Here is a 55576-nt window from a genome sequence, read left to right as displayed (position 1 = left end):
GACAGCATCGTGCGCACAGTTGTCGTAGGATTTTTCCACCGCTTCCCGACTAACGACTCGCGTGTGGAAATACCCGTACCCCTTCTGAATGCTCTCGTGATGTTCGTCCAGGCTCACCTCCTTCTCCCAGCGACCGACGGTCGTTTTGTCGACTCCGGCCCTGGTGGCCACTTCCGATTCAGATAGACCCAGCTGCTTTCGTCTGACGTGCAGCATAGCTCCCGCCCGTCGTCGGAGTTCCCTTTTGTCTTGCATTCAGCCCCCCTCGGTGCAGGGTATGCACCAAAACGGGCGCCTTCCGCAACGCTCCTTGCGGCTAGCGCACCATCGCCTGCTTCAAGCGAGCTTTGCATCAACAATCGTGCATACATTTGTTCTATAGATACACCTTCTATGTTGGTAAGGAAACACAGTTGACAGAGTCATGGCTATGCTCAGATAATAGATCGTATCTGAGCGCGTAGAGGGGCGGAGGGACGGTCGGGTGCACGAAGCTGTCGACCGCAGGTGGCCGGTGGGGAAACCCGCTCGGGAAGGAGCACTGCGGTGGCATTCACCATAAATTGGCCTAAGCACTCGGTCATGATGTCTCTCGTCGTAGGAATAGCCTTGATGGCGGCGCGGGTAAACTCGGAGATTCCCCCAGTGATCAGCTATCAGGGGCGATTGAGCGACGCAGCAAGCGCCTCCGTTCCCGACGGTCTCTACCAGTTACGATTCCGAATCTTCGATCAGGAAATCGGTGGCAACCAACTCTGGAGTGAGACCCAGACGGTCGCCGTGAGCGACGGGCTGTTTGCTACCCAGCTCGGAAGCGCAACGGCCTTGCCACAGACATTGTTCCAGGAGTCTTCGCGATTCCTGGAAACTGCGGTAGTCGCTACTCCGATAACGTTCGTCAACCCACCTCAAGTGCTCCAGCCACGACTGCGGATCACGAGTGTCGGATACGCCTTCGAAGCGAGGAACGCCGAGACGTTGGGAGGACTTTCTCCGTCGCAGTTCGTCGGCCCCCCAGGTCCCTCGGGTTCCCCGGGCCCAGCCGGGCCGCCTGGCGCGCTAGGCGCAAAAGGAGACAAGGGCGACACTGGAGAAAAGGGGGCTAAGGGCGACAAGGGCGATTCCGGATCACAAGGGCCAGCGGGGCCCGCTGGAGCGCAGGGGCCCTCGGGGCCACCCGGTCCGAGTTGGGAGTGTCACACCTTCTTGAACGTGCCGTGCAGCTGCGGCGACTGCGGCAACGGGGCCACCCAGTGTGGTGGCGGCTGGCGCCGAATCTCATGCTTCGGTACGGGAGGCAGTTGCCCGAGTTGCCAATTTACGTGCTGTGCTCCGAGTTAGCCGAGTGCACAGATTGAGCGCCCTAAAATGCCACCCCCAAAGCGCCTTCTCACATCGTTGCTCGTACTGGTTGAGCTGCTCGTTGCCACTAGTATCGGACGAGCGTATGCCCAAGACATCCGATTGCAAGGACAGACGCTCGACTCCGCCGGCGGCCGGCAGAGTTCCGCGTCGTTCTCTCTGTTCAGCTCCGTCGGTCAAGCGGGACCGGTTGGTGACGCGTTCGCGACTGACCTCACTCTGAATGCGGGATTTCTCTCGCCGAACGAATTGGAGATGGCGACCGCATCGCCAACGGTTCCGCCGAGCGGTACACCGACGCCCTCGCCTTTCGACTCTCCGGCGAGGACATCGACGGTCACGCCCTCGGAGACTTCGACGCGAAGCACGACACCGACCGGAACCCCTCGATTGACGGCCACCCAGACTTCGTTCCTCACCAGAACTGCGACCCGCACGCCGACCGCATCGGTCACGCGAACGGCGACTCGCACGGCGACGCAGACACCGAGCGCTACGCGAAGACCGACGACTACCCAAACGTCCACCCCAAGTCGGCGGCCCACTCGGACACCGACTCCGCTGCCCACTTCTAGCTTCACTCGCCGCCCCACTCGCACGCGTACACCTGCCGTGACCCGTTCCTACACACCCAGCCGTACGCCCACACCCACCCTCACGCGCACTCGAACACGGCGGCCGAGCCGGACACTGACCCCCACTAATACCCTTCGTCCAACGACGAGCCGCACCCACACGAGAACGCCGGTTTCTACTCGCACTCGGACCCCGTAAAAGAGAAGAGGCGGAAAACCGCGTTCGAAGGATCTGCGGAAGTCGCAGTGCTTTCGCATTCTTCTGTGAGGCCGGGAGATGGTGCCTACTATCGGTGCTCATCCGAAGTCAGGACAGCCCTCAATCGCCTCAAGAGAGCCGCTTGGGGTCCCGCTCGGCCACTCTCCCACCGGAAAATGGTGCTCTCGTCCACGGAGAGCCGTTTAGCGAGCCGCTTCCGGGAAAGCCCCAACGCCCTTCGAGCCATCAGGAGCCAGCTTCCAAAGCGGTCCTGCGGCTCATACGGAGCATACCCCAGGAAGTCGATGATCCGGGGGATCAGGTAAGGCTTCGGCTGCGTTTCGTTCCGCTCCCACCGTTCGAGGGTTGCAATCGAGATGGCAAGAATCGTTGCTACGTCCCTCTGGCGGAGTCCCAACAGCATCCGCTTGCGGCGGAGGTGGTCGCCCAAGGTGCGTGCTTCTCTGCATGCCAAATCCGCGTGAGGCTTCTTGGCCGTCAGTTTCAGCTTGCAAAAGGGCAACGCAGGAATGCCCCTGTGGTTTCTATGGTGATCCACAGAAGGAGTGCACCTGCACGCTTCCGCAGATCCAGCGCTATCGGGCACGCATCTCGGGGCCATTGCTCGATCGCATCGACATTCAAATCGAGGTGCCCGCGGTGAAATACAAGGAACTGGCCGATCGCGCTTTGGGCGAGTCGTCTGCCTCACTGCGGGCGCGCGTCGATGCGGCGCGACAGATCCAGCTCGCGCGCTTCGCCGGTCGCCGTATCTACTGCAACGCGCAAATGGCATCGCGCGATTTGAAGCGAGTGTGCGCCCCCGAGCCGGCGGCGGAACGCTTGCTGGAAACCGCCATGGCCAAGCTCGGCTTGAGCGCGCGCGCGTACACGCGCATCCTCAAAGTCGCGCGCACCATCGCCGATCTCGACGGCGCGCCCGCCACTATCGCCGCCTCGCACGTCGCCGAAGCGATTCAGTACCGCAGCCTCGACCGCGCGTTTCATTGAGCGAGGCGACCGTTCGGCCGCCGCGCGCGGCACCCGGCGGATTCACGGTCGCACCGTGACCTGCAACGGTTGTTGCAACGCACCGATCAGCGCGGCGACATCGAGGTCGCGCGGTAGGGCGTAGCTGTTCGACGCAAACCAGTGGTCGCCGCTACTCACGGCGTCCCATTGTGTGAGGGAGTAGCCGATACCTGGCATCTCGCCGAGGTCCGCTTCGGGCGGATCGGCGAGGTCTCGGCTCTCGCGATAGAAGAGCTGCCGGCGGACGGTGCTGAGCGAGGGGCTGAGCGCCAGCACTTGCACCAACGTCAGGTCAGGTCCGTGCAACGCAAACCAGTCCCCGGATTGGTGGGCGAGCGTCAGCTTGTCGGCCGTCATGCGGCCATCGATGCGGATGCGGCTCGGTGTCGCCGCCGTTTGCAGCTCCCAACCATTGAGATTGCGGAAATCGAGCGCAGCGCGGATGGTCACGTCCGTGAACAACAGATGAGGTGGAAAGTTGAGATGCAAGGCCACCGGCAGCTCGGCAAAGTCGCGATAGAAGTACGTGTCCGATCCGAAGATCGGCGTGCGCAATCCCCATCCGAGGCGAATCCACAGCCGCTGTCGGCGGATGACTCGGATCGGCCCCTGGCGCCACGCCACCGGCTGGGTCTGCACGTCGTCCTCAGTGCGGGTGACGCTGATCAGTCCCCAGAGAAAGCGCGCCGTGGCGCGAATCTTCATCCGATCGAGTAAGTTGTTGGACGATGACGACGAGGATTGCCCGCCAACAAGCCCGAGGAAGCGCGGCGTGCCGTGCGCGAAGCCCAGCGCTACACGCGCGCCCGTAATCCGATCCGCGGTGGGATCGTAGGCGACATACGATCGCGACGACCGCGGTGCCGATCGTTCGAAGCGCAACAGGTATACCCAACGCCGGCGTGCGGTGCGCGGATCACGCACTTCGATCTCCACGCTTGCGGTCGCTCCGGGAATTCCAATCGAGAACCGGTCGGCGCGCACACCGGCATCGCTCGCCATGAACAACACCACGTCGTTGGCATCGAGCACACCCGGTGGATCGTCGGCTGTGGGCTCAGGTCCCTGATCGAGTACCAGCCTGCCGGCGGCGTCGCGTTCATCGAGCTGCCAGGGAATCGGCGCACAGCTCGCTTCGCAGGCAAACAGCGCGAGTCGGTCCGACGGCGTGCCGTGGAACGAGACCAGCTCGTTCCCCTCGAGGCGAACGACGTCGCCGAATCGTTCGGGCGGCAACGCCTCTATGCCAGGGTTCGCGGCCCACGCACAGTGGCCGGCCAACGGGGCGCCGAAAACGGCCGCCGAGACTATCGCGACGCGAATTGCGGTAGCCAAAAGACAGAAATTGCTTGACAAGAAGAGACGGCCTCGCATAGAGGAGCCGCGGGTGAAAGTCTGCCCATTGGGTGTCACAGAGGCTGTCGCGGAGCGAGAGAGGAGGATCCCTATGATGCAGCGCAAGCTGGCGGTGTGCGGGTTTGTGTTCTTCGTGTGCACGCTTATCGGTCTGCCGACGCGGACGCAAGCGGTGTCGCTCGACAAAGATGGCGACCTGAAGCTGGGCGTGCGGACGTACGTCAACGCGCGAGTCGGAACCCAAGATACGAGTAAATCGGTCATCCCAGGCGTCGCGACAACCGAGACGTTTCCCTTCTCAGCGTCCGGGCATGTGCGGCAGAACCGCGCATACATCGAGGCCGAGCTGGACCACGATCTGAGTCGGTTGGTCAAGGAGGGGGTCGGCCCGTTCGAGATGTTGCATTACCTTCCATTCACGATCCGGGACCTCAAGCAACACGCGACCTTCCGCGGAGAGTACGACGGCGTCTATGATTTCGGTCCGCGTGAGTACAGTACGGCCGACCAGTTCACGACCGGCGCCGGCGGCAACATCGCAGACAACCCCATTCCGCTTGGCTCAGAACCCTGCCCTCCGGGCGTAGCGCCCAATGGGAGGGACTGCCAACGTGTCGTGGACGCTCCGGCCGCACGCCGACACCTGCGCCAAGTCGCCTCGAACCGCGAACGCTTGTTCCAGGCAACTCTCGAAGGATCGGTCGGCAACCTGTTCGTGCGCTTCGGGCGGCAAATATGGTCTTGGGGCGAAACCGACGGCTTTCGTCTCCTCGACCAGATCAATCCTATCGACAGCAGCTTCGGCGGCTTCCTCATCTCGCTCGACGAGCGCCGCGTCCCGCTAGACATGCTGCGCATGGAGTACCGCATCGGTGATTTCGGACCGGTTACCGAGATGGCGTTCCACGCGTACGGTGCCATCGACAACAAGGTTGGCTTCTCCCCTGGGACGCCCGCAGGGTCGCCGTGGACCTTGCCCAACCTCGGCAAGCCGAGTGCGACCACCCTGACAATCCAAAACACCCCTGCGCGTACCTTCAATCACATTAGGGGCGGTGGGCGGCTGTACTGGACCATGTTCGACGCGACCTTCAGCGCGGCGCACTACTACACCTATTTCGACGTCCCCGCCCTGCAGGTCAACGTTCAGAGGACCTTCCCAGCCGGTAAAGACGCTACCGCTCCCGATGGGTACTCCGCACACGCCAACCTGACCGCGCCGCTGGTCCAGGTCTCGGGGCTCTCCACCACCTTCGCCGTCGAGAAGCTATACAGTGTGATACGGTCCGAGATCGCGTACTTCAACTCTGAGCCGCGTTTCACCCAGGAGGGGCTCGACCCGTTTATCTTTCATGGCATCGGCGCACAAGGCACCAACCCCATCACCGGCAAGCCCGGCGCCACTACCGGCGGTCGCGACCTCGGCCAGTCGCTCAACTACGTCCTGGGCGCTGATGTGAACCAGTACATTCGCTTCCTCAATCCGAATCAAACGTTCTTCTTCTCGACCCAGGTTTTCTACAAATACCTGATCAACGCGGCGCCAACCAAAACCATCCCTGGGAGCAGTATACTCAGTGGAGAGGTGCTGCCTGTCCCTCAGAAGAACCAGTTCATCAGCGCCAACGGTGCATCACTCGGCAACGTCGACCCAGTTTTCGTCCGCCAAGACACCAACCAGATTTTGCAGACGCTGTTCATCGGGACCAGCTACCGCAGCGGGACGGTCAATCCCGGCTTCTTGTTCTTCTACGATTGGAGCGGCTCGTTCGTGTACCAGCCGTCGATCGAGTACACCCACGACCCGTGGCGGTTCTCGATGAGCTACAGCGTCATCGACGCCGGTACGCTCAAGGGCAACAGCGGGGTGAGTTTGCTGCGCGATCGCGACAACGTCTTGTTCCAGTTTGAATACGCGATCTAAGGGACTCGCACCGTACATAGGAGAATCACATCGTGAAACGATTCATCGTGGCCGCGGCCTGCGCCGGCATCGTTGCGTGGGCATTCCCCGTCATCGCCGCGCGCTCGGCAGAGAAAGTCGACCCGGCGGATATTCGGCCCAATCTGTTCGGTGCCTGTTTTCTCACTCCGCAAGAAGGTTGGGTGATCGGTGATCGCGGCCGTATTTTCTACACGACCGACGGCGGCAAGAGCTTCGAACGACTCGATGCCGGCACCACGCGTGCCTTTCTCAGCATCGCGTGTTTCCCTGACAAGACCCTCGTGGTTGTCGGCAAGTCGGGGATCATCTATCGCTCACCCGACGGAGGCCGCACGTGGCAGCAGCAGACCAGCGGCACCGATCGGAATCTGGTGTCGGTGGCGTTCAGTTCCCCCGCTACCGGCCTCGCGGTCGGCGATGCCGGCATGATCGTCCGTACGCAAGACGCTGGTGTTACGTGGACCAAGATTGCGGTACCCGAGCAGATCCCGTTGCCGGAAGATGTGGCTGAAACCGTGGCACCCGGCGACATCCTTTTCTACGACGTGAGTTTTCCCACGCCCGAACGGGCGTGGATCGTTGGTGAGTTCGGTGTGATCCTGACCACAACCGACGGCGGCCTCACTTGGGCCGCTCAAAAGGGCCCGGTGCAGAGCACACTGTTCGGCGTGACATTCAACGACGCGCTGCACGGCTGGTGCGTCGGCCTGTCGGCAGTGATGCTGCGCACGCAAGACGGCGGCACGACCTGGGAGACGGTGAAGGTGCCGACGCGCCCCGGCTTCACGCTCTCGCTCTATACGCTCAGCGTCAGTGGCGACTACGGCTGGGCGATCGGCGACAGCGGGTACCTACTCGCCAGCAAAGATGCTGGCGTAACGTGGAACCTGGTCGACGTGCCGATTCAGTTCGCGGGCACGTGGTTTCGCGGGGTGAGTTTGACACCGGATGGACGCGGTTTCATTGTAGGTGCGCAAGGCTCGATGCTGGCGACAGACCGCGTCTCGTTCACTCCGCTGCGCAAGATGTAGCGCACGGGTCGCCAGGGGAGGATGTTCAATGATCCCGCAAAAATGGATCGAATTGTATCTGCGCTTTCTGCTCAAGTACCGCGGCTTGGTCGTGATCGCCACGACCGCGTTGACCTTGGCGTTCGCCTGGCAACTGCAATACATGCGGCTCAATGTCGATTTCTTCGATCTGTATCCGAAGTACCGGACGGCCGCCGACGCCTGGAGTGATTGTCGCGAGCAAGGGGGTGGCATCCCGAGTTGCGTGGGTCGGGCCATCCTCAATCCCGGCCCCAATCCGTACATCCAGATTTACCGCGACTTCCGCAAGATGTTCGGCAGCGCCAACATCCTCAGCGTCATCCTCGAAGTGAAGAATGGGGACGTCTACAATCCGGCGACGCTGCAGAAACTCGACCGCATCACCAAGTACATCATCAACAGCAAGGGCGTGGTGCCGTACCAGATTCTGTCCATCGCCCACCCGCGCATTACCAGCGTCAGCGCGCGCGAGGGCGGCGTCGAGATTCGTCCCGTCTTTTACCCCGGGGTTCCACAAACCCAAGCCGATGCCGATCGCGTGAAGTTCGCCGTCTACCAGAACAAGGGCATCCGCGGCATCTTCGCCTCGCTCGATGACACCGCATTGGTGGTGCACGCTGGGTTTTGGGAAGAGGCGTTGGACTTCCGCGAGCTCTATGCCCGCATGGCGGAGCTGAAGACTCAGGAGGACGACGCCAATCACACCATCTACATCACCGGCTTCCCGTGGCTGTACACGTCGGTGCTGCAGTACGTCACGCAGCTGATGTATATTTTCGGGCTGACCATCCTGACGCTCGCCTTCCTCCTCTACTCGTACTTCCGGACATGGACAGGCATCTGGGTGCCGATCTTCTCAGGGGTACTCTCGAGCGTCTGGGGATTGGGCATCGCCGCCTGGTTGGGCTTCAACTTCGATCCGCTGGTGCTAGTGATCCCGATCTTCCTCACCGCCCGCGCCCTCAGCCACTCGGTACAGTCGATGGATCGGTACCACGAGGAGTTCTATCGTCTGAAAAATCGACACGAGGCGATCGTCGTGTCGTACCAACATTTGTTCGAGCCCGCGATGTCCGGGATCGCGACCGACGGCATCGGCCTGCTCGTCATCGCCGTTGCGCCGATTCCACTGATTCAGAAGACCGCCATCTTCGCCAGTTTCTGGGTCATCTCCATCTTCATCAGCGTGGTCACCCTCCACCCGATCATTCTCTCCTACATCAATCCGCCGCTAGAAGCCGTCCAGCACAAGCAGTACGCCCAGCCCTTCAGCATCTGGATTGCGCGCATCGTCGTTTTTTCCGTATGCGGTGGCGCCATCGCTCTGCACTCGGCCGGCCTGGTGGCGTCGTCGCTGGTAGCATTTCTACTCACCACACCCGTACTGGCGTGGTACTGGCTTGTGTTTTGCGAGAACGCCTACGTTTCCTGGACCAAGTGGGTCATCAATGCCAGCATGGGACCACGCCGCTGGGCGGTGATCGCGCTCGCTGGGGCGCTGTTCTTCATCTTCCCGATCTTCGGGTTGCAACTCAAGGTCGGCGATATGACGCCCGGCGCCGCACTGCTCTTCAAGGAGCATCCCTACAACGTCGCGTTCCAAAAGTTGAACGAAAAATTTCTCGGCGCCAGTCAGCTTATCGTGATCGCCGACACGAAAAAGCCGGACGGCATGAAGAACATCGCCCCGTTGACGGCCATCGAGGAGTTTGCCGAGCACATGCGCGGCGCCGAGGGTGCCAGCGGCTCCGTCACGATCATCGATATCGTGAAGCAACTGACGCGTCTCTACCGTGACGGCGACCCCAAGTGGGGGCTGATTCCGGAGAAGCCGAAGGAGATCGGCCAACTGTTTTACGTATTCACCAACGGCGCGTCGGCCGGCGATCTCGATCGATTCATGGATCCAACCGGACGCTACGGGACCGTGCTCACGCTGTTCCGCGGGTACTCGCACGACGTCGTGATGAACTCGATCGAGCGCGGGCGGCACTTCGCCGCGGAGATGAAGACCGACGACGTCGAGTTCAAATTCGCGGGCGGCCTCTTCGGCATCCTGGCGGCCGTGAACGAAGCCGTCGAGCACTCGTACTGGACGAATCTCGTGCTCATCTTCGGTGTCGTCTACTTCTGCCTGTACCTCTGCTACGGCTCCCTGTTCGCGGCACTGATCTTGATGATTCCGGTCGTGCTCTCGCAGCTCGCGTCCGAGGCGTTCATGGTGCTCATGCACATCGACTTGAACGTGAACTCATTGCCGATCGCCGCGGCGGGCGCCGGAGTGGGCGTGGACTATGGCATGTACCACATGAGCCGGATGGTCGACACGTTCGACGAACTCGGCGATCTCGACGAGGCCGTTGACTACGCCACCGCCACCACCGGCAAAGCCATCATCTTCACCGGGACGACCATGATCGCGGGCACCGGCTTCTTCTGGCTCTCCGACCTCAAGTTCCTGGCCGAGATGGGCCTGCTGCTCTCGCTGCTGATGACCTTCAACAAGTTTGGTGCGTTGATCGTCGTCCCCTCGCTCGTCAAAGTCACACGGCCGCGTTTCCTACTCGACCGCAAGCCGGTTACCTCGCAGAGCGTTCCGCCGGCAACGGCCCTCGCTAGCTAGCTTGACTCAACTCAACGAGAGGCGCGAAACTCGATTCGAATGCAACAGAAGGAGGATCTCTAAAATGATCGGGAGAAAAATTTGGAGAGTCGCGGGCGCGGCACTACTCGCGACCACCGCGCTGAGCTTCAGCGCAATCGGCGTCCCGTCAGCAATCGCCGAAGACGAGGGTAAATCCTGGGTCTTGGACAGCAACAATTGGCAGCAGGGCGACGGTCTGCTCCCACCCGTCGTCCTCGAGCGCGTGAAAAAAGGTGACTACTGGTACAAGGTCGTGCCGGTTGATCCCGACAAGTTCAAGCAGAATTACTCCAAGGCGTTCTGGGCCGCGAGCGAAGGCAATGACGGCAAGTTCGACGTCGATGCCGCCACCTGTGGTCTCAAGGACTTGAAGACGGGCAAGATGCCGGACTTCTACTTCGGCTATCCGTTCCCCAAGATCGACAAGGGTGATCCCAACGCCGCCTGCAAGATGGGGTGGAATTTCGAGGCCGCCAACTCGATGGGCAACGGCCAAGGGGCGACGTTCACGCTCAACGGCGTCGACGGCAGCGGCGAATTCAAACGCCTCAAGCTGTGGCTGCACGGCATGTCGTATCTCGGCCGCTCCGCGGGACCGCTCCCGAATCCGGAGAACCTGCGCAGCACCAGCATGTCGAACGTGCTCGAACCGCAGGATGTCGATGGCGTCGGCGGCTTGGGTAAACGGATCAACGATTGGACCTCGCAGGACCAGTCATGGTTCTACGTGCCCTCGACGCGGCGCGTGCGCCGCGTGAATGCCGCGACCCGATCGGATCCGGTGGCCGGACTCGACATCTTCGGCGACGACGTGAACTGCTACTCCGGCAAGATCGAATACTACAAATGGAAGCTGGTCGGCGAAGGCAACGTGCTCGCTCCGGTGCTCAGCCCATATCCGCTCGCGCAGAAGAAAATCAGCGACACTCGGATCGAAGTGGATATCCCGTACTTCAAGGCCGGTTACGAAACGCCCGGCAGCAAAGGCGTTCCCTGGCTCATCGTGGAGAATCTCTCGATGGTGCCGCGCCCGGTGTGGATCCTCGAGGGTCAGTCCGATGATCCCTACTACAACTTCGGCAAGGTCATCATGTACATGGACAAGGACATGTACCGCATCTACTGGAAGCTAGTGCACAACCGCGCCGGCGAATACTTCTACAACGCGATGTGCGCCTACCACTGGTCGCGGAGCGCCGACGGCAGCTTCAGCACCGTCACCCCCAACATGGTAGTCGGCGTCAACGACAAGACCAATCGTGCCGCTCTCGGCGGGCGCTACAGTTCACAGTTCATCGAAAGCAAGTACGAGGACGATCACTTCACACTGCATCACCTGACCCACATGTCGGACTGAGCGCCGACGCGGCGCAGGACCTCCAACGAGGGCGGGGAGTGACTCCCCGCCCTCGTTGCGTTTGGGATCCTTCGCTGCGGCGATTGAACCCTCACTTCGCTCTTGACACGGAGAAGCGGACGGCAGGACAATGCGCCCATCTCAACGCCGAGGAGGTGGCCATGATCCGACGAAGTCTGAGGGGTGTCGCGCTAGCGATCGGGCTCGGAGCGACGGCGCTCACCATCACGTTCGCCGCACGCGCGGCGATCGCCGAAGACGAAGGCAAGTCTTGGATCCTCGATAGCAACAATTGGCAACAAGGTGAGGGGCTGCTGCCCGACGCCATCCTCAAGCGCGTGAAGGACGGCCAGTACTGGTACAAAGTCGTCCCCGTCGATCCCGACAAGTTCAAGCAGAATTACTCGAAGGCGTTCTGGAGCGCGAGCGAAGGTAACGACGGAAAGTTCGACGTCGATGCCGCAACCTGCGGCCTCAAGGACGTGAGGACCGGCAAGGTGCCGGAGTTCTACTTCGGCTATCCGTTCCCGAAAATCGACAAGGCTGATCCCAACGCCGCCTGCAAAATGGCGTGGAACTTCTCGGCATCCAACTCGATGGGAAACGGCCAAGGGGCGACGTTCACGCTCAATGGCATCGACGGCAGCGGGGAGTTCAAACGCCTCAAGGTATGGCTCCACGTCAACGCCTTCCTCGGCCGTTCTGCCGGGCCGCTGCCCAATCCCGAGGGCCTGCGCGACACCAGCATGTCCAGCGTGCTGGAGCCGCAGGATGTCGACGGCGTCGGCGGGCTGACGAAACGGATCAACGATTGGACCTCGCAGGATCAGTCTTGGTTCTATGTGCCCTCCACGCGTCGTGTCCGCCGCGTCAACGCGGCTACGCGCTCGGACCCCGTCGCGGGCTTGGACATCTTCGGTGACGATCTCTATTGCTACGCGGGCAAGGTCGAATACTACAAGTGGAAGCTAATCGGCGAGGGCAACATCCTGGCCCCGGTGCTGAGCCCGTATCCGCTGGCGCAGAAGAAAGTCAGCGAAACACGCTCTGAGGTGCAGATCCCCTACTTCAAGGGTGGCTACGAGACTCCCGGCAGCAAAGGTGTACCGTGGCTGATCGTGGAAAACCTCGCGATGGTCCCTCGGCCGGTGTGGATCATCGAAGGCGAATCCGATGATCCCTACTACAACTTCGGCAAGGTCATCATGTACATGGACAAGGACATGTACCGCATCTATTGGAAGCTGGTCCACAACCGCGCCGGCGAGTATTTCTACAACGCGATGTGCGCCTACCACTGGTCGCAGAATGAAGACGGCAGTTTCAAGACCGTGACCCAGAACATGGTCGTGGGCGTGAACGACAAGACCAATCGCTCGTGCCTGGCGGGGCGTTACAGCTCACAGTTCATTGAGAGCAAGTTCGACGACGACCACTTCACGCTGCACCATCTGACGCACATGTCCGACTGATTTCGTTCGAGCGAGCGGGGCCCGCGCCCCGCTCGCAATCCACTAGACGAACGCCGCGCGACTCGCTAGGGTGTCGCGCTCTGTCGCCGACAGGGCACGAACGAAAGCGCGAACGAACGTGGTTGGATGCGTGGTGTGGTTGTCTCCTCAGTCTCGGCGATCAAATGAGTTTCTGCTTGGTCGGATGTTCCGCGCCCTGATTGCCGCCCTGTTGCTATCGATCACCGTCGTCGCTGCCGCGCCCGCCGCGTTGCCGGGGGACGCGAATTGTGACAACCGGCTCGATAGCGCGGATATTGCTGCCTTGATCGCGAATTTTGTCGGCCCGGTCACCTGCCCTGACGCGGACGTCAACGGCGATGGAGTCGTCAGCGCCGCGGATCTGCCGGCGCTGCTGCGCCTACTTGGCGGACCGCCGGCGAACGGGCCGGTGGTCACCTTCTTCGGCCTCGCCAGCGCCGCCGGTGATCCGACGCAACCGATCGCGACGACGGAAGACGGCGTGCCGGTCTTTCAGCGGCCCGTCGGCGTCGGGTTCAAACTGGTGGTCGAAGGCACGACTGGGAGTAACGGCAACGCGGTCGGTCGCACCGTCGAGCCGCTCATCGGCCGCCCCGATCTGCAAATCGAGAGCGAGCACACGTTGGGCAACGGAAGCTTCGATCGCTGCCCCGGCACCGTTCGACCGATCGATCCCGTGGATTTCGGAGCGGGCGCGAGTATCGATCAAGCGTTGCGCGCCTTCGCCTGCGGCTTCCTCGTCAGCACCGCACGCGCGACGGCCTGTACACTCAACCAATTCGGCAACCCCGATTGGATTGGCGGCGCAACGCAAACCCAGTTCTGTCTCCAAGTCGAAGCGCTCCGCCAGTTTCCCGGCGGGCGAACGCTCCTGACGGTGCAACTGGTGGATGGTGACGGTCAGGCGGGCCCGGTGCAGCGCATCGTCGTGCAAGTCGGCAGCGCCCCCACCGCCACGCGCACCGCAACGCGAACACCGACGCCGATCGCAACCGAACCACCGACTGCCACGCGCACTGCGACGATCACGGCCACGCGGCCCGCGAGTCGCACGCCGACACGGTCGGCCACCACGACCGCCTCCGCAACGCCCACAACGTCGAACTCATCGACACCGACCGTGACCGGCACGGTCGCAACCGCATCACCGTCGCGAACGCCCGCGTCGGCAACGCTCACCCGCACCGCGACGCCGTCGGGCACGCCCTCCGCGACCGCGTCGCGCACGCCGATCGCGAGCAACACGCCGACGCGCACCGGCACGACCGAGCTCGCCACTGCGACACGCACGCGCACCTCACCGCCAACGCCAACGGCGACCCTCACCGCGACGAACAGTCTGCCGTCCACGCGCACGCCAACGTTTAGCCCGACTCCGCAATTTACGGCCACGCGGACACCGACGCGCACTCGCACGCTGACGCCCAGCGCTACCGCGACCGCCATCGCCGGCAGCGGACCAGTGGTCACATATTTTGGTGTGGTCAATTCCGACGACACCGTCATGCCGCCGAGTGGCACCACCACTGACGGGATTCCGATTTATCAGCGGCACCTCGGCTTCGGTTTCAGCATCGTCGTCGAAGGTAAACCAGGAGACAGCAGGGCACTGGTCGGCATGTCGGCGTTCGCGTCGGATCCGAGCGACCCCACGACGCGTCCCGATCTGCAGATTCAGGTCACTCAGCCGCTCGGCGATGGCAGCCCCGCGGTGTGCGACAACTCGCTACCTGTGATCGGCGGCGTACCCGCGGTGAACCCGCCCAGCTTCGATGTCACGCAAGAGATCTCCGACCGCCTCAATGACTTCGGGTGTCGATTCCTGACGGGGGACGGCGTTCCCGGATCGCGCGGGGCGATCGATGCCTGCACGGTATTCTCGGACGGAATGTCTCACTTTGTAAACCGGACCTCGAGCACGCAGTACTGCGGTCAGATCGCGCGCCGGTTCGGTTTCGCCACCGGCGATACCTTGGTCACGGTGCAGTTGCGCGACCGATCCGCCCACGTGGGGCCACGGGCGCAGATCATCGTCCGCGTGGTTCCGCTCAACCCATAGCCACGCGGCTGATTCGCTCACAGCTGCGTGATGCTCCGCAGCCAGCGGACCACCCAGCCTTCGCGCTCGCGCTCAGCCAGCCGTTCCAGTTCATTGTGATCCAACCAGATGCCGTGACACGACCGGCATTCATCCGCGGTGACATCGTGGCGGGTCGCCTGATGCAATCGGTTGCCACACTTGGGGCAGCGCATGCGTACCGCGTCCGTCAAGGCAGCGTCGGCCTCATCCGCCTTGGCGCTCTTGAGCTTCGCGAGTAGTTCGCGATCCCGCTGCGCGAAGAACTGATCCTCGCGCCCCTTCTCCGCCTCACGCAGCTTGTTTCCGAGTCGATCCTTCTCGTCCATAGTGTCTCGATCTCCACCTCGTTCGCGTTCAGAGTGCACCGTACGCCGGGTCTGCCGTCATCGCATCCGATGCCATTCGCGGCCGCGGTGCGCCAGTCGGTGTCGTGATCCACGGGGTCGGCTGCATGCGCCGAAAGCGTAATGGCGGCTGGAGAGATTGTCAACGTAAGCGCCGCGGCATGCACATCGTTGTTCGGTGTGCACGCCGCAGCGCGATCAAGTGGGCCGGAGAGGATCGATAAGCCGGATTCTGTTCCCACCGTTAACGCGGTGGGCAGCGGTCATTCCTCTGGGCCGGTTGTTGCCAACCGGCTCGAGCGACATACCCGAGGGTCAGCGCGGGCAACGCAACCCTCCTGTTGGTCTTGCTCCGGGTGGGGTTTGCCGAGCGGCGAGGTTTCCATCGCCGCTGGTGGGGCGAGCCCACCGTTTCACCGACTCCCCGTCGCTTGCGCGCCGGGGCCGTCTCCTTTCTGTGGCACTTTCCCCCGATCACTCGGGGCCGCCGTTAGCGGCCACCCTGCCCTGCGGAGTCCGGACTTTCCTCTCGCCGTCGCCAGTGCAACAGCGAGCGACCGCTTGATCCTCTCCGGCCCACCACACTGAACTCCGTTGATCTCTGTTAGCGCGCGGTCCGCGACGCCTCTGCCGGCGGCTCCGGTCGCCAGATGAGGATGCGATGGCAATTCGGGCACAGCCGTATCGATCGGCTCTTCTGCAGCTCGTTGAAGAACTGCGGCGGAATGTGCAAGTGGCATCCCTGGCACGTCCCGTTGCGCACACTGACCACCGCCGTCGCCCCACGGCGAGCCAAAATCTGTTCATACTTGCCACGCAGTTCGGTGCCGAGCGAGTTGGCGACCCGATCACGTGCGTTGCGTTCACCGTCCACTTCACCGGTGAGTGCCGCGATGCGATCGCGGTGGCCAACCAGCAACGTCGCCGCCTTCTCCTCCACCGCCGCCAGCGCACCCTCGCGTTCGACGAGCGCGGCGTCGAGAGTTTCGACCGCCTGCAGCAGCGCAAACACCTCGGTTTCGAGTTGCTGATTCGCTTCTTTGCCGACTTCGATCTCGCGGCGAAGCGCACCCAGCTCCTTCTCGTTGCGCACGCGGTTGAGCCGCATGCGCCGGTCCTTCATCTTGGACTCCTCGTCTTCCAACCGCGCTTCCGATTCGCGTCGCTCCCGGTCGCGCGCGTCACGCTGTACCCGCGCCGCGGTTACCCCTTCCCGATGCGTGGCCAGCTCCACTTCCATCGCGGCGACTTCGCGTTCCAGGGTTGCGAGCGTTTCAACTTTGTCGCGCAGGTGTCGATCGAGTTCTTGTAGGCTGGCTAACCGCTCCACTTCTGATTCTGCTTCGGCTTGTTGCTCCAACGCTCTTGTCCCTTCCTTCTCTATGGTCATGGGCCCACCAGGATTCGAACCTGGGACCTACCGGTTATGAGCCGGCGGCTCTGACCAGTCTGAGCTATGGGCCCGTCGATCACGCTATCCCAGACCCACCCCGTGAACTCGCCGATTCCGGCTGGGGTGTCGCAACTTTCGTAGCGCGTTTGCTTCGATCTGTCGAATCCGTGCGCGCGTAATCTGCAGGCGCTCAGCGACCTCGACGGGCGTGTGGGCGCCCGCGTCGCCGATTCCAAAGCGCAACCGCAACACCTCTTGCTCGCGCGGCGTCAGCATCGCCAAGGCGACGCCGGCGCTCAGCCGCAGATTCGCGGCGAAGTGCGGCACTGCCGTGGCTGACCACGGCTCCGACACCAGCACCAGATGCGACGCCCCGATGCGTCGCAATCCACGACCGACGAGACTCACGCGCCGCCCCCTTCTCTACGCAGCAGCTGGTTGCGCCGCTCCAATTGTTCCCGCCAGCGCGCATCGTCGCCTTGACGCTCGGCCTGCCGCAATTCAGCGGTGACCGTGCCCGCCAAGGCTCGCTGCGCGCGGCGTTCGATCCGTGCCACGCAGTCTTCGGCAGTCTTCATGCGATGCTCCATCGCCATCGACCCCTCACTCAGCGACGACGCCGTCAAGCGCTGCGCAATCGCGTGCGGCAACGCGTCGACCAGAGCGGCAGGGTCGTGTCCTTCGCGCCAGGCCCGCAGGATCGTTTGCCCGGCGTCGATGAGTTCCTGATGGCGGAACTTGTCGAGCACCGCCTGCTGCTCGACCCACTGCGCGACCTCACGATCCATCGCCATCGCCTCGATCAGCAACGTCTCCTCGGCGGGCAGTGCAACAACCTTGGCCGACGGGGTTGGACGATTGCTGGGCTGCGGTCGCGGCACTACCGCCGGCTTTCGCAACGCTTGCTCGGTCACGCCCAGTCGCTCCGCCGCTTGCCGTACCAGCAGGTCGTAGGTGAACGGATCCGTGACCAATGCGAGTACGCGCGCCACGTCCGCTGCCGCCCGCGCACGCGCCGGCAGCGGCGCCTGCGGGCCAGGATCCACGCGTGACAAGTAGAACTCGGCCAGTGGGCTCGCATCGCGCAGCAATTGTTGCGTCGCTTCGACGCCTTGCTTGCGCACGAACAGGTCCGGGTCCACTCCGCCCGGCAAGAACGCCCCCAATGCCCACACGCCGGCCTCCGCCGATATGCCGAAGGCGCGCTCCGCCGCCTTCTGACCCGCGGCATCGCCGTCGAAGAACGCGATTACGGTGCTGGTGAAGCGGCGCAACAAACGCAACTGCGCGACGGTGAGCGCCGTGCCGAGTGTCGCCACCGTGTGCGCGATCCCCGCTTGCACCAACGCCAATGCGTCGAGATAGCCCTCGACCAACACCACGCGATCGACATCGCGAATCGCCTGCCGGGCTTCAAACAGCCCGTACAATCCCTCGCCTTTGTGGAACAGCACCGATTCGGGAGAGTTGAGATACTTCGGCCCCTCGCCGTCGAGAATGCGGCCACCGAACGCAATCACCCGGCCGTCACCGTGACGGATCGGGAACATCAGGCGGCCGCGGAAGCGATCGTAGATGCGGCCGTCGTTCGCACGACCGAGCAGTCCGAGTTCGATTGCCAGCGCGGTGTCGAGGTGCTTGCTGGCGATCGCGCGCGCCAACGCGCTCCCGGTGGCCGGCGCGAAGCCAAGACCGAAGCGCTCGGCAATCGCCGGCGCCACACCCCGAGTCGTCAAATAGCGGCGCGTCCGCTCGCCGTCTGGGCTCACCAACATCTGACGGAAGAAGTCAGCGGCAAAGGTGTTGATCGCCACCAATCGTTCGCGCCGCTGAGCGCCGGGATCGCTGTCGCGCCGCTCCGGCAGCGCCACGCCCGCACGCCGCGCTAGGTTCGCCACCGCTCCGGGAAAATCTTCCCGCTCCATCTTCATCACGAAGGTGAAGACCGTGCCGCCGACGCCGCAGCCGAAGCAGTGGAACAACCCGCGCTCTTCGTTCACCGTGAACGATGGCGTCTTCTCATTGTGGAAGGGACACAAGCCGAGATGGTTCCGCCCGGCCTTCTTCAGCGCGACATAGCTGGAGACGACCTCGACGATACTCACCCGGTCGCGGATTGCCTGGATTGTATCGTCGGGGATCTTCCCAGCCATAGACGGCTCACGTCGGATTGGTGCTAGTCGCGGGAGCCACGCCCAGACCCACTTGCATCACGCTGCCCGCCACGCCGATCAGCGGCGGCCCCAAGCGCGACTCCATGATGCGGGCATCGATGCTCGGCGCCAGCGGAAACAAATGCACGAACAGGAGAACGAACGCGAGCAGCACGGCTCCTTTGCCGGCGCCGATCGCAACTCCCGCGAGACTACTTACCAGCCCGCCCCCGGCCACACGATCGAGCACCACACCGACAATGGTGATCACGCCATGTGTCACCACGAAGATGGCAACAAACGCCGTCGCTTCGCGCACCACCGGCTGCGTCACGTAGTGCTCCAACACCTCCGCACCGCTGGCGGCAAACTCCAACGCCGCGAACAGACCGCCGAAGAGCGCGAGCAAGCCGAAGCTCTCGCGAAACACTCCGCGCCAGAATCCACGCAACGCGAACAACGCCACGACGGCTGCCAGGGCTAGATCAAGAGTATTCATCAAGAAGTGCGATTCGCAGCGACAGTGTCGCGGCAAATGATGCTCGGTTTCTTCACGGTTTCACTGCGGCACTCTAGAGCCTTTCGCCAGGGTGTCAAGCGGGTTCCTCCCCTCGCACACGCGCGACGCGATCGGGGAAGTCGCTGATGATCCCATCGACTCCATCGGCCGCCACGCGGCGGATTTCGGCGTCCTCGTTGACCGTCCACGTATGCACGCGCAAGCCGTGGGCGTGGGCGTGGCGCACGACATCACCCGTGACCAGCGGCGCATACGGATGCAAGGAGGTGGCGCGCAATTCGGCCGCCGCCACCCACGCCGGCTCCAGGTCGAGGTGATGCCAGAGCACGCCGATCGGCACCGCCGGCATCATGCGTCGTACGGCCGCCAGCGCACCCAGCTCGAAGCTCGATACCACCGTGGACGCGAGCGCGTCCGCCTGGCGCAGCACCGCTGCCAACTCACGCGCGGTCGCCTCCCAATCGGGCTCGGGACTCTTGATCTCGACGTTCAGCGTCGCCCGACCGGCGAGCAATGCGAACACTTCCGTCAGCGTCAGCAGCGGCTCTCCCCGAAACGCCTCGCCGAACCAGCCGCCGGTTTCCAGCGCCTTCAATGCGGTCAACGTCTGCTCGCGTACCGGGCCGTTGGCCGCCGTCGTCCTGTCGAGCGTGCGATCGTGAATCACCACCAGTTCGCCGTCGCGCGAGAGCTGAACGTCGAGCTCGATCATGTCGACGCCGATGGCGAGCGCGCGCTCGAATGAGGGACGCGTGTGCTCCGGCGCGAGCCCGGCAGCACCGCGGTGACCGATGACGAGGAATGACATGGTGAGATCGCCTATAGCCTATGGCAGATCGCTCGTCGCGCTATCCATTCTCTGTCCATCCGCGATATGCGATCAGCGATATGCCATTTCTGCGACCATATGCCATAAGCGACTGGCGATAAGCGATAGCCTACGTGACGAAGATGCCAACCGCCTGGACAGAAACCACCGTCGCGGTCGCCAGCCCGCACGCCGAATCTGTCGCTAGCTTCCTCCTCGATCTTGGTTCCCCCGGTTTGGTCAGCGACGAAGCCGAGAGCGCCGGCGAACCACAGGTGACGCTCACCGCCTACCTCGCCCTCGAAGCCACGGACCAACTCGCTGCGCTGCGAGCGTTCTGCGATCAGTTGGCGATCATGGACCCAGCGCTTCCTCCCGCGCGCATCGCCACACGCGTGCTGCAGCGAGAAGACTGGGCGCACAACTGGATGGAGCACTTCCCGCCACTGACGATCGGCGAGCGGCTCTCGGTAATCCCGCCGTGGATCAGCGACGTACCCGCGGGGCGCATCGCCATCGTGATCGATCCGGGGCTCGCGTTCGGCACCGGGCACCACGCGACGACGCAAGGCTGCCTCGAATTGATCGAGCAACACGCCTCCGGCCGCTCGCTCGAATGCGCGCTCGATGTCGGCACCGGCTCCGGCATTCTCGCCATCGCTCTCGCCAAGTTCGGCGTCGCCCACGTCGCCGCGGTCGACATCGATCCGGAAGCCTGCCGCGCTGCGTGCGAGAACTGCGCACGCAACAGTGTCAGCCACAGCGTGAGCGTGAGTGAGCACCTGCCGGCCGCCGGCGAACGCTTCGATGTGATCGTCGCCAATCTCCTCAGCTCGCTGTTGATCGATCTCGCACCGAACTTGAGGGCGCGACTCGCCCCCACCGCACACCTGATCGCCTCAGGCATTCTGTTGAGCGAGGCCGAGGCCGTGCGTGCGGCCTTTGCCGCCGTGGGCTTGGTGGAGCACGACCGCACCAGCACCGGCGAATGGGTCACGCTCGATCTGGCGGCGATCTCGTGAGCAGCCCGCGCACGCCGCCAAGGTTCTTCGTTCCCGACAGCGCCATAGTTGGCGAGCGCGCCGTGCTCTCGGGCGACGAACGTCATCACCTGCGCGTGCGCCGCGTTCGTCCCGGCGCGCAAGTCGAGCTATTCGACAATCGCGGCCGAGTGTTCGACGCCGTGGTCGAGTCGTTGAATCAGGACCGTGTCGAATTGCGCGTGACCGAACGGCGGAGTCGCGCGCGCGAGTCGTCGCTCGATCTCACCCTCGCGGTCGCGCTGTTGAAGGCCGACAAGCTCGACCTCGTGATCGAGAAGGCCACCGAGCTCGGTGTTCGCCGTATCGTGTTGTTCACCTGTGAGCGCACGCTCGGCGGCAGCAGCGCGGCACGCATTGAGCGCTGGCGGCGCATTGCAGTGAGCGCCGCCAAGCAGTGCGGCCGCAGCGTCGTGCCCGCAATCGAAGGCCCCGAGCCGCTCGCTGCGCTCGCCACGCGCCGCGCCGACCTGCGGCTGGTGTGCTGGGAGGCCGCCGGCTCGTCGGAGGTGCGGCCATTGGCGGACATGCCGCCACTGGCCGCGACCGCGTCGTCAGTCCTGATCATCGTCGGCCCCGAGGGCGGCTTCGCCGAAGACGAAATCCACGCGCTGCGCGACGCCGGCGTACAAGTTGTGTCGCTCGGTCCACGCATCCTGCGTGGCGAAACCGCGGCGATCGTAGCCATCGCCATGGCCCAAGCCCGCTGGGGCGATGGCGCGCTCGTCGGCTCGTGATGCGGCGCGCAATGCTTGCCTGAAGGCTGCTCTCCTCATAGCATCAGCCCGTCATGCCGAGTTTGCGCTTCGCCTTCGTCATGGACCCGCTCGAGCGGGTCTTGCCGGACAAGGACACCACCTTCGTCTTCATGTTGGAGGCGCTCAAGCGTGGGCACGAGGTGTTCCATTGCGACGCGGCCGACATGTTCGTGCGCCACAGCACGCCGCACGCGCGCGTACGCCGCGCCACCGTGCAACGCGTGCCGGCCGATCAGCGCGCGACGGTGCGGCACTATCATTTATTCGAGGAACGCACCGAGGCGTTGCAGGACTTCGACGCGATCTTCATGCGCAAGGATCCGCCGTTCGATCTTGCGTACTTCTTCGCCACCCAGCTTTTGAGCCTCGTTGATGGGCGCCGCACCTTCGTGCTCAACCATCCGCGCGGTCTCCGCGAGGCCAACGAGAAGTTGTACGCGCTCAACTTCCCCAGCGTGATTCCCGAAACCTTCGTCAGCAGCGATGCGGTTCGCTTGAAGGAGTTCATGGCCGAGGTCGGCGGCGAGATGATCATCAAGCCGCTGACCGGCTGCGGCGGCTCCGGCGTATTCCATCTCCAACGCGGCGACCGCAATCTGAACTCGCTGCTCGAGACCGCCACCGCGAACGGATCGCAACTGATCATGGCGCAGCGCTACCTCGCCGCCGTGCGCGAGGGTGACAAGCGGTTGATCATGCTCAATGGCGAGCCGTTGGGCGCTACGCTCCGTGTCCCGCGCGAGGATGAACTGCGCGGCAACATCCACGTCGGCGGCACCTGCGTCCACAGCGAAGTGACCGCGCGCGACCGCGAGATCTGCGCCGCGCTGGCGCCGCGTATCCGCGCCGACGGACTCTACTTCGTCGGTCTCGACATCATCGGCGGCTATCTCACCGAAGTGAACGTGACCAGCCCGACGGGAGTGCAAGAGATCAACGCGCTCAACCACACCTGCCTCGAAGCCCAGGTGCTCGACTTCGTCGAGCAGCAAGTCTCGCGGCTGCGCTCCTAGCTACGCGTTCCACATTCCGCACTCCGCAATCGTCTTGACTGCCCCGGCAGCATTCAGTACACGAAGAGCCCTTCACGCAACCCGCACACGGGCAGGTAGCTCAGTCGGTAGAGCAAAGGACTGAAAATCCTTGTGTCGAGTGTTCGATTCACTCCCTGCCCATCTCCTCTGCCATTTGCCTTCATCCGGCTTCACCGAACGGATTCCGGTGGGTCCGTCATACCGGCGAAAGCCGGTATCCAGGCGGCGTGGGGTTCGATCCTGGATTCCGGCTTTCGCCGGAATGACGAGTGGAGAGATCGCTCCGATCTCTCGCAAAGTCCGTTCACCAGTTGGACGTAGCCTCGCCGAGCGACCGCTCACCCATCTGGAATGCCGGCGAAGCTGCTAGTCATCGGGCTCGATGGCGCCGACGCCACGCTGTTGCGGCAGTGGAGCGATGCGGGCGACTTGCCGGTGCTCCGCGCGCTGCGCACGCGCGGAGTCAGCGTCGCCCTCACCAGCCCACCCGGATTCGGCGACGACGCCACGTGGGCCTCGTTGTACACCGGCGTCTCACCGGCCAAGCACGGCCGCTACTTCTATTCACAGTTGCGGCCGGGAACCTACGAGCTGCAACCATTCGCTGATGCCGATCTCAAGCGGCCGCCATTGTGGGAGTCGCTCAGCCGTGCCGGGCGCCGCGTCGCCATCATCGATGTGCCCAAGTGTCCCCTCGCCGACGATCTCAACGGAATCCAACTCGTCGATTGGTCGGTGCATGGGCACGACCATGCTCATGTCGAAAGTTGGCCGCGGAGCCTGGCCGCGCAAGTCGTCGCGCAGTTTGGGGCTGAGCCGTCGAATGTCTGCAACCGCGATCTGGACGGAGCGGATGATGCGTTTCGCGATCACCTGCTCGCCGGCATTGACAAGAAAGCCGCGCTCGCTGCTCACTACCTCGATCACGATGATTGGGACCTCTTCCTGACGGTCTTCAAGGAGAGCCACTGCATCGGCCACCGCTGCTGGCATCTTCTGGATCCGGCGCATCCACAGCACGACGCGGCGGCCGCGGCTACGCTCGGTAACCCAATCAAGCAAATCTATATGGCGCTCGATGCTGCCGTCGGCCGGTTGCTTGAACGCGCCGGAGCGGAGACCACGGTGATCGTATTTTCCCCGCTCGGAATGTCCGCAAACTATACCGGCGAGCCGTTGCTCGACGAGATCTTGCTACGGCTCGACGGCGCGGACGCGGTGCGCACGCGGCAGCGCATCGCTCGCATCGAGTCGGTGTGGCAGCGCGTCCCGTTCAGCATCCGCCAGCGCGCTCACCACCGTCTCGATTGGGCGCGTCGTCGCGCACATTATGTCGCGACGCGCCGGCGTCGCTGCTTCGTGCTGCCGCACAACGAGATCAGCGGCGCCATTCGCATCAATCTCGTCGGCCGGGAACCCAACGGTGTGATTCATCCCGGAGCAGAGTACGACGCGCTTTGCACGGCATTGATTCGTGACCTGCGGGAGTTGGTGAATCTCGATACGGGGACACCACTGGTGCAGGACGTGATACGCACCCGCGAGATCTACCGCGGCGAGCATGCGGACCGGCTTCCCGACTTGCTCGTGGTGTGGCAGCGGACCGCACCGATTGCGTCGGCGGGGTCGCCGAAGATCGGAGAGATCCTGAAGCCGCATCCGTTCGGGCGTTCGGGAGACCACATCTATCGTTCGGGAAATCATATGCCCAATGGTTTTCTAGCCGCGAGCGGCCCTGGCATCGTGCCGGCAGAACTGGCGGTTCCGATGGCGGTAACCGATATCGCGCCAACCATCGCCGCGTTCCTCGGCGTTCGAGGCGGTGACTACGACGGCACCCCCATCGCCGCGATTACGCCAACCGACCGAATGCATGGTGAGTGACGAATGGCAGGACGATACGACGCGATCATCCTGATGGGCCCGCCGGGTTCGGGGAAATCCTTTCTCGGGAGATATCTGTCTCAGCAGGCAATCATGTCCTACGTCGAGCTCGAACCCATCCTCCGAAAGCGATTCGGCACTGGAGAGGAGTTCCGAGCGCAGATCCAGGAGGTGGGTGCTTTCTTGGTACGCTCCTACCGCGATCAGCTTGCGCGGTCGGTATTGCCCGTCGCCATCGAGTCCACTGGTGTCAGCGACCGTCCAATTGTCGAGCGGCTCATGCGCGACCATCGCGTCGCGATTGTTCGCGTGAAGGCGGATCGCGCTGTCTGCGTAGATCGCGTGGTCTCGCGACCCAGCGGAAAGAACATCAGCGAAACGGCAGACCGCGAAGTCGTCGGTCGGTTCTACGACCTGTGGCTTGAGAAGGTCGCTCCCACATTCAGCTTCGATCTCGAGGTCGACGGCACAGACGCAGAGGCGGCGGCGAATTCGATCCGAGCATTCCTAGACACCTGTCCTTGAGTCACTGATTCGGGTCAATCCTTGAATCCCTCCCCATGCGCCCACCAGGGCAGCCGCTTGCAAACCGCCACGGGATTTTTCTACAAGCTTCGTTAGCCTTGCGGGAGTCACAGGGAAAACTTGAGATGAACCAGCCTCATGAAATTTCAAGCGTTGCGCGTGGGTACATGAGGCAGTCCGGAACAGGGGCTCGCATCGCCGCTAAACCTAAAGCGCTGTGCCTCCTCGTGTTGGCTCCGCTCCTCGCCGGCTGTCCCGTCAACGCGAGACTGACAACCGGATACCGAACCACCGCCACGGCTCTGCGACCGGCGCCCATCGACGCGTCGCTCGCCGTGCAGAGATTCGATGACAAGCGCCCTCCACGGCTTTACAGCACTCAAGGACGCGCACTGATCGCCTTGGTGCCGCTCGTGCCCTACGTATCCTTGCCATTCGAGCGCATAGACGAGACTGCGAAGCTACAGAGCGAGGACGGGGCGCAGCCAACAGCACCCGACTTCGAACAGTACACATACCCAGCGAGCTTCGCGCGCACGATAGCCGACGACCTCGGAGCTTCCGGTCTCTTCAAGGCAGTCGTTTACACCGGCCAGAACGGTGCAGCCGGATATCGCTACGTGCTCGATGGCACCTTGCTTGAATCACCGTTGGTACACTCGAAGACTTGCTTCCTCCTTGGTCTCCCGACTTGTTATATCGACTTCCTGGGTGTGCCCTCCATCAAGACAACGGCACGGGTAAAGTTGCAACTCCGTCTTCAGGATACCGTGAGCGGCGTATCGATCTGGAATGAGACGATCGAGGGTCAGGCGTCCGAGATCTACAACGATGCGTATTCCTCACCTATTCTATACGGACCGTCGGTCTTTAGCTTCGTAACAACGATACCGCCCGCCGATTGGCCGGTAGACGATCGGTCGATCTTCGCGTTCCACTTCGAGGCGTTGCGCCGAGCGATGGTTGAGGCCAAACCAGACCTCGCCGCCGCGCTGACAGGCCGCTAGTGCGTCCCCCTGCAAGCTCGGGGTCACGCAAGCTTGGGGGTCAGCCCTCGAAACTGGAATTTAGGTGGACAGGCCCGATCCATCGCCCGTGAGGGTACGCCGACCTTGGGCCGCGCCTTGATCAGCGGCTTTTTCCGGCAGCAAGCAACGGAGGGATTCAGTGCCCGCGCGCATCGGGCTACTCGGCCGGTCCTTCTTCGCGACGCGCGTGACGCGTTTCCCTAGAGGGCTTGCATGTCGTGCCGTCTTGCGATGCCGCTGCGGCGGGGCTCGGTCGAAAAGCCGTGACCCCGACGAGCTTGCCGCGCGTGTCGTACTCGACCAGAATCGGGAACCGTTTCAAGACGCGCTTGCGCAATTCGAAGACGAACGCGCCGTACGGCGGACGCTCGCCGCGCTTGCGATGGCGCATCGTGAACTCCTTCTCCCTCGAAAGGGATCAAGTGTCCACGAAACCGGGGGAACTCCAATCCAGCACTCGATGCCGCCTTCCTGCACGCGCACGATGCGGTCGGCCGTGATGCAGACGTCGGGCTTGCTACCTTGGAACAAACGCGAGCGATACGAGTTGTGGACAGCGACGTTCAACGTGGTGCCGTGGAAGTCGATGGTGTTGTCGAGAACCCTCGCGGCCTTCTTGTTTGGAAACGTCTCGCCGGAATTCGGGGACCGCTTGCGCTCGATGATCTTTTTTCCGTCTCGCGACAACAATAACCAGCGCTCCGTCGCGCCCCGAATCGTCCCGCACAGTTTGCACGCGAGCTTGCCCTCGCGCGTCTTGCGCCAGCCCCCGACGTGCGTGCACCGCAACGCCAGGAACTCCCACAAAATACCGAGCTGCTGGTACACTTCGGCGAAGCGTTCCGCTTGCTGGCTGCGCTGGTTTAGCGATGGATGCCGCGACACGAAGCTCATGCTGCGGAAGAGACGCTTGAATTCGCGGGTGAGATCGGACTTGCCGGCTTTCACGCCGCCACCGTAGCACACCCTCGGCGGCCGGAGGGCATGCGTATTGTGCGATACCGTCGGATGCAGCTAGGATGCACCCATGAACGCAAGGGCAATCGTCGAGCAGATCAAGGCGCTCCCAAAGGACGAGCAAGCCGAAGTCTTCGAGATGGTCCATCGACTCGAGGACAGTGCGATTCCCGACTCCTTCTGGCAGGGCCTCGACGACATCCAGCACGGGCGTGTCGTGGACATAGAAGCCGCGCTCCGCGATCGTCCTCCGAAGTGAGCTACCAGTTTAAAGCGTCGGAGGACCTTCTGGCGCAATTTCTATCGACTGCGGCTGCTGAGTAGCCGGAGCACTGTTCCGGCGCTCAAGAAGTGGGGACGCTCCTTCCACATTTCTCTTGAGCAGCGGCACTGTCAGTCCGCGCGGGTCTCCGTCAGAGGCGATTCCTGGCGAGCGTATCGTCGAAGTCGCTCGGCAGATCTTCTTCAGCTTCGCCGAGCAACAAGGCTTGACGAGATGTCCCACATCTGAGACTCTCCGCCAGTGAAACCGGCGATCTTCCACCCGGCGGCTCGTGAAACGATCCGGGCATTTCCGACGGTGGTCAAGCGCCAGCTGGGGAAGGCGATCCTGGATCTACAGAAGGGACACCATTTGGGAATGCCGCTGTCGCGCCCGATGCCGGAGGTCGCTGTGGGCGTGGAAGAGTTGAGATTGCGCGACGAGGCTGGGATCTACCGCACCTTCTATTTCAAGAAATCGAAGCGCGGAATTCTGATCCCACACGCCTGCGTGAAGAAGACGCAGAAGACCCCGCAGCACGAGATCGCGCTCGCCAGAAAGCGGCTCAAGGAGATGTGGCATGAAGAACAGCAGATCGATCATCGCACGTGACGCTCGCCAGCTCGCCGCAGCGCTCGGATTGACACCCGCCGACGCCGTGGAGATGGAGGTGCGGAGTACCCTCAATGATAAGATCGTCGACGTCGTGCGGCGGCTCGCGCTCACGCACGCGCAGGTTGCCACATTGTGTGGGACTTCGCGCACGCGGATTACCGCCATCATGAACCGAAACACGCAGGACGTTTCGACCGATCTCCTGCTGCGCATTCTGGCACGGCTGGGATATCGGATCAGTTTTTCGAGAGCGGCGTAGACGACGGGCGCACCGACGATTCCACGGACAAGTGCGGCCCGCCCCCGGCACGGTCGTCCGTGCAGCTCCGCGTGGCGTCGCTGCACACGGATGGACTACTCGATCACCGCTGCGGGGCGAAACCGCAAGCCGCCCAAGTAGTCGGTGCCACCCCAGCTTCGGCCTGGCTGGCCTTCATTGACGAAGGCGAATGGAGCGCGGCCGCGATTCGTGTCTTCGCCGGTGAGCAGTGTGCATGTCCACGGTTGATCGCCTCGCTCCGCTACCTCGCGGCTGTCGGGCAACAGAGAGGCGCCGCGCGCCTTCAGTTCTCGGATCAGGGCCTCGTATGCGATCCAGGTCATGCCGGCGCATGTATCGACGGCGACGCCCTCGACTTCGATCGTCAGGTCTCCTGCGCGTCGCTGCGAAAGAATGTCGTCCCAGCAGCCCCGCTTCAGGCCGTTGCCGGCCGCTACGATCACAACCGGTCGCACTGCACCGTCCTCGCAAGTCACGGGGATGAGGCTCACGTCGATGGCGCGAAGGCCGAACTTCTCAACCATGGCGGCTTGCGCTGCTTGGGCGCGCGCCCGCGTTTCCGGCGATAGCTGAGCCAGAAACTCCTCGGCTGTTGTGACGGGTGCTGCCACGACGCTGTCGTCGGCGCTGGCACCCGACACGAGACCACGTCGCTGAAGGGCGGCGACCAGTTCCTTGGTCTCGATCGGAGTCAGCGCGTCGAGCAACTTTTCCGGGTTCATCTCAAGGATTCGACCTCCCAACGCGGGAGCGATCGGGACGGGCCTTACCGCACACGCGCCCGTGTCGCAAGAAACGCGCGATTGGCATGTAGCAGCCTGTTGAAGAAGCGCGACGCCCTTCGAGACGGCGCTTCGCGCCTCCTCAGGACGAGCGGGATAGTGCTGTGGCACAAGGGGAGCACCGCTCATGCTGAGGAGCGCCGACAGGCGCGTCTCGAAGCATGCGAGGTTTTTCAACGGGCTGGTAGGGCTGCCGGCGCCAGCCAGGTGAAATTGAAATTCCAGCTGGGCGGCTTTGCGTCTCGGCGTTGAGTTCAGCCGCGAGGCTCGACGGCTGACTTTGACCTTACCGGTGTTCGAACCGGTCTGAACCTACGCGGCAGCGCCGCTCACCCCATGGGCGCGCTCGAGCAAGTGGCGAATCCGCTCGATGAAATCCTCGCGCTTGAAGGGCTTCACGACATAGTCGTCGGCACCGATCTCCTTCGCTCGCGCAATGCTTTCCGTGGTCCCCAACGCGCTCAAGATCATCACCGGCATCGCCTTCGTGCGGGCCGCCCGCTTCAATCGCCGGCAGACTTCGAAGCCGTCGATGCCCGGCATTCCGAGATCGAGGATCACAATATCGGGTCGCTCCATTGCGACCAGCACGAGCGCTTCGGCGGCGTCCTTCGCGGCGATGACTGTCAGACCCAGCCCGGATCGTTCGATGGCGAAGCGGACGAACACGCGCAGATCGGGCTCGTCATCCACCACGAGCGCGCGGAAGCTGCGCGTTGGCGCGGGCGTCGGCGTGGGGACGCTGAGCTTGGGTACCTGCGCTTTCGGCAGCTCAGGTTTGGCGCCGCCGGCCAGCATGGTCATGGCGTCGTCGAGCACCATCGCGATCGCCGCGCGTGCGGCGCTCTGTGACAAGCGGCTCTGTGAGTTTGAATTCGGATTGGGTAGCCGGCGTCCGAGCGGGAGTTGCAGCGCCTCGCCGAGCAAGACCGCCAGGTCCTGCTGCGTGATGATCCCCTCACGCTCCAGCAGTTCGGCTATCGGCTGCGGCGTGTCGGTCGCCAATCGTTCGAGCCGGCTGGCATCGCGAGCCTCCAGCCCGCCCACACGCTGGAGGAACCGCAACAACGCCTGCATTCCCTCACGCTCGCTCGCTGTCATCTCATGGAACCTCCACGGAGTGTTGCGGTCCGCACATCGTTCGGTTGAGTTGCTTGATTCCTCTTTCAGAGCACACGGCGCGGTGGCTATACGGTCGCGTGATTCTCGATCTGCCGGAGATCAGCCGGCACCCAGACGCGGAAGGTCGAGCCTTGCTTCGGCTGACTTTCGACGTTGATGGTGCCGCCGAGCATTTCGAGCAGACGGCGGACGATGTAGAGGCCGAGGCCGACGCCACCGTATGCACTCGCAATCGAGCGATCGGCTTGGCGGAACGGCTCGAAGATGATCCCTTGCGCTTCCTTCGAGATGCCGATGCCGGTGTCGCTGACACGGATCTCGACGCCCCCATCATTGAGGTTGGCTCCCACCGTAATGCGACCGCTGTCGGTGAACTTCACCGCGTTGCCGATGAGGTTCTTCAATACCATCTTCAACTTCACCGGATCGGTGAACAGCCGCGCGTGATCCGCGGCGACCTGCCACTCGAAATTCAAGCCCGGCTTCTCGCGCCACCCCTGGGTTTCGGCGTCGACCTCGCCGATGAGGTCGGCGACGCGGACATCCTTCAACTCCAGCGGCACGCGGCGGGTCTCCAGGCGGCTGAGGTCCAGCGTGGCTTCGATGAGTTCGAGCAGCTCATGCGAACTTTTCGCCATCCGCCGCAGCGTGTCCGACTGATCTCCCGTCATTGAGCCGAACTCGCCGTCGAGCAAGAGATCGTTGTATCCGATGATGAGATTGAGCGGCGTGCGTAGCTCATGCGACATCGAGGCCACGAAGTCCGATTTCAGACGGTTGGCCCGGTTCAGCTCTTCGACCAAGCGCGCGTTGGCCAACGCCATCGATGCGAGTTGGGCGATGCCGCGCGCGATGCGCCGCTGCTTGCTGGTCGACGGATCCACCCGCGCGCGCCAGCTCGCGGTCTGCACGCCGATAATTTCCTTGCCGCGCCGCAGCGCCATCCACAACCGCGGCGAGTCTGCTGCGTGGGGCTGCCACGGCGTGCTCAAACCGTCAGGGAGCACCGTCGCCCCGGTGGCGACGTCATCTTGTTCGAGATCGGCGAGTAGCGGCGTCATCGCTTCCTGCGGTACCTTGAGGACGCGGGTGAGTTCGCGCTCTTCCGCGGTGGCGCCATACACCGCGACGGGAAGGTACGCGTCGTCCTCCGGTCGCCACAGCAACGTGTAGCTGAGATCACTCTCCAGCACCTCCGCCGTGAGCTGACACAAGCGATCGAGAATCACCGGGGTGTCGAGCGAGGAGATCAGCTCATGGCCGACGCGCGCCAGCGCCGCCGACACCTCGGCCTCCTCTTGTAACTCAACGGTCTTGATTCGCAGCGCATCCTCGGCACGGCGGCGCTCGGTTTCGCCTTCATCGGCCCGTCCGCGTTCGCTGCGCGTGCGCTCCACTAGGTAGCCGTAGAAAGCCGCGGCGGTGAACAGGAAGGGAATTCGAATCAAGGAAGGTGAACTCCACAGCGACCAGCTGCCGCCCGTGGCCGACAAGCCGTAGAGGTAGGCGACACACACCGCCACCGCACCGATGGCAATGAGACGCAAGTTCTCACCAATCGCCGCCAGCAGCAGGACGAAGAAGTACAGATAGAAGAAGTCGGCTTCGAACCGCTGGCTCTGGAGTAGCAACCCGGTGATCCACAGCGTGTCACCGACAATGATCCCCACGCCAAAGGGGAGCGAATTCATGACCCGCGGCCCGAGTTGGGCGAAGACCACGTTCGACGCCAGCGCCGCCACGATCAGCAGAACCCCACTGACCGGGGGCAGCGCAAAATCTTGCTCCACCAACAGCAGGTACGCCGTCGCTACGATCAGCGTATACCGAAGGAGCAAAAACGCGCGGTTCGCCGGTAGATTCTCCATCAGGTCCCCGCCCCTTTTGCACGATCGGGACCAGACCGCGGCGCATAGCAGACTCTGCATTCGCACAGAGTCCAGCACAGGACGCGTGTGCACGCCGTTGACTATCGTCAGCCGAAAAACGCTCTGTTTGGGCTTGGATTGTCACTCCAGCCGACTCCAGATGGGAACGCAGGCTTCGCCAATCGGGCGCGTGAGGTCGGTGCCAAGGCCACCGTCGACAGGTGCCGTGGCCAGCAAACTTTGCGGAGAGCGTACTCGATCGGGCCCGTTCAGCGAGCAACCGATTGCTCGGGCGACCGCTCGGGCAGGACGCAGTACCCACCCTCGGAGAAACCCTGCGCCCCGATACCGAAGGCATGGTTGAAGCGAGCGCGATAGTTTTCCCACGCGATGACCGCGGTCAGCTCGACGAGTTGTGCGGAGGTGAAGTGCGCACTCAATTGTGCGAACACGGCGTCAGGAACCTCAACCGGGGTCGTGGTCACCAACACCGCGTAGTGGATGACCAGCTGTTCCAGGGGCGCGAATGCCGCGCTCTGTTCGTAGATGGGCAGATCGCGGAGTTGCGCCTCGCTCAACCCAGCTGCTCTGCCGACGGCAGAGCCGATATCCATTCAAAACGGGCACCCGACCAGCGCGGCGGCTTTCAGCGACGCCAGCGCCTTGAGCTTGGCATCCACCAGGCGAGCCCGCCCGAGTGCAAACTCGTACGCACCATAGGCCTGAAAGATCTGCGCATGATGCGCGGCCACCGCCAGGGGATCCGGAACCTTTCCAAACCGGCGCCGGGCGACCCAGAAGGCCAACCGCGCCAACAGCGGCGCGCGTCGTGGCTCTACTCCATCGATCCGATTCATGGTCTCACCTCCGGTCGTCGCAACACGCGCTGGCCGCGCCACCAACGCGGCAAGCAGAGCACGACGAAAAGCGCCGCGGGAAACAGTACCCCCGGCAGATCGATCAGCCAATGTCCGGCGTGCAGCCGATCATTCAGAATGTCGGCAACGTGTATCAGCGCGTGCAGTCCAAAGAAGAGTGTCGCTCCCGCCAGTGTCACCCGCCGGATCGAAACCGACACCGCCCCCGCACACAACCCGATCCCAAAGGTCGTGAACGCGGCGCCAATATCGCGCACGAAGTGGGCATTGAGCGGGCCGGTATCGGGCACCGCGGCCGGAAGATAGAGATACCAGGTCCCCGGCGACGCGAGCATCCAGACACCGTTGGCCACGTTGAAGACACCGAGAATCCAAAACAGCACGGTCATGCACTCCTCCTGTCGCCGCCGCCTAACATCATCACGCCACCGGCAGCGAAAAGGTTACAGCGGCGCGCCGTTCCCGGGGTCGGCGAGTATAGCGGCCCGCGCCGCGGCGCGGCCGGCGAGATATCCGGTCGACCACGCCCATTGGAAATTGAAACCGCCGATGCGGCCATCGCAATCGAGCATCTCGCCGATGAGATAGAGTCCCGATATCTTGCGTGATGCCATCGTGCGGTAGTCGATCTCATTGAGCGGCACACCACCGGCCGTGACCTCCGCGAAGTCCCACCCGCGATCGCGTTCAATCGGCAGCCATAAAGCGGTGAGCGCGTGCGCCAACGCCCGCCGCTGCGCGCGTGAGAGTTGCGCGAGGGGTTGTTGCGCTTCCATCTCTGCCACGTGGATCAGCGCCGCGGCCAAACGATCGGGAAACATCTCAGCCAGCAATTTCCCGATCGATAGTCGTGGACGCGACTCCGCGTTTGCAATCAAACGTTGCTCGATCTGCTCAAAGGTATCGCCGGGCATGAAGTTGCCCTGCATCTCTACCCGCTGCTCACTCCCGCGCGCGAGCGTCCAATGCCGACTCGCGTCCATCACAGCGGGGCCACTGATGCCAAAATGCGTGAACAGCAGACTGCCGGTGCGCCGATCGCGCAGCTTGCCGTCGACGAAGGTCGAGAGTTCGACTTCGCTCGACAGTCCAGACAGCTCGGCATGGAACATGGTGTCGGCCAACACCAGCGGCACCAGCGCCGGAAATGTCGGCGTCACCGAGTGACCGAGTCGCTGCGCGATCATCCACCCCTGACCGTCGCTGCCGGTGCGCGGCAGCGAGCGGCCGCCGGTGGCCATGATCACGATACGAGCGTGCAGAGCGCCGTGGATGTGTTGAATCGAAAACCCGCTCGCTTCGTCTCCGGTCAGGTTCTGCACACGACATTCGGTGCGAATCGCAACACCGAGTTCACCGCATCTTCCGAGCAGCGCGGTCAACACCGTTTGCGCGCGGTCGCTGACCGGAAACAGCTTGCCGGTCGCTTCGCGCTTCAACTCGACACCGAGCGAGGCGAACCAACGGACGGTTGCGTGCTCGTCAAATGCCGCGAGGATGTTGCGGACGACCGGCGGTGATCCGTTGAAGTCGCTGGGCCGCACCGCAGCGTGCGTGACGTTGCAGCGCCCGCCGCCCGAGATCAAGATCTTCGCGCCGACCTTGGGCGCAGATTCGAGTAGCAGCACGCGCAGCGAGCGCCCCTCGGCGCGGGCGGCTTCGGCGGCGAAGATGCCCGCCGCAAGTCCGGCGGCGCCGGCACCGATCACGGCGATGTCGCAGTTTTCGTTCACGCATCGCAAAGTAGTCGGGAATCGCGCGCGGCGATAGCGCGTCCGGCGACCTTGGCCGTGGAATCGAAAGCCTCCAAACAACCGCCCGTCGGAGCAACTGTCACGCCCTTCGAGACGGCGCTTCGCGCCTCCTCAGGCCGAGCGGGAAAATCTTGTGGCAGAAGGAAAGAACCGTTCATGCTGAGGAGCGCCGAGAGGCGGGTCTCGAAGCATGCGCAGGCCCTTCAACCGGCCGCTAGGGCGTCACAGTTCGGGTCGGGCGACGAGTTGGTGTTGGCGTTCGTGTGATGGTCGGTCGCTGCGTGAAGGTGCGTGTTGGTGTGCGCGTCGGGCGCCGCGTGAATGTGGCCGTGCGTGTCGGCGTGCGCGTGAGCGTCGGCCGTCGGGCAGACGTACGCGTCGGCGTGATGGTTGGCCGCCGTGTGAACGTGCGCGTCGGCGTCAGCGATGGCGTGCGGGTGCGCGTCGCACTCGGCGACGCCGTCGCCGTCACGGTCGGGCGACGTGTCAAAGTCGGCGTCGCGGTATTGGACGGCCGGCGCGTCGGTGTCAGCGAGGGAGTCGGTCGCGGCGTCGGGCTCGGCGTTGGCGTTGCGGTCGCCGATGGCACCGGTGTGCCTGGCGCGCCATCCGCCTCGTATGCACCGATGTCGAAGCCAAGCCCCTGCGGTCGAACACCGCCATCAAGATCGTTGGGCAACACGTCGACGGGCGTACCGGCATCAATCGCCGGGCTGCCGCTGGCGAGATGGTAGTCGTCGGCAGCCGCGTTCACGAACACCGCCGCGGGCGCGGCGATGAACGAATGGGCGTCGAACCCGAACCCCTGCCAGGCCGCGAAGCTGTAGAACGTGCTGTCGTCGGAGAACACGTTGACCACGACGTTGTAATCCGACTGCAGGCCGGGTTGGCTCGATGGATCGACTTCGAGACTGCCGCGCGCACCCGGATGGATCAGGATGTTGTTGAGCACCTGGTTGTTGATGCTGCCGTCCTTCAATCCGATCGCAAAACGGCCGTTGCTCGCTTGCACGATGGTGTTGCCGACGAAACGATTGTCGCGCGTGCCCCACTCGTTCCCATCGCCGTCGTCCCACCCAGCGATGCCGCTGGCGTGGTTGTTGTAGAGCAGGTTGTTGCGGATCAGCGACGTACGTACCGAGGCGAGATTGATCGCCGCGGCGCCACCCACGCCGTTATCATGGATCACGTTAGCCTCCACCAACGCGTCGTTGATGATGCCGTCGCCCTGCGGATCGGTGGGATCGGGCCCTTGCTGCGCCGGATCGGCGTTGAGCTGAATGCCCGCCGCGTGGTTGTCGTGGACGTGATTGCGCCGCACGATCGGACGATCACCACTGTTCGAGACATAGATGCCGTGCTCGGCGACAGAGAAGGACGTCTCGTTGTCTTCGATGAGGAGATCGCGGGCGAAGCCGGTGAAGATGCCCCAGCGCCCGTTGTCGTGACAGAAGCAGTTGCGGATCACTACGCCGGTGGCGTTGGTTTCCGGCTCGCCTTGGACCGCGACACCGGCGCGTGGCGCGTGATGCGATTCAAAGCCGTCGATGACGACGTAGTCGGCATCGCGTACCCAGATATTGTCCGAGTTCGCATTCGCCACGCCCGGCGAGGTCACTATCACGCCGGGCACAGCCAAGAATCTGATCGGCGCCAGCGCCGTTCCGGAATTGCGAGCGCGGAATCCTCGATAGGTCCCCGCCAGCACGATCACGTCATCGCCGGCCGCGGCCACGTCGCCGGCTTTCTGCAAGGTCTGCCACGGGGCGAGCATGCTGCCGACACTGCCGTCGTTGCCCGACGGTGACACGTAGTACGTCGCAGCACTTGCTACCCGACCCGCTACACCCAGCCAGATCAGCGACGCGAGAACTCCGAACCTGAACCGGCGCGCAATCATGCAACTCCCTTCGATCGCTCCAGCACGGTGCAGGTTTCGTACCCCGCGACGTATCGTCGAGCGACCGAAATCGGTGCAGCACGAACCAGCCAGCAAGTGATACCGCCTTGCCAGCGCGCCGATGGAGCGGCACTGAGCATTGCCCGCAGACGCCATGTTTGAATCTCGCTGGCGCTGCAGGTAAGCGATGCGCATGCGCCGGCTGCGCCCGCATCTCTACATTGGCCCCTCGATCTACCCGACCGACTTACCGCGCGTGCGGCGCAAGGGGATCACCGCCGTGCTGTCGCTGCAGCAGGTCGACATCGATCTGCCGCGCGCGGCCATGGAGCGCATGCGTGCGGCGTGCGAGCCGCGCGCTATCGCCTTCCACAACATCGGCATCCACGATTACGATCCCCAGGCGGTGATCGCCGCGTTGCCACGCACGTTGCGGATGCTGCACGGACTGATCGGCGACGGCCGCATCGTCTACGTTCACTGCACCGAGGGGATCAATCGCGCACCGTCGATTGCGCTCGCCTACCTCGTCTGCCACGAAGCGCTCGCCGTCGATCACGCCCTCGCCGACCTGCGCCACTGCGATCCGGGCGTGAAGCCGTACGCGGCGGTGATCGAGTGGCTGCGCGGACAAGCGGAGAGGCTTACAACGGATTGAACTGATGGAACGGATTCGGAGGAGCCGCGATGATCAAGCTCAACCATTTGTCTCTCGCGGTGCGCGACTACCGCGCGACGCGCAACTGGTACGTCAACACGCTCGGGCTCAAGCCGGAGTTTGAACTCGCCGACCGGCGCGTTGCGGCGGTGCAGGACGATGCCGACTTCACGCTGATTCTCGTCGAGGCGAAGCAGGACGTCGCGACCGCGGTGTCAACCTTCGCCTGCCAGGTCGACGACGTTGAGGCGTGGCATCAGCGTCTCGCACAACGCGGCGTGCCGTTCGTGTACCCGCCGCAGCGCAACGACTGGGGGTACGGCGCCGAGCTGCTCGATCCCGACGGCTACCGCATCAGACTGTGGGACGAAGTCACGATGCGCGAGAAGAGCCAAGGATAGCGTTGCGGTCCGTGCAGTACCCTGGTAATTGATCGACATGCCGCTCGCTCACTCCCGGTTGACCGCACAAGGGCAAGTCTCGGTGCCCGCCAAGGTTCGGCGCAAACTCGGCATTGGCCCCGGTTCGTTGCTGGAGTGGGAGGAGGACGGCGAGAACATCGTGGTTCGCCGAACCGGGCGCTACTCATCAGAAGATGTGCATCGCGCGTTGTTCGCGAAGGCACCCAAGACTCGAACCATGGAGGAACTGAAGGACGGCGTGCGGCGGCACATGAGAAAGCGGCATGCGCGCCGTTGACACCAACGTCGTCGTTCGGTTGATCACGCGCGACGAGCCCAGACAAGTCGCGGCGTCGGAGGCCTTCGTGGCCAGGGGAGCGTGGGTTCCTCACCTCGTACTCGCAGAGGTCACGTGGGTTCTGGCCTCGGTCTACAACTTGGACCCGGCGGAGATTGCGACCGCAGTCGCAATGCTCTTGAACCACAAGGATCTGACGGTGCAAGACGCCGATGTCGTTGCCTCCGCCCTAGCGCACTTCCGCGCGAAGCCGTCCGTCGGCTTTTCCGACTGCCTCGTCCTCGAGATCGCGCGCAAGGCCGGCCATCTTCCGCTCGGTACGTTCGATCGCGCACTCGGCAAGCTCCCTGGCGCGCAGAGATTGTAGCGCACAGGGTTCGAGTCGACCCACCATGCACTCAAGTCGAATCGCGAGCCTTCAACTCTCGTATCGCGGGCCTCGCGCGGGCGTGCGCAACATCGGAAGCAACTCGATGGCTCGCACCCACATGGAGATGTTGAGATGAACTCCCCGGACTGTCTGCTGTGCAAAATCGCCGCCGGTCAGTTGCGCGCACGCGTGGTCGTCGAGACCGCCAACATCATCGGCGTTATGAACGACGCGGAACCGTTCGCGAGAGGGCACGTGGTCTTCTTCGCCAAGCGCCATGCTTCGCGGCTCACGGACATGCACGACGAGGACCTCGGCGAAATCTTGGTCGTGATCAAGCGCGTCGCCGCGGCCATGCAAGTGGACGATTACAACGTGCTCCAAAACAACGGTGCCCTCGCCGGTCAGACCGTGTTTCACGCCCATGTGCACTTGATTCCGAAGTGGAGCGAGCGCGAGGGCCTCGTCTACCAACGCGAGCCGCAACGCGATGTTGACCACGACGACGTTTATCGAAGGCTGCGAAAGCTGAAGGACGTGCTGTCGCGCACGGCGGTCTAGCGGATTTCGGCACCGGAGGGACCCATGCATAGAGACGCGCGTTTCGCCAAGGCCGCCGAGTTCATCTGGACGCATGCGCGGCTCTTGGAGCGGCGCGTGTTCGCGTGCCGTTTTCTCGACGACGATGCGCAGCTCGTAGTCAATGCGCTTCGCGCCTACCAGAATCGCGACGGCGGATTTGGGCACGCACTCGAACCGGATCTGCGCGGCCCCGACAGCCAACCGGTTTTCGTCGACTTCGCACTGACCACGTTGCGCGAAGTAGGTGCTCGCGATGCGGAGATCGGAGGTCGCGTCTGCGACTTCCTCGCCTCCATCGCGGCACCCAGCGGCGCCGTACCGGCGATCCTCGCCACGGCTCACCAGCATCCGCGGGCGGCGCATTGGAACGGTGATTCCGCGCTGCAGCCGTCGCTCAATTTCACCAGCGGCATTGCCGGCCAGCTCCACTGGCAAGGGATTCAGCATCCTTGGCTGGAACGCGCCACAGCCTACTGCTGGGCAGAGCTTCGTAACTCCGTCATCGGCGACGCGCACAGTCTGCGCAGCGCCTTGGTCTTCCTCGACAACTTCGGCGGCGAGCGCCGCACACGCGAGCTTACCGAACAGCTCGCGACGCAACTGCCGACCGCCGACTTCTTCCTCGCCGACGTACCAGTTACGCGCTACGGACTCACCCCGCTGCACTTCGCGCCGAGTCCCCGGACGCCCGAACGGCGACTGTTCTCTGACTCGCTCATCGAAGCCCACCTGGACGATCTGGCTGCGCGTCAAGCCGCCGACGGCGGCTGGCCAATTTTCTGGGACGCGCCCGGTGAGACTGCGCGCAACGAGTGGCGCGCGCGCTGGACGCTCGATGCCTTGTCGGTACTGCGCGCCTACGGCCGGTTGTAGCTGGCCGTGCGACGCAGCGTCTCATCATCCGCCGTAGAAGGTCTTCTCGCCGAGATCCTTGAGCCACAGCACCGCATCGTCCGGCCGCCGTTCGGGTGGCTTGGCGACACCCGCATCGACGACTTCGCCGACGACGATGGCGTGGTCGCCGCCTTCGACAACTTCGCGCAGCCGGCACTCAACGAAGGCCGGCGTACTCTCGAGCAACGGTGCGCCGGTGGTGCCGCGCCGGAAGCGTTGGCCTGCAATCGTGTCGCCTTCGGGTGTCACTGACTTGAAGAACGCGAAGGCGAGCGCCTGCTGGCCTTTGCCGAGCACGTTCAACGCGAACGCACCGCTGGCCTTGATCACCGGGAACGCGTTCGAATCGGTCTTGACGCCGACCACCACCAGCGGCGGCTCGAACGATGCCTGCGTCACCCAATTCACCGTGGCGGCCGCGAAGCGGCCGTCGGACGTCTCCGCCGTCAACACATAGAGTCCGTACGGGATCATGCGGAGCGCCGTCTTCTTCATAGCTGGGTCCATGCTGTCCTCCTGCGCGAAATGGCCAACGCTTAGCGCGGGTCGTATGCGCCGCACAAGCGATGCGACCGCGCGCGTACCTGCTTACCCCTGAGAGGCCCAACCGACGGGACGCCGGCTTGGAGTGCCGATGAACCGGTCAACGAGATCTCAGCCCGTCCGTCATTCCCGCAATCTTCAAGCGAATCCACTCCCCACATCTCCCCTGGATGCCGGCTTAGAGATCGCCGGCATGACGGATTGGAAGGTTCGGTCCATGGGCAGGTGACGCCATGAGGTCCGCGTCGAGCGCCGGCACGGTTTGACCGAGACGTTCGCACACTGCGCGTCGCACCCATTCCAGCCGATCGTTGCCCCAGAATTTCTGCTCGCCGTAGACAAAGAACGGCACGCCGAAGATGCCCTCGCCGAACCCTTCCATGAGACCCTGCATGACCCGCTCATGAAAGGTGGCGTCAGCACTCGCGCGCAACGTCGCGGCGGCATCGAGTCCACATGCGCGAGCGACATCACTGAGCACCTCGTGATCGCCGAGGTTGCGGCCTTCGCTGAAGCGCGCCGCGAACGCCGCCAACGCGAATGCATCGCCCTTGTCGCAATCGCTCGCAAACACATACGCTGCGTGCGGAACGATCCAGTCGGTGCCCCCGACCTTCGGCCACTTGATCCGCAAGCCGTACGCCGCCGCGATCCGCGTGATGTCGTGTACGATGTACGCAAGTTTCACGGGGAGCGCAGCCGGATCGTTGGGAAACTCCGGCGGCGGAAATACCGGGATGCGCCGAACCGTCACCGGCAATCCGGCGAAGGCGCGCTCCAGCCGGTGAAAGGCGAGCCACGCATACGGACTGCGAAAGCTGAAGTAGAATTTGATCGTCTCCATCGCGAAACCCTCCGGGCGGCAATCGTTGCCGGTTCAAAATAGTCCGGTGCCCGCCGGCACACTAGCCGGGTACTTGTGTTTGCGCTGCCAATCATCGACCATGCACGCACTCGAGCATCGCCGCGTGCGGCGCTCTTACGATCACTACCGGCACTGGAGGCGACGATGAAAATCTACGATTCGATGGGGCCAAATCCACGCGCGCTGCGCATGTTCTTGCTCGAAAAGGGAATCAAAATCGCGACAGCGCCCGTCGACTTGCTCGGCGCGGAAAACCGGCAGCCTCCGTACACCGATCGCAATCCCGGTGGGCAGATCCCGGCGCTCGAACTCGACGACGGCCGGGTGCTCGGCGAGACCGTCGTGATCTTCGAATATCTCGAAGAGAAACATCCGACGCCGGCGCTCATCGGCACGACGGCGGAAGAGCGGGCCGAAACCCGCATGTGGCAGCGCCGTGTGGAACTCAACATTACCGAGAATCTCTACAACGCCTTCCGCTACGCCGAAGGGCTCGGGCTGTTTCAGTCGCGCATGCGTTGCCTGCCGGAGGCCGCCGACGGCTTGAAGGCGATCGTACGCGACAAGCTGGTGTGGCTCGACGGATTGATGGCGGGCAAGTCGTTCGTCGCCGGCAAGCGCTTCACTATCGCCGACATCATTCTCTACTGCGCGCTCGACTTCGGCGCGACTGTGGGCCAGCCGGCAGATCCCGCGCTCGGCAACCTCGCCGCGTGGATGACCCGCGTCGCCGCACGCCCAAGCGCGAACGCGAGTTTGCACGAAGCCGCCGCCTCGATGGGCATGCGCGGTTGATACGTGCCTGGTTGCCTGGTTGGCTTTGCACAAGAAGGCCCTCGATACGATCGCTTCGCGATCTACTCGGGCAAGCGGGCATTCGGCTGTCCGAGAAAATACCGCTTCCCCGAGTAGCCGCACTGAGTAGAAGCCGAAGGCTTCGTATCGAAGGGCGGCGTATCGAGGGGCGGAAACCTCTTTTGTGCAAAGACGATCGGGTGCTCGTTTGCTTGACAACCCGGAATGCGGTTGCGATACCGGCGCGGGTCGTTGCGCTCTCCCAGACGTTCGATGCCGAGTAAGTACACCTACATCGACGGACTCGCCGTCAATTACTTCCACGCTGGCGCCACGACGGTTCCCGGGGAGGTACCGGACCTCGACCGCGGCGCCACGCTGCTCTTCATCCACGCCGCCGGTTCGAACGCCAATACCTGGAACCGACAGCTCGATCACTTCAGCGCCGCGCACAGCCCCATTGCCTTCGATTTCCCCGGTCACGGCCGCTCCGGCAGCACCGAAGGGTTGCGCAGCATCGCCGCGTACCGCGACTTCACCAAAGCGTTCGCGGACACGCTGAAGCTGCGTCCGTTCGTCCTCATCGGCCGGTCAATGGGCGGCGCGATCGCGATGGAGTTCGCGATCGCGCATCCAAAGCAGGTCAAGGCATTGGTATTGGTTGCCACCGCGGCGAAGTTTGAGTTGTCCGCCGAGCGGATCGAGACCTGGCACAACGTCATGCGCGGGCGCGCGCAGCAGCCGTTCACCACCGAAGCCTTCTCGCCGAAAACCGACTTCGCGATCATGCGCGAAGCCTGGATGGAGCAGGTGAAGACCGATCCGCGCGTGCGCTACTTCGACTTCCTCGCGTGCAACGCGTTCGACATCACGACACGGCTCGCGCAGATCAGAGTACCGACGTTGATCATCGCCGGGCGCGACGACGGCATCACGCCGGTGACGAAGTCGGAGGAGCTGCAGCGCGGCATTGCCGGCTCGCAGCTCGTCGTCATCGAAGACACCGGCCATACGGTCACGAGCGAGAAGCCGGCGGAATTCAACGCCGCCGTCGACGAGTTTCTGGCGAGGTTGGCGCAGTGAGCACCATTGCCGTGCTGGGCGGCCTCCACCCTAGCCCTCCCCCGTTCGCGGAAGTGCTCACAGGGGAGGGGACCGGAGGTCACGCGTGGGTCCTCTCCCCTGTTGCCACTTCTGGCAACGGGGGAGAGTCAGAGAGGGGGCCGATCGCATGAGCGGCTTCGAGCGCAAAGCCGTGATCGCCGGCGTCTACGAGCACCCCACCCGCTGGGCGCCGGACAAGACCATGTTCCAGATCCACGCCGAGAGCGCGCGCGGCGTGCTCGCCGACGCCGGGCTGACGATCAAGGATGTCGACGGTTTCTTCACGTCGGGTGTCGGGCCGATCGGGATCATGTCGCTGTGCGAGCATCTGAACATCAATCCGCGCTTTCTCGACTCGACTTCGATCGGCGGCTCGTCGTTCGTCGCGCACGTCAGCCACGCCGCCGCCGCGATTGCCGCCGGCCTGTGCGACGTCGCGTTGATCACCTACGGCAGCACCGCATCGTCGGAACGCTTCGCCGTCGGCACCGGTGGTGGCTTCACTGGCGATCCGCCCGATCATTTCGAGAGTTCCTACGGACCCACCGTCGTCGGCTCGTACGCCATGTGCGCGCAGCGCCACATGCACGAGTTCGGGACCACGTCAGAGCAACTCGCCGAGATCGCCGTCACCATTCGCCGCCATGCGTCACTCAATCCGGCGGCGAAGTTCCGTGACCTGATCACTGTCGACGACGTGCTTGCGTCGCGCATCGTATCGTCGCCGTTGCACCTGCTGGATTGCTGCATCATCAGCGACGGTGGCGGCGCGCTCGTTGTCACCAGCGCGGCGCGCGCGCGCGATCTCAGGAAGAAGCCGGTGCAAATCCTCGGTGCGTCGGAAGCGCTGTGCCACACGGCGGCCGGCGTGCGCGATCTCACCGATATGGCAGCGAAGCAGTCTGGCCCACGCGCACTCTCAATGGCGGGCGTCGCGCACAAGGACATCGACATGTGCATGGTGTACGACTCGTTCACCATCACCGTGCTCGAGACGCTAGAGAATCTCGGCTTCTGCAGGAAGGGCGAAGGTGGTGCGTTCGTACAAGACGGCCGCATCGGCCTCGGCGGTGAGTTGCCGATCAACACCGATGGCGGCGGCCTGTCGTCGAATCATCCCGGCATGCGCGGCATGTTCCTGGTGATCGAAGCCACCAAACAATTGCGCGGCGAGTGCGGCGCACGCCAAGTGAAGGACTGCGCGATCGCGCTCTGTCACGGCACCGGCGGCATGCTCGGTCTGCGCCACAGTGGCGCGACTCTCATCTTGGGGCGAGACTGATTGAGGCGAGACCGATGGCTGAGAAGAAATACGCGAAGCCGCTGCCACGCATCGACGAAGAGTCGAAGGGATTCTGGGAAGCCTGTCAGCGCCACGAGTTGCGGGTGCAAAAGTGTCACGACTGCGGCGCCTTCCGCTACTATCCGCGCGCGCTCTGCCCGCACTGCCTGTCCGATCGCACCGAGTGGGTACTTTCGTCCGGGCGGGGCACGGTGTACACCTTTACCGTGACGCATCAGAACCAAGCCCCCGGCTTTCGCGACGCGCTGCCGTACGTGATGGCATACGTCGAACTCGACGAAGGCGTGCGCATGCTGACCAACATCGTCGACTGCGATCCGGCGCAGGTGAAGATCGGCATGCCCGTGCAAGTCATCTTCGAAGACGTGACACCCGAAGTCACCATCCCAAAGTTCAAACCCCTCTGATTCCAAACTGCCGACTGCCCTCTGCCTACTGCCAACTGTCTTCAAGATGATTCTCGATCTCCACACCCACTCCGAAGCATCCGAGGACAGCCGCGCTCCGGTCGAAACCTATCTCAAGTGGCTGCAGCGCAAGCGCGCCGAGGTGCCGATCGACGGTCTCGTGCTCACCGAACACCGGCAGTGGAATCCCGACACCGATTATCGCGCGCTCGAAGACCAGTATGGCTGTTTGATCCTACGCGGCGCCGAGGTCGAGACCGACTACGGCCACGTGTTGGTGTACGGCGTCAACGACGACATCACGCACCGTTTTGATTTCACCAACGTGCGGCTGAACGCGCGCGAACTCATCCCCGCGGTGAGCGAGATGGGCGGTCTCGCCCTGCCCTGCCATCCGGGTCGACCGACCATCGGCTTGTGCGAACACTATGAAACCAAGGGACCGATCGATGGTGTCGTCGCCGTCGAGGCGCTCAACGGCGGCAGCCGGCGCGGTGAGAACGAACGGGTGCAAGCGATCATCGACCGCTACGGCTACAAATCGTTCGGCGGCAGTGACTCGCATCTGGTCAGCTTCATCGGCATCTGCGCCACCGAGTTCGACCGCGACATCCGCTCTATAGATGATCTGGTCCACGAGCTGCGCCACGGCTCGTATCGCCCGATCGACTTCCGCGCCAACCTAGCCCGAAAAGCGTCATAGCCCCGACTCACGGCTCACGACTCACGATTCACGCCTCACGATCATGCCGCTCACCTTCGACAAGAAAATCATCGGCAACGAGTTTGACCACACGGTTTTCAGGCCGGTGACCGCCGCGCAGCTGCGCGAGTACGCGGAAGCGGTGGGCGAAACCAATCCGCGCTACACGACCGCGAGCGACGCCGAGCTGGTTGGCGCGCCGACGTTCGTCGTCGCGCTGCGCGGCAAGCACTTCATGCCGTCCAACATGCCGAACCTCGGGCGCAACGGCTTCGATGCCGGCAAAGACATCGACTTCGGCGCTCCGGTGCGCGTCGGCGACGTGCTGACCGCGTCGAGCACGGTGCATGACATCTACGAGAAGACCGGTCGCACCGGCAGCATGGTGTTCCTCGTCTTGCGCTCGGTCATCACCAATCAACACGGCGAGTCGGTGGCCACCATCGATCAGAAGATGATGTTTCGATGAGCGGGGCGAATTTCGACACAGTGGAAGTCGGCGACGAGATCCCGGGCTTCTCAGTGACGTTCGCGGGCGAACAGGTGAAGCGCTACGCGCTCGCCGCCGATATGCCCGGCCGGCGCTTCATGAGCGACGAGGACGCGAAGCAGGAAGGCTTGCCCGGGCAGATCGTGCCGGGGAACCTGAGCATGGCGCTGTTCTCGCGCATGATCACCGACTGGAATCCCGACGCGGCGCTGGTGCGGCTGAGCGCGACGTTTCGCGGCATGGTGTACCCCAATCGCGCGCTCACCGTGCACGGCGTGATCACCGAGAAGCACTCCAGCGATCACGGCAATTTCATCGAGTGCGATCTGATCCTGCAAAGCGCCGAGGGCGATCGCTGGGTCACCGGCACCGCCACCGTGCGCTTGCCCGCGAAATCCTAGGACGCGAGATCCTACTGTAGGATTGATCACCAACAGAAGAAGGATCACCGCAGAGACACATAGGCGCAGAGGAATCGTGGAGAAGAACAGATGGACGTGAACAAGCGCGACTCGTTGGCCGGATTGACGAGACTCGCAAGATAGTCGTGGGCGTCGACCGTCAGCGTCGTGCGTTGGCCATAGGGACTGACGATCGCGCTCGGATTGCCGCTACCGTCATGTTCGATGATGGTCACCGCTCGATCTGAGCGCACCCGCCAGCATACTTCTCATTTCAAGGGCTGACCCCGTCTGTATCCACGTCGCCACACACTCGATAGTGCGCCCGGTTGCGGATCGATGGAATCACGGCCGTTTGAGTTCTCGCGTCAGCTCAGGGTCATCGGAAATGTAGAAAACATCCCCCCGCTCCCTATGTTCGATCACTTCCTCGATGCCATCCACCGATGCAATGATGTAGCCAGGGTCTTTGGTAATGCCCTTCCGTTCAGTTTCGGGATGCCATCTGTGTGTCCCTAGCTTGTGCTCCAGCTGGAGGCAGTCAGGAGCGGGTCCAACAAGCACCGCCTCGAAATCATACTTCCCGAACGGTGGCAGATAGTAGTAGATCTCGACAGTCACGTCTTTTCGCTCGTATCCAGTCGGAAGCGCAAACCACCTCGGAAGCCTCGAGTCAGGCGACAGAGTGAAGTTTGATTCCGGGAGCCAGTATATGCGCTGACTGCATGCCGTCGACAGGATTGCCAGGGTACAGACGCTGCCAAGCACCGCGCGATGCAACATCGAAGTGGGCTTCATCGACATCATGCCCCCTTGGCCGGTAAACAACCGTGGCATTCAGAGAAGGTCTGGAGATTCGCGACCGGGTGCCGTTGGTGGCGACTGCACCGGACAGGCCAAAGGTCACTTGCCCGCCGTGCGACACCCTGCTTCCGCTGCCTCTCTGTCCACGACGTAGAGAATTGGTCCGCGTTGTCGATGCTCAAATATTTCATCAACTCCGTCCACCGCAATGATCGAGTAGTTCGGGTAGACTTCGTAGTTCCCGCGCTCTTTGAATTTCTCCTCCGTACAGTCATTCGGCTTCGGTGGAGGCGGGGGCTGCCTTCACTCGCGTTGGCCACGTCGCCATCGCCAGCCGCGTCGCCATACACTCAACAGTGAGCGCCCGGTTGCGGATCGATGGAATTACGGCCGTTTGAGTTCTCGCGTCAGCGCTGGGTCATCAGAAATGTAGAAGATCGGCTCCTGCTTTCTATGTTCTATAACTTCCTCGATGCCATCCACCGATGCGATGTAGTAGCCAGGGTATGTGGTAATCCCCTTCCGCTCACTCTCGGGATGCCATCGGGCCGTCCCCAGCTTGTGCTCAAGTTGGAGGCACTCAGGAACGGGCCCGAGAAGCACTGCCTCGAAATCATACTTCCCAAACGGCGGCAAATAGTAGTAGATCCGGACAGTCACGTCCTTTCGCTCGTATCCAGTTGGGATTGCAAACCACCGCGGGAGTCTCGAATCAGGCGATAGGGTGAAGCTTGATTCTGGGAGCCAGTATATGCGCTGATTGCACGCCGAAGAAAGGAACGCCAGAGCGCAGACGCTGCCAATCACCACGTGATAGAGCCGCGAAATTGGCTTCATTGGAATCATCATACTCCGACGCACAGACAACCGCGAAAGGCGTCCATCATGGGTTGCACGGATCCGGAGGTGGGGGCGGAGGCGGCTGGCATCCAGATTGGCCAATACTAGAAAGAATGCACGCGGCGGCTTTCAGGTTGCACTGTTCGCACGGAAACAGATTGGGGATTACGAGTATGTTTCCGATCCATGACGAATAGCACTGGTTCTCCCTATAACAGTCATCGTGGGCTTGGCAGCATTCCTTCATGCAGCTGTTACCATTGAGGGCCCGGACCGGTGGGGAGCACTCGTTGTCCTGATCTCTAAAATCGAGTGGCAAGATGTTCCCATTCCACAAACCATTCGGGTCAATGCCATTGATCGGATCATTGAGGACGTATCCGTACAGATTCGCGTCGCCTCCAGCGAACCGGATCGGATCTCTCGCGGTCCACCGCCCGGTCTCTGGGTCGTAGTCGCGCGCGCCGAAGCGCACAAGCTTGGTGTCGCGGTCGTAGAGTCCACTCGCGAAGCCGAACGGTTGGAAGCCGGGGTTGGTATCGTTAGTAACGGTTCCGAACTCGTCGTAGTCCATCCGCTGCGCGATGCTGCCGTCGGCGGAATTCACAACGAGCCGAGGTGAACCGAGGTGATCGGAGATCAACCGATAGGCTACCCCACCGCGGATCAGGTACTGGGGAACGTTGGCCTTCTCGCCGTAGACAAAACGACTGACCACGGTCCCGCTACCGTCGAGCTCGGCAACGATGCGCAGTTGCCCGTCGTATAGGAAGCCCTGAGTCAGCTGACCATTGACCTTCTTCCCAACTCGCCGTCCCTTACCGTCGACGATGTACTCAATGAACGTGAGGTCTGGCAGCGTGGCGCTGCGGAGATTCCCGACGGCGTCGTAGTCGTACGTCGTTGGACTGGTGCCGGTGGCCTTGCTCGAGCGCTCTCCATTCGCCGAGTAGCTGTAGCTGAAAGTCGAAACGCCGCAGTCGATGGTCAACAGCCGGTCTTGGTTGTCGACGATGACGTTCGCGAAGGATGAACACTGTTGGTTGTAGCCGCCGGTGCGGTTACCGTTGGCGTCGTAGTCATAGTGGCTGATGTGATCGCCGTTACGGTGCACATCGCTCAGTCGGCCGGCCAGATCGTAGTCGTAGGCATAGGTGTCGGTGACGCCCTGAATCGTTTCGGTCTTCTCGGTGATGCGGCCTAGCGGATCGGGAGTGTACTGATCGAAGAGCACCGCACTACCGCTTACACTCGCACTGTAGGTCGCCGGCTGCCCGAACGTGTCGTACCCGATCGTATCGCTGACGACGCCGAGCATCGTCCCAGTGAGGAGCCCGTTCTGTGGGTGGCGCGTCAGCGTCATGCTGCCCGCGCTGGTAAGCAGACTGTCGGGATCGTAACCGAAGCTTGCTGAGTTCGCCCCGTTGACGCTCTGGCTCGCGACGCGGAAGTCGGTGTCGTAGGTGCGACTCACCGAGCCGGTGACGGGCCCGCTCCACGTTTCGCTCAGCATCAGCGAGCCGTCGTACGTGAACGCCAACGTCTCCGTGTCTGGGCCGGTGATCGAGGTGAGGTTCTTCGTGTTCGCGTCGTACGCGTAGGTGATGGTCCGGTTGCCGGGCAAGAGTTGCTGACTCAGGTGCCCCGCACTGTCGTAGACGAAGTCGATAGTCTGGCCATCGGGCCGCGTGATGAGATCGAGTTGGCGATCCAAGTTGTACGAGTACGAAGTGCGGGGGTTCGCGACTGGGGGTTGGGGGTTAGGGGGAAGATACTCGGATTCGAGATCCACCGCGGTGTAGTCGAAGGCGTGCGTGGGACGACCGGGTGGAATCAACGACGCGAGGTTGCCGTTGGCATCGTAGGTCATCGCGAGCACACGCCCGTCGGGGAAGGTCTCGCGCAACAGCCGTCCGGCGGGATCAGGCTCGAAGCCGAAGGTGCGACCGAGCGCGTCGAGAATGCTCCCGAGGTAGCCGTCGGTGCGGTAGCCGAACGTCTGCGTGCGCGTGTCCGCGCCCGTACCCTGCGTGATCGCGGCGATGCGGCCGCGGCTGTCGAGTGCGAATTGCACCGGCGAGAGGTTCCCCACGTGTAGACCGATCACGCGCCCCAACGCGTCGAGTGTGGTGATGGTTTGGCGGCCCGCCGCAGTGGTTGTCGTCAACGTGCGCGCTGCACTGTTGTATACCGTCGTCGACGTACGACCATTGAGTGTCGCAGTGTCAGTCAACGACGTGAGGCTGAGCGGATCGTCAGGATTCGCCAGCACCACCGTGCGAGCGCTCGATTGACTGCGCGTCAGCCGGAGCGGCGTTGAAAGCGTCGAGCTGCTCGTGACCGGCGCTTGCATGCCGAAGCGCGGATCGGGACCCTGCGTGTCCGTGGTGATCGTTCCGTCGGGGAAGGCGCTCGTGCGCGTTCCGTCGACGCTGATGTCGGTCGTGGTTTGTGAACCGTCGGGGAAGGTGTTCACCCGATCCTCCGCGCCCGTGGTCGTGCGCGTCACCTGATAGCTCGTCGAGCGGTTCATGGCGGTACCGAGGGTGACCGTGAAGCCGTTGCTCTGCTCCATGCGAGTCAGCGTCTTGAACCCGCCGGCCGGATCGTCGTCGCGAATCAAGCGGCCTTTGGCATCGTACGTGAACTGGTACGTGTGGTTGCGCGGATCGGTCATACTCGTCAGTAGACCATCGTCGGTGGACGTGAACAAGCGCGACTCGTTGGCCGGATTGACGAGGCTGGCGAGGTAGTCGTGGGCATCGACCGTCAGCGTCGTGCGCTGGGTCTCAACCCCCTGCCTGCGCGGTTCGATGCGCCGCGGCGCTTCATCCACGCTTCATCCGAGCCATTGCCTCGCGTGTTGCGGCAGAAGTAGGGTGAAGTCTGCAAAGGATGGAGGGTTAGCCATGGAACTCGGAATCCTAATGCCGCCGCTGCCGGGGCGTGCGATCAACTTGGCGCGCTTGGCCGAGAGCCTGGGCTTCGCCACGTTGCTGTTTCCCGACAGTCAGAACATGGCGCCGGAAGTGTGGGGCCAACTCATGCTCGCGGCGACCGCGACGACGAAGATTCGGCTCGGCCCCGGCGTCAGTAACTCGGTCACCCGCGATCCGGCGGTGACCGCGTCGGCCGCGCTGGCGCTGCAAGTGCAAAGTGGCGGCCGCGCGCTGTGCGGCATCGGGCGTGGCGACTCGTCGGTGCAACGCATCGGCAAGCAACCCGACCGGCTCGCCAACTTCGAGCGCTACCTGGCGTCGCTGCAAATTTATTTGAGCGGCGGAACGGTCGATCGCGATGGGTTCGCGAGTCGCATCGAGTGGCTGCGCGCGGTGAACGTACCCAAGGTTCCGGTCGAAGTCGCCGCCACCGGCGTGCGCGTCATCGAAGTCGCCGCGCGCCACGCCGATCGCATCGCCTTCGCCGTCGGCGCAGATATCGAACACCTCGCCGGCGCGATCGAGATTGCCCGCAACGCCGCGCGGGCGGCCAGACGCGATCCCGCGGCGCTACGATTCGGCGCCTTCGTCAACTGCGTGGTCCACGCCGACCGCGCCGTGGCCCGCGACGCCGCGCGCGGCGCGGTGGCCACCTTTGCCCGCTTCTCGGCGTTTGCCGGGTCGAAGCTCGCCCGCCTCCCGTTACCGCTGCAGAACGCGGCGCGCTTCCTGCGCGAACACTACGACATGCGCCATCACACCGAAGCCTCGGCCGAGCACGCCCGGGCACTCGAAGACACGTTCATCGATTGGTACGCGATCACCGGCCCGCCGGAGATCGCCATCGCCCGATTCAAACAACTCGCAGCGCTCAACCTCGACTTCTGTCACATTGTTCCCGGCTCCGCGAACATTCCGCGCGACGTCGCGCTCGCGTCGATTCGATCGCTGGCCAGCGACGTGCTGCCGGCACTCGCGGGCTAGCGAACCACTCGCAGCCGCCGATTCGAGAGCAGGTAGACGAAGACGCCAGCCATGATGGCCGCGTTCAACAAGTAGGGACCAATCGGCCACCGTTGATAGAGTTGCGTACCCAGCATCGGACCGAACACGTTACCGATGACGGACACGCCGCCGACGAGACCGGCGGCCGCGCCTTGCTCGTTGGGCTCGACGGCCAGCGAAGCGGCGGCCGCATTGCCAGGGCGCACCAGGCCGATGCCGAGCCCCAAGAGCACCAGTGCGAGCAGATAGGTGACGAAGCTACTGCCCGCGACGAACAGCATGAACGCGGCGAGCATGAGCGGCAGGCCGACGCGAACCATCACTCGCGCCGACGGCCGGAAGCGCTGCACGAGGACGAGCTGCGCGAACAGCCCCGACACTGCGAGCGTGACGAAGCCGATGCCCGAGTACTGCACGGTTTGCTGCGACGTCAGCTTCAGCGTGTCTTGCAAGAAGAACGCGAGGGTGATGACCGTCGTTGCGCGCACCGCTTGCATCGACGTTGCCACCAGCAGGAACGGCCACACACGCGGATCGCGAAGCTTGAGCTTGCGCGGGCGCTCGACGGCATGCGCGTGCGGGGCGCTGTCCTCGGGCAAGTAGAACCAGATCATCGCCGCGCTGACGACCGCGAGGCCGGCCGATAGGTACAGTGGCGTGAGCAGACCGAAGGCGGCGAGCGCCGCGCCGATTCCCGGGCCGACGGTTTCGCCCAAGCCCATTGCCGCGTTGACCAGGGCGACGCCGGCGGTGCGCTCGCTGCGCGTGGTGCGATCAGCGACGTAGGCTTGCGACGCCGGGCCGGTGCCGGAACCGAAGAGCGCAAACAGACAGCGCGAGGCCACCATCAGTGGATACACCGCCATCACCGGCAGCAACTTGGCAACGCCGACCTTGATCATAGTTGCCAACAGCGCCATCGACAGCGCGTAACCGAGCAAGCCGATGAGGATGATCGGCCGTCGCCCAACGGCGTCGCTGCGCCGCCCCCACCACGGACTGACGAACACCCAGATCGCCGCCGAGCTCGCGAAGATGGTCGACACTTGAAACGGCGACAGTCCAATCTCGCGCGCCGCCGGCGGCAAGATCGCGAACAGCATCGACTGACCGAGGCCGATGCAGACGAGGCAAAGAAACAGGATGCGCAAAGCGCGCGTGTGATCGGACTCCATTGCCGCAAGCATCTATCAGCGCGTCGCCGCTCGCGCACTCCCGTCGAGCCACGCCCCACACCTAATGGGGGGCCTAGATCGGTTGATTGACACGATCGGCTTCTCTGATGTTCTATCGAGACATCATCAGAGATTGCCAGGGGGGAGGGTGTCATGAAGACTGGAACCTTCTGCAACCAGCCAACGCTGTGCATGGCTGTTCGGCGACTGCCGTACCTGCTCGTCATGTCAGCACTGGCAATCGGCTGCGCCACGAAACACGCGACGTATGAGATCCGTCACCGGGCGCTTTCTTACGACGCGTCGTTGCTCTCCAGCGACTACAAAGAGGAGATGAAATACGTGCGTAATCGACGCGACAAGTTGTGCACCCAGCGGACTGGCGACGTTGATACGGAATACGGTCAATCCTCGTGCCACATCGCGGCCTGCGACGGACAAGCACCGGTGCAAGCCGCTCTGCTCCGATGGGACATTCAGCAGTTCACTCAGCAGTGCAAGGCTGATGCAGCGGAGCGCGATGCCCTGTGCGCTCGTGCCCACGCGGCAATTGCAACGCCTTCCGACAAACCAATCCCAACGCTCACTGGTCTCACCTTTTCCGGCGGGGGTATCCGCTCAGCCAGCTTCAGCCTTGGCGTGCTGCAAGCGCTCGATGCGCTCCATCTCTTGTCGCAAGTGGACTACATGAGCGCGGTCTCGGGCGGGGCGTACATGGCGAGCTGGGTGCAGGCGCATCTCGGCGGCGATCAGCACGACGTCTATCGTGACAGTCTGTACTACAAGGTTGCCGCCACGGACTTTCCCGATCTGCTGGACGACCGCGGCGACAACGTCGAACAGTTGCGCACGCATGCGGGGTTCCTCAGCAAGGGTGGGTACTGGGAAGGTTCGCGTCTCGCGTTCGCCTACGCGTGGCGGTGGCCGTTCAACTTCGTCCTCGATGTGCTGGCCCACGTCAAAGTCGGCATCAACCGATTTCACCCGATCGCCATTTACGAGGACCGGATTGAGAATACGTACTTCCGCGGCGAGCAGCCCGCCCACAGCAGCGCCCCGCCGAAGCGTGCGCTCAAAGTCAGTGAAGCAAACGCCGATCCTGCGACGACGCCGTACCTCATCATCAACGGCAACCTCGTGAACATGGGCGCGCCGCGCGATGGCCGTGGAAGCTACGAATGTCCCGCCCTGCGGAAGAAGGAGCCGACCACCTTTAGCCGCTGGGTGAGCACGCCTGTGGCAGAGGTCTTCTCGCTTTTCGGATATCCGAGGAGAACGTTTTCCGATGACACGTGCAACCACTACAACTTCGAATTCACTCGCGACTTCACGGGTTCGGATGGACTCGGATATATCAAGTCCGAAGCGTTTGATCGCCACGTACAACACGTCGAAATGGACCACGGTAAGCCGGTGAAGGTTTGGGTTGACGGCGATATGAACGACGGAGGTTCATTCCCTTTGGCGCACGCGGTCGCCGCGTCGGGAGCGGCATTCGATCCCGACGGCTACTTCGGTGCGGTGAGCGGAGGGGAGTGGTGGACCTGGCCTATCGAATACCTGGCCAGCCCCGTCAATCTCAACTTGGGCTACGAGACCTGGAACTTTGCCCGCGAGTACAACGGATTCTTCGGCACGGGATACGACTACTTCCGGATGTTGACTGCGCAGCGTCTCTGGGAACCCTCAACCGATGCCCGCTGGATAAAGGTCACCGACGGCGGGCACTACGAAGATCTCGGTATCGCCTCGTTGGTGCGTCGCGGGGTGTCATGCATCATCGCGGTCGATGCCGGCGCCGATCCGAAGTGGGGGTTCGACGACCTGAAGGTCCTCGCGGATCGGCTCAGGGAGCTTGGACTGACTCTCAAACTCGATGCCGCCACCTTCGACCAGGCGCGCGCGCGAGGTCACGTGCGGCTGACCGTGACCAAGTCGAGCGACTCGACCACCATCGTCTCCACGATCTTGTATCTCAAGCCACTCGCGAACCCAGTAG

Annotated in this window: 58 protein-coding genes, 2 tRNA genes and 1 other RNA gene (2 of these 61 cut by a window edge); 33 read left to right on the top strand and 28 right to left on the bottom strand. The window is 63.2% G+C overall.

Translation table 11 applies throughout. From position 1 onward, the window contains the following. Nucleotides 1-216: the 5' end (the start) of a cupin domain-containing protein gene (locus HYR72_26945; GenBank protein MBI1818637.1), read on the bottom strand. 489 nt of this gene lie to the left of the window's left edge; the window shows 216 of its 705 coding nt (coding positions 1-216); the start codon lies at nucleotides 214-216; its stop codon lies beyond the left edge, outside the window. Nucleotides 217-582: 366 nt separating this feature from the next. Between HYR72_26945 and HYR72_26940 the strand changes: the two genes are divergently transcribed. Further along, a complete protein-coding gene (locus HYR72_26940; GenBank protein MBI1818636.1) occupies nucleotides 583-1341 on the top strand; it encodes a collagen-like protein in 759 nt (252 codons plus the stop codon). A gap of 197 nt (nucleotides 1342-1538) precedes the next feature. Here HYR72_26940 and HYR72_26935 read toward each other — a convergent pair whose 3' ends face one another. Together HYR72_26935 and HYR72_26930 are read right to left on the bottom strand one after the other, a co-directional pair. Further along, nucleotides 1539-1943 carry a hypothetical protein gene (locus tag HYR72_26935; protein MBI1818635.1) on the bottom strand — a complete coding sequence of 135 codons (405 nt, stop codon included), beginning with the start codon at nucleotides 1941-1943 and terminating at the stop codon, nucleotides 1539-1541. A 281-nt stretch (nucleotides 1944-2224) separates the two neighbouring features. Beyond that, nucleotides 2225-2587 (bottom strand): helix-turn-helix domain-containing protein, encoded by a 363-nt coding sequence (locus HYR72_26930; protein ID MBI1818634.1) that lies wholly within the window; start codon nucleotides 2585-2587, stop codon nucleotides 2225-2227. A gap of 17 nt (nucleotides 2588-2604) precedes the next feature. Between HYR72_26930 and HYR72_26925 the strand changes: the two genes are divergently transcribed. Next, on the top strand, nucleotides 2605-3147 hold the full coding sequence (locus tag HYR72_26925; protein MBI1818633.1) for an ATP-binding protein: 543 nt from the start codon (nucleotides 2605-2607) through the stop codon (nucleotides 3145-3147). A 42-nt stretch (nucleotides 3148-3189) separates the two neighbouring features. Here HYR72_26925 and HYR72_26920 read toward each other — a convergent pair whose 3' ends face one another. After that, nucleotides 3190-4404, bottom strand: coding sequence for a hypothetical protein (locus HYR72_26920; GenBank protein MBI1818632.1), 1215 nt, complete (start codon nucleotides 4402-4404; stop codon nucleotides 3190-3192). Nucleotides 4405-4615: 211 nt separating this feature from the next. Between HYR72_26920 and HYR72_26915 the strand changes: the two genes are divergently transcribed. From HYR72_26915 to HYR72_26890, 6 genes are all read left to right on the top strand, one after another. Further along, entirely contained in the window at nucleotides 4616-6448 is a 1833-nt protein-coding gene (locus HYR72_26915; GenBank protein MBI1818631.1) for a hypothetical protein, read from the top strand. A gap of 32 nt (nucleotides 6449-6480) precedes the next feature. After that, nucleotides 6481-7500: a hypothetical protein gene (locus HYR72_26910; protein MBI1818630.1), complete on the top strand. Its 1020-nt coding sequence runs from the start codon at nucleotides 6481-6483 to the stop codon at nucleotides 7498-7500. A gap of 28 nt (nucleotides 7501-7528) precedes the next feature. Then, on the top strand, nucleotides 7529-10144 hold the full coding sequence (locus HYR72_26905; protein ID MBI1818629.1) for an MMPL family transporter: 2616 nt from the start codon (nucleotides 7529-7531) through the stop codon (nucleotides 10142-10144). Nucleotides 10145-10208: 64 nt separating this feature from the next. Next, nucleotides 10209-11522: a DUF1329 domain-containing protein gene (locus tag HYR72_26900; GenBank protein MBI1818628.1), complete on the top strand. Its 1314-nt coding sequence runs from the start codon at nucleotides 10209-10211 to the stop codon at nucleotides 11520-11522. Nucleotides 11523-11683: 161 nt separating this feature from the next. Then, nucleotides 11684-12994 (top strand): DUF1329 domain-containing protein, encoded by a 1311-nt coding sequence (locus tag HYR72_26895; GenBank protein MBI1818627.1) that lies wholly within the window; start codon nucleotides 11684-11686, stop codon nucleotides 12992-12994. A 184-nt stretch (nucleotides 12995-13178) separates the two neighbouring features. Continuing rightward, nucleotides 13179-15074: a hypothetical protein gene (locus HYR72_26890; GenBank protein ID MBI1818626.1), complete on the top strand. Its 1896-nt coding sequence runs from the start codon at nucleotides 13179-13181 to the stop codon at nucleotides 15072-15074. Nucleotides 15075-15091: 17 nt separating this feature from the next. On the opposite strand, the gene HYR72_26885 is transcribed toward HYR72_26890, so the two are convergent. The 8 genes from HYR72_26885 to HYR72_26850 all read right to left on the bottom strand — a co-directional run bounded on the left by HYR72_26885 (nucleotide 15092) and on the right by HYR72_26850 (nucleotide 20313). Next, the gene (locus HYR72_26885) at nucleotides 15092-15421 is read right to left on the bottom strand and encodes a zf-TFIIB domain-containing protein (GenBank protein MBI1818625.1); all 330 of its coding nucleotides are present in this window, start codon (nucleotides 15419-15421) and stop codon (nucleotides 15092-15094) included. A 223-nt stretch (nucleotides 15422-15644) separates the two neighbouring features. Then, an RNA gene (rnpB, locus tag HYR72_26880) (RNase P RNA component class A) lies at nucleotides 15645-16012 on the bottom strand. A gap of 31 nt (nucleotides 16013-16043) precedes the next feature. Then, nucleotides 16044-16829 carry a hypothetical protein gene (locus tag HYR72_26875; protein ID MBI1818624.1) on the bottom strand — a complete coding sequence of 262 codons (786 nt, stop codon included), beginning with the start codon at nucleotides 16827-16829 and terminating at the stop codon, nucleotides 16044-16046. Continuing rightward, a tRNA-Ile gene (locus HYR72_26870) sits at nucleotides 16829-16903 on the bottom strand. The genes HYR72_26875 and HYR72_26870 overlap by 1 nt, the downstream gene beginning before the upstream one ends. 10 nt (nucleotides 16904-16913) lie before the next feature. Then, nucleotides 16914-17108 (bottom strand): hypothetical protein, encoded by a 195-nt coding sequence (locus HYR72_26865; protein ID MBI1818623.1) that lies wholly within the window; start codon nucleotides 17106-17108, stop codon nucleotides 16914-16916. Nucleotides 17109-17236: 128 nt separating this feature from the next. Then, nucleotides 17237-18985, bottom strand: a complete 1749-nt coding sequence (locus tag HYR72_26860; GenBank protein ID MBI1818622.1) for a DNA primase — start codon at nucleotides 18983-18985, stop codon at nucleotides 17237-17239. Between the two features lie 7 nt (nucleotides 18986-18992). After that, complete coding sequence (locus tag HYR72_26855; protein MBI1818621.1) at nucleotides 18993-19484, bottom strand: CvpA family protein; 492 nt, start codon at nucleotides 19482-19484, stop codon at nucleotides 18993-18995. Between the two features lie 94 nt (nucleotides 19485-19578). Beyond that, nucleotides 19579-20313, bottom strand: a complete 735-nt coding sequence (locus HYR72_26850) for a glycerophosphodiester phosphodiesterase (protein ID MBI1818620.1) — start codon at nucleotides 20311-20313, stop codon at nucleotides 19579-19581. Nucleotides 20314-20456: 143 nt separating this feature from the next. Between HYR72_26850 and HYR72_26845 the strand changes: the two genes are divergently transcribed. The 7 genes from HYR72_26845 to HYR72_26815 all read left to right on the top strand — a co-directional run bounded on the left by HYR72_26845 (nucleotide 20457) and on the right by HYR72_26815 (nucleotide 26561). Next, nucleotides 20457-21335 (top strand): 50S ribosomal protein L11 methyltransferase, encoded by an 879-nt coding sequence (locus tag HYR72_26845; protein ID MBI1818619.1) that lies wholly within the window; start codon nucleotides 20457-20459, stop codon nucleotides 21333-21335. Beyond that, on the top strand, nucleotides 21332-22090 hold the full coding sequence (locus HYR72_26840) for a 16S rRNA (uracil(1498)-N(3))-methyltransferase (GenBank protein MBI1818618.1): 759 nt from the start codon (nucleotides 21332-21334) through the stop codon (nucleotides 22088-22090). The genes HYR72_26845 and HYR72_26840 overlap by 4 nt, the downstream gene beginning before the upstream one ends. A gap of 62 nt (nucleotides 22091-22152) precedes the next feature. Beyond that, nucleotides 22153-23124: a glutathione synthase gene (gene gshB / locus HYR72_26835; protein ID MBI1818617.1), complete on the top strand. Its 972-nt coding sequence runs from the start codon at nucleotides 22153-22155 to the stop codon at nucleotides 23122-23124. An 89-nt stretch (nucleotides 23125-23213) separates the two neighbouring features. After that, a tRNA-Phe gene (locus HYR72_26830) sits at nucleotides 23214-23286 on the top strand. Between the two features lie 210 nt (nucleotides 23287-23496). Further along, on the top strand, nucleotides 23497-25029 hold the full coding sequence (locus tag HYR72_26825) for an alkaline phosphatase family protein (GenBank protein MBI1818616.1): 1533 nt from the start codon (nucleotides 23497-23499) through the stop codon (nucleotides 25027-25029). 33 nt (nucleotides 25030-25062) lie between these two features. Further along, nucleotides 25063-25554 carry a hypothetical protein gene (locus HYR72_26820; protein ID MBI1818615.1) on the top strand — a complete coding sequence of 164 codons (492 nt, stop codon included), beginning with the start codon at nucleotides 25063-25065 and terminating at the stop codon, nucleotides 25552-25554. Between the two features lie 125 nt (nucleotides 25555-25679). Next, nucleotides 25680-26561, top strand: a complete 882-nt coding sequence (locus HYR72_26815) for a hypothetical protein (protein ID MBI1818614.1) — start codon at nucleotides 25680-25682, stop codon at nucleotides 26559-26561. Nucleotides 26562-26900: 339 nt separating this feature from the next. Here the strand turns inward: HYR72_26815 and HYR72_26810 are convergent, their stop codons facing one another. Beyond that, nucleotides 26901-27530 carry a hypothetical protein gene (locus HYR72_26810; protein MBI1818613.1) on the bottom strand — a complete coding sequence of 210 codons (630 nt, stop codon included), beginning with the start codon at nucleotides 27528-27530 and terminating at the stop codon, nucleotides 26901-26903. A 79-nt stretch (nucleotides 27531-27609) separates the two neighbouring features. Here HYR72_26810 and HYR72_26805 point away from each other — a divergent pair, with 79 nt between their 5' ends. From HYR72_26805 to HYR72_26795, 3 genes are all read left to right on the top strand, one after another. Beyond that, on the top strand, nucleotides 27610-27798 hold the full coding sequence (locus HYR72_26805) for a hypothetical protein (GenBank protein MBI1818612.1): 189 nt from the start codon (nucleotides 27610-27612) through the stop codon (nucleotides 27796-27798). Nucleotides 27799-28062: 264 nt separating this feature from the next. Next, a complete protein-coding gene (locus HYR72_26800; protein MBI1818611.1) occupies nucleotides 28063-28413 on the top strand; it encodes a type II toxin-antitoxin system RelE/ParE family toxin in 351 nt (116 codons plus the stop codon). After that, nucleotides 28382-28675, top strand: coding sequence for an XRE family transcriptional regulator (locus HYR72_26795; GenBank protein MBI1818610.1), 294 nt, complete (start codon nucleotides 28382-28384; stop codon nucleotides 28673-28675). The genes HYR72_26800 and HYR72_26795 overlap by 32 nt, the downstream gene beginning before the upstream one ends. A 95-nt stretch (nucleotides 28676-28770) precedes the next feature. On the opposite strand, the gene HYR72_26790 is transcribed toward HYR72_26795, so the two are convergent. The 8 genes from HYR72_26790 to HYR72_26755 all read right to left on the bottom strand — a co-directional run bounded on the left by HYR72_26790 (nucleotide 28771) and on the right by HYR72_26755 (nucleotide 37000). Then, entirely contained in the window at nucleotides 28771-29418 is a 648-nt protein-coding gene (locus tag HYR72_26790; GenBank protein ID MBI1818609.1) for a hypothetical protein, read from the bottom strand. 372 nt (nucleotides 29419-29790) lie between these two features. Then, on the bottom strand, nucleotides 29791-30579 hold the full coding sequence (locus HYR72_26785; GenBank protein ID MBI1818608.1) for a response regulator: 789 nt from the start codon (nucleotides 30577-30579) through the stop codon (nucleotides 29791-29793). An 86-nt stretch (nucleotides 30580-30665) separates the two neighbouring features. Next, nucleotides 30666-32468 (bottom strand): GAF domain-containing sensor histidine kinase, encoded by a 1803-nt coding sequence (locus HYR72_26780; GenBank protein MBI1818607.1) that lies wholly within the window; start codon nucleotides 32466-32468, stop codon nucleotides 30666-30668. Nucleotides 32469-32737: 269 nt separating this feature from the next. Next, nucleotides 32738-33046, bottom strand: coding sequence for a carboxymuconolactone decarboxylase family protein (locus tag HYR72_26775; protein ID MBI1818606.1), 309 nt, complete (start codon nucleotides 33044-33046; stop codon nucleotides 32738-32740). 36 nt (nucleotides 33047-33082) lie between these two features. Continuing rightward, complete coding sequence (locus HYR72_26770) at nucleotides 33083-33325, bottom strand: hypothetical protein (GenBank protein MBI1818605.1); 243 nt, start codon at nucleotides 33323-33325, stop codon at nucleotides 33083-33085. Continuing rightward, entirely contained in the window at nucleotides 33322-33735 is a 414-nt protein-coding gene (locus HYR72_26765; protein MBI1818604.1) for a hypothetical protein, read from the bottom strand. Before HYR72_26765 ends, HYR72_26770 begins: the two co-directional genes overlap by 4 nt. Nucleotides 33736-33789: 54 nt before the next feature. Next, nucleotides 33790-35079, bottom strand: coding sequence for an NAD(P)/FAD-dependent oxidoreductase (locus HYR72_26760; GenBank protein MBI1818603.1), 1290 nt, complete (start codon nucleotides 35077-35079; stop codon nucleotides 33790-33792). A 235-nt stretch (nucleotides 35080-35314) separates the two neighbouring features. Further along, the gene (locus HYR72_26755) at nucleotides 35315-37000 is read right to left on the bottom strand and encodes a right-handed parallel beta-helix repeat-containing protein (GenBank protein MBI1818602.1); all 1686 of its coding nucleotides are present in this window, start codon (nucleotides 36998-37000) and stop codon (nucleotides 35315-35317) included. 193 nt (nucleotides 37001-37193) lie between these two features. Between HYR72_26755 and HYR72_26750 the strand changes: the two genes are divergently transcribed. From HYR72_26750 to HYR72_26725, 6 genes are all read left to right on the top strand, one after another. Continuing rightward, nucleotides 37194-37658: a dual specificity protein phosphatase family protein gene (locus HYR72_26750; protein ID MBI1818601.1), complete on the top strand. Its 465-nt coding sequence runs from the start codon at nucleotides 37194-37196 to the stop codon at nucleotides 37656-37658. Between the two features lie 29 nt (nucleotides 37659-37687). After that, nucleotides 37688-38059 carry a VOC family protein gene (locus HYR72_26745; protein ID MBI1818600.1) on the top strand — a complete coding sequence of 124 codons (372 nt, stop codon included), beginning with the start codon at nucleotides 37688-37690 and terminating at the stop codon, nucleotides 38057-38059. A 37-nt stretch (nucleotides 38060-38096) separates the two neighbouring features. Continuing rightward, entirely contained in the window at nucleotides 38097-38357 is a 261-nt protein-coding gene (locus HYR72_26740) for an AbrB/MazE/SpoVT family DNA-binding domain-containing protein (protein ID MBI1818599.1), read from the top strand. Then, nucleotides 38344-38724 (top strand): type II toxin-antitoxin system VapC family toxin, encoded by a 381-nt coding sequence (locus tag HYR72_26735; protein MBI1818598.1) that lies wholly within the window; start codon nucleotides 38344-38346, stop codon nucleotides 38722-38724. The genes HYR72_26740 and HYR72_26735 overlap by 14 nt, the downstream gene beginning before the upstream one ends. A 135-nt stretch (nucleotides 38725-38859) precedes the next feature. Continuing rightward, nucleotides 38860-39288: an HIT family protein gene (locus HYR72_26730; GenBank protein ID MBI1818597.1), complete on the top strand. Its 429-nt coding sequence runs from the start codon at nucleotides 38860-38862 to the stop codon at nucleotides 39286-39288. A gap of 24 nt (nucleotides 39289-39312) precedes the next feature. Then, on the top strand, nucleotides 39313-40182 hold the full coding sequence (locus tag HYR72_26725; protein ID MBI1818596.1) for a hypothetical protein: 870 nt from the start codon (nucleotides 39313-39315) through the stop codon (nucleotides 40180-40182). Between the two features lie 24 nt (nucleotides 40183-40206). Here the strand turns inward: HYR72_26725 and HYR72_26720 are convergent, their stop codons facing one another. Together HYR72_26720 and HYR72_26715 are read right to left on the bottom strand one after the other, a co-directional pair. Then, entirely contained in the window at nucleotides 40207-40710 is a 504-nt protein-coding gene (locus tag HYR72_26720) for a flavin reductase family protein (protein MBI1818595.1), read from the bottom strand. A 214-nt stretch (nucleotides 40711-40924) separates the two neighbouring features. Continuing rightward, a complete protein-coding gene (locus tag HYR72_26715; GenBank protein ID MBI1818594.1) occupies nucleotides 40925-41590 on the bottom strand; it encodes a DsbA family protein in 666 nt (221 codons plus the stop codon). Nucleotides 41591-41755: 165 nt separating this feature from the next. Between HYR72_26715 and HYR72_26710 the strand changes: the two genes are divergently transcribed. From HYR72_26710 to HYR72_26680, 7 genes are all read left to right on the top strand, one after another. After that, the gene (locus tag HYR72_26710; protein ID MBI1818593.1) at nucleotides 41756-42406 is read left to right on the top strand and encodes a glutathione S-transferase family protein; all 651 of its coding nucleotides are present in this window, start codon (nucleotides 41756-41758) and stop codon (nucleotides 42404-42406) included. 273 nt (nucleotides 42407-42679) lie between these two features. Beyond that, nucleotides 42680-43489: an alpha/beta fold hydrolase gene (locus HYR72_26705; GenBank protein MBI1818592.1), complete on the top strand. Its 810-nt coding sequence runs from the start codon at nucleotides 42680-42682 to the stop codon at nucleotides 43487-43489. 148 nt (nucleotides 43490-43637) lie between these two features. Further along, nucleotides 43638-44792, top strand: coding sequence for a thiolase domain-containing protein (locus HYR72_26700; GenBank protein ID MBI1818591.1), 1155 nt, complete (start codon nucleotides 43638-43640; stop codon nucleotides 44790-44792). 14 nt (nucleotides 44793-44806) lie between these two features. Further along, entirely contained in the window at nucleotides 44807-45220 is a 414-nt protein-coding gene (locus tag HYR72_26695; protein ID MBI1818590.1) for a Zn-ribbon domain-containing OB-fold protein, read from the top strand. Between the two features lie 46 nt (nucleotides 45221-45266). Next, nucleotides 45267-45923: a PHP domain-containing protein gene (locus HYR72_26690; protein MBI1818589.1), complete on the top strand. Its 657-nt coding sequence runs from the start codon at nucleotides 45267-45269 to the stop codon at nucleotides 45921-45923. 43 nt (nucleotides 45924-45966) lie between these two features. Continuing rightward, nucleotides 45967-46392: a MaoC family dehydratase N-terminal domain-containing protein gene (locus HYR72_26685; GenBank protein ID MBI1818588.1), complete on the top strand. Its 426-nt coding sequence runs from the start codon at nucleotides 45967-45969 to the stop codon at nucleotides 46390-46392. Further along, entirely contained in the window at nucleotides 46389-46814 is a 426-nt protein-coding gene (locus tag HYR72_26680) for a hypothetical protein (protein ID MBI1818587.1), read from the top strand. Before HYR72_26685 ends, HYR72_26680 begins: the two co-directional genes overlap by 4 nt. A 44-nt stretch (nucleotides 46815-46858) precedes the next feature. On the opposite strand, the gene HYR72_26675 is transcribed toward HYR72_26680, so the two are convergent. The 4 genes from HYR72_26675 to HYR72_26660 form a co-directional block, all read right to left on the bottom strand. Continuing rightward, a complete protein-coding gene (locus tag HYR72_26675) occupies nucleotides 46859-47068 on the bottom strand; it encodes a hypothetical protein (protein MBI1818586.1) in 210 nt (69 codons plus the stop codon). A gap of 91 nt (nucleotides 47069-47159) precedes the next feature. Beyond that, on the bottom strand, nucleotides 47160-47435 hold the full coding sequence (locus HYR72_26670; GenBank protein MBI1818585.1) for a hypothetical protein: 276 nt from the start codon (nucleotides 47433-47435) through the stop codon (nucleotides 47160-47162). 567 nt (nucleotides 47436-48002) lie between these two features. Then, nucleotides 48003-48455, bottom strand: coding sequence for a hypothetical protein (locus tag HYR72_26665; protein MBI1818584.1), 453 nt, complete (start codon nucleotides 48453-48455; stop codon nucleotides 48003-48005). A 46-nt stretch (nucleotides 48456-48501) separates the two neighbouring features. After that, the gene (locus tag HYR72_26660; GenBank protein MBI1818583.1) at nucleotides 48502-51294 is read right to left on the bottom strand and encodes an RHS repeat protein; all 2793 of its coding nucleotides are present in this window, start codon (nucleotides 51292-51294) and stop codon (nucleotides 48502-48504) included. 73 nt (nucleotides 51295-51367) lie between these two features. Between HYR72_26660 and HYR72_26655 the strand changes: the two genes are divergently transcribed. Beyond that, on the top strand, nucleotides 51368-52381 hold the full coding sequence (locus tag HYR72_26655) for an LLM class flavin-dependent oxidoreductase (GenBank protein MBI1818582.1): 1014 nt from the start codon (nucleotides 51368-51370) through the stop codon (nucleotides 52379-52381). On the opposite strand, the gene HYR72_26650 is transcribed toward HYR72_26655, so the two are convergent. Beyond that, nucleotides 52378-53577 carry an MFS transporter gene (locus HYR72_26650; protein MBI1818581.1) on the bottom strand — a complete coding sequence of 400 codons (1200 nt, stop codon included), beginning with the start codon at nucleotides 53575-53577 and terminating at the stop codon, nucleotides 52378-52380. The genes HYR72_26655 and HYR72_26650 overlap by 4 nt on opposite strands. 153 nt (nucleotides 53578-53730) lie before the next feature. On the opposite strand from HYR72_26650, the gene HYR72_26645 reads away from it, so the two are divergent. Beyond that, nucleotides 53731-55576, top strand: the 5' portion of a protein-coding gene (locus tag HYR72_26645) for a patatin-like phospholipase family protein (protein ID MBI1818580.1). 293 nt of this gene lie beyond the right edge of the window; only the first 1846 of its 2139 coding nucleotides appear in the window; the start codon lies at nucleotides 53731-53733; its stop codon lies off the right edge, out of view.

Source organism: Deltaproteobacteria bacterium (assembly GCA_016178705.1).
In the GTDB taxonomy this organism is placed as follows: domain Bacteria; phylum Desulfobacterota; class Binatia; order HRBIN30; family JACQVA1; genus JACOST01.
This window is presented reverse-complemented; position numbering and strand designations above follow the sequence as displayed.

What these genes read in the sequence shown, in the direction of transcription:
- HYR72_26940 (MBI1818636.1), top strand. Translation starts at nt 583, where the DNA reads ATGATGTCTCTCGTCGTAGGAATAGCCTTGATGGCGGCGCGGGTAAAC.
- HYR72_26925 (MBI1818633.1), top strand. Translation starts at nt 2,605, where the DNA reads ATGCCAAATCCGCGTGAGGCTTCTTGGCCGTCAGTTTCAGCTTGCAAA.
- HYR72_26915 (MBI1818631.1), top strand. Translation starts at nt 4,616, where the DNA reads ATGATGCAGCGCAAGCTGGCGGTGTGCGGGTTTGTGTTCTTCGTGTGC.
- HYR72_26905 (MBI1818629.1), top strand. Translation starts at nt 7,529, where the DNA reads ATGATCCCGCAAAAATGGATCGAATTGTATCTGCGCTTTCTGCTCAAG.
- HYR72_26900 (MBI1818628.1), top strand. Translation starts at nt 10,209, where the DNA reads ATGATCGGGAGAAAAATTTGGAGAGTCGCGGGCGCGGCACTACTCGCG.
- HYR72_26895 (MBI1818627.1), top strand. Translation starts at nt 11,684, where the DNA reads ATGATCCGACGAAGTCTGAGGGGTGTCGCGCTAGCGATCGGGCTCGGA.
- HYR72_26890 (MBI1818626.1), top strand. Translation starts at nt 13,179, where the DNA reads ATGTTCCGCGCCCTGATTGCCGCCCTGTTGCTATCGATCACCGTCGTC.
- HYR72_26885 (MBI1818625.1), bottom strand. Translation starts at nt 15,421, where the DNA reads ATGGACGAGAAGGATCGACTCGGAAACAAGCTGCGTGAGGCGGAGAAG.
- HYR72_26875 (MBI1818624.1), bottom strand. Translation starts at nt 16,829, where the DNA reads ATGACCATAGAGAAGGAAGGGACAAGAGCGTTGGAGCAACAAGCCGAA.
- HYR72_26865 (MBI1818623.1), bottom strand. Translation starts at nt 17,108, where the DNA reads ATGCTGACGCCGCGCGAGCAAGAGGTGTTGCGGTTGCGCTTTGGAATC.
- HYR72_26860 (MBI1818622.1), bottom strand. Translation starts at nt 18,985, where the DNA reads ATGGCTGGGAAGATCCCCGACGATACAATCCAGGCAATCCGCGACCGG.
- HYR72_26855 (MBI1818621.1), bottom strand. Translation starts at nt 19,484, where the DNA reads ATGAATACTCTTGATCTAGCCCTGGCAGCCGTCGTGGCGTTGTTCGCG.
- HYR72_26850 (MBI1818620.1), bottom strand. Translation starts at nt 20,313, where the DNA reads ATGTCATTCCTCGTCATCGGTCACCGCGGTGCTGCCGGGCTCGCGCCG.
- HYR72_26845 (MBI1818619.1), top strand. Translation starts at nt 20,457, where the DNA reads ATGCCAACCGCCTGGACAGAAACCACCGTCGCGGTCGCCAGCCCGCAC.
- HYR72_26825 (MBI1818616.1), top strand. Translation starts at nt 23,497, where the DNA reads ATGCCGGCGAAGCTGCTAGTCATCGGGCTCGATGGCGCCGACGCCACG.
- HYR72_26820 (MBI1818615.1), top strand. Translation starts at nt 25,063, where the DNA reads ATGGGCCCGCCGGGTTCGGGGAAATCCTTTCTCGGGAGATATCTGTCT.
- HYR72_26815 (MBI1818614.1), top strand. Translation starts at nt 25,680, where the DNA reads ATGAACCAGCCTCATGAAATTTCAAGCGTTGCGCGTGGGTACATGAGG.
- HYR72_26805 (MBI1818612.1), top strand. Translation starts at nt 27,610, where the DNA reads ATGAACGCAAGGGCAATCGTCGAGCAGATCAAGGCGCTCCCAAAGGAC.
- HYR72_26795 (MBI1818610.1), top strand. Translation starts at nt 28,382, where the DNA reads ATGAAGAACAGCAGATCGATCATCGCACGTGACGCTCGCCAGCTCGCC.
- HYR72_26790 (MBI1818609.1), bottom strand. Translation starts at nt 29,418, where the DNA reads ATGAACCCGGAAAAGTTGCTCGACGCGCTGACTCCGATCGAGACCAAG.
- HYR72_26785 (MBI1818608.1), bottom strand. Translation starts at nt 30,579, where the DNA reads ATGACAGCGAGCGAGCGTGAGGGAATGCAGGCGTTGTTGCGGTTCCTC.
- HYR72_26780 (MBI1818607.1), bottom strand. Translation starts at nt 32,468, where the DNA reads ATGGAGAATCTACCGGCGAACCGCGCGTTTTTGCTCCTTCGGTATACG.
- HYR72_26770 (MBI1818605.1), bottom strand. Translation starts at nt 33,325, where the DNA reads ATGAATCGGATCGATGGAGTAGAGCCACGACGCGCGCCGCTGTTGGCG.
- HYR72_26765 (MBI1818604.1), bottom strand. Translation starts at nt 33,735, where the DNA reads ATGACCGTGCTGTTTTGGATTCTCGGTGTCTTCAACGTGGCCAACGGT.
- HYR72_26755 (MBI1818602.1), bottom strand. Translation starts at nt 37,000, where the DNA reads ATGATTGCGCGCCGGTTCAGGTTCGGAGTTCTCGCGTCGCTGATCTGG.
- HYR72_26750 (MBI1818601.1), top strand. Translation starts at nt 37,194, where the DNA reads ATGCGCCGGCTGCGCCCGCATCTCTACATTGGCCCCTCGATCTACCCG.
- HYR72_26745 (MBI1818600.1), top strand. Translation starts at nt 37,688, where the DNA reads ATGATCAAGCTCAACCATTTGTCTCTCGCGGTGCGCGACTACCGCGCG.
- HYR72_26740 (MBI1818599.1), top strand. Translation starts at nt 38,097, where the DNA reads ATGCCGCTCGCTCACTCCCGGTTGACCGCACAAGGGCAAGTCTCGGTG.
- HYR72_26735 (MBI1818598.1), top strand. Translation starts at nt 38,344, where the DNA reads ATGCGCGCCGTTGACACCAACGTCGTCGTTCGGTTGATCACGCGCGAC.
- HYR72_26730 (MBI1818597.1), top strand. Translation starts at nt 38,860, where the DNA reads ATGAACTCCCCGGACTGTCTGCTGTGCAAAATCGCCGCCGGTCAGTTG.
- HYR72_26725 (MBI1818596.1), top strand. Translation starts at nt 39,313, where the DNA reads ATGCATAGAGACGCGCGTTTCGCCAAGGCCGCCGAGTTCATCTGGACG.
- HYR72_26720 (MBI1818595.1), bottom strand. Translation starts at nt 40,710, where the DNA reads ATGGACCCAGCTATGAAGAAGACGGCGCTCCGCATGATCCCGTACGGA.
- HYR72_26715 (MBI1818594.1), bottom strand. Translation starts at nt 41,590, where the DNA reads ATGGAGACGATCAAATTCTACTTCAGCTTTCGCAGTCCGTATGCGTGG.
- HYR72_26710 (MBI1818593.1), top strand. Translation starts at nt 41,756, where the DNA reads ATGAAAATCTACGATTCGATGGGGCCAAATCCACGCGCGCTGCGCATG.
- HYR72_26705 (MBI1818592.1), top strand. Translation starts at nt 42,680, where the DNA reads ATGCCGAGTAAGTACACCTACATCGACGGACTCGCCGTCAATTACTTC.
- HYR72_26700 (MBI1818591.1), top strand. Translation starts at nt 43,638, where the DNA reads ATGAGCGGCTTCGAGCGCAAAGCCGTGATCGCCGGCGTCTACGAGCAC.
- HYR72_26695 (MBI1818590.1), top strand. Translation starts at nt 44,807, where the DNA reads ATGGCTGAGAAGAAATACGCGAAGCCGCTGCCACGCATCGACGAAGAG.
- HYR72_26690 (MBI1818589.1), top strand. Translation starts at nt 45,267, where the DNA reads ATGATTCTCGATCTCCACACCCACTCCGAAGCATCCGAGGACAGCCGC.
- HYR72_26685 (MBI1818588.1), top strand. Translation starts at nt 45,967, where the DNA reads ATGCCGCTCACCTTCGACAAGAAAATCATCGGCAACGAGTTTGACCAC.
- HYR72_26680 (MBI1818587.1), top strand. Translation starts at nt 46,389, where the DNA reads ATGAGCGGGGCGAATTTCGACACAGTGGAAGTCGGCGACGAGATCCCG.
- HYR72_26665 (MBI1818584.1), bottom strand. Translation starts at nt 48,455, where the DNA reads ATGAAGCCAATTTCGCGGCTCTATCACGTGGTGATTGGCAGCGTCTGC.
- HYR72_26655 (MBI1818582.1), top strand. Translation starts at nt 51,368, where the DNA reads ATGGAACTCGGAATCCTAATGCCGCCGCTGCCGGGGCGTGCGATCAAC.
- HYR72_26650 (MBI1818581.1), bottom strand. Translation starts at nt 53,577, where the DNA reads ATGGAGTCCGATCACACGCGCGCTTTGCGCATCCTGTTTCTTTGCCTC.